General features: G+C 38.7%; 58 protein-coding genes, 7 tRNA genes and 1 pseudogene (1 of these 66 running past the window's edge). 46 read left to right on the top strand and 20 right to left on the bottom strand.

The annotated features are described in order from the left end of the window. Position 1 precedes the first annotated feature (1 nt). The 6 genes from H7T93_RS07285 to H7T93_RS07310 all read left to right on the top strand — a co-directional run bounded on the left by H7T93_RS07285 (position 2) and on the right by H7T93_RS07310 (position 502). Positions 2-74: transfer RNA gene (locus H7T93_RS07285), tRNA-Phe, on the top strand. A gap of 14 nt (positions 75-88) precedes the next feature. Continuing rightward, a tRNA-Tyr gene (locus H7T93_RS07290) sits at positions 89-169 on the top strand. Between the two features lie 5 nt (positions 170-174). Continuing rightward, positions 175-245 (top strand) — tRNA-Trp (locus tag H7T93_RS07295). Between the two features lie 11 nt (positions 246-256). Then, positions 257-329: transfer RNA gene (locus H7T93_RS07300), tRNA-His, on the top strand. Positions 330-337: 8 nt separating this feature from the next. After that, positions 338-409 (top strand) — tRNA-Gln (locus H7T93_RS07305). A gap of 9 nt (positions 410-418) precedes the next feature. Further along, positions 419-502 (top strand) — tRNA-Leu (locus H7T93_RS07310). Positions 503-576: 74 nt separating this feature from the next. Here H7T93_RS07310 and H7T93_RS07315 read toward each other — a convergent pair. The 5 genes from H7T93_RS07315 to H7T93_RS07335 are packed head-to-tail and all read right to left on the bottom strand — an operon-like array spanning position 577 to position 4,067. Continuing rightward, positions 577-1,710, bottom strand: coding sequence for a tyrosine-type recombinase/integrase (locus H7T93_RS07315; RefSeq protein ID WP_118172281.1), 1,134 nt, complete (start codon positions 1,708-1,710; stop codon positions 577-579). Positions 1,711-1,713: 3 nt separating this feature from the next. Further along, positions 1,714-1,908: a DUF3173 domain-containing protein gene (locus H7T93_RS07320; RefSeq protein WP_000598356.1), complete on the bottom strand. Its 195-nt coding sequence runs from the start codon at positions 1,906-1,908 to the stop codon at positions 1,714-1,716. Between the two features lie 59 nt (positions 1,909-1,967). Continuing rightward, entirely contained in the window at positions 1,968-2,354 is a 387-nt protein-coding gene (locus tag H7T93_RS07325; protein ID WP_006595173.1) for a hypothetical protein, read from the bottom strand. 2 nt (positions 2,355-2,356) lie between these two features. After that, positions 2,357-3,553, bottom strand: coding sequence for a replication initiation factor domain-containing protein (locus tag H7T93_RS07330; protein WP_118172280.1), 1,197 nt, complete (start codon positions 3,551-3,553; stop codon positions 2,357-2,359). Positions 3,554-3,593: 40 nt separating this feature from the next. Further along, positions 3,594-4,067, bottom strand: a complete 474-nt coding sequence (locus H7T93_RS07335; RefSeq protein ID WP_000182279.1) for a hypothetical protein — start codon at positions 4,065-4,067, stop codon at positions 3,594-3,596. 319 nt (positions 4,068-4,386) lie between these two features. Between H7T93_RS07335 and H7T93_RS07340 the strand changes: the two genes are divergently transcribed. Further along, on the top strand, positions 4,387-4,833 hold the full coding sequence (locus tag H7T93_RS07340; RefSeq protein WP_000287814.1) for a helix-turn-helix transcriptional regulator: 447 nt from the start codon (positions 4,387-4,389) through the stop codon (positions 4,831-4,833). Positions 4,834-4,996: 163 nt separating this feature from the next. Here the strand turns inward: H7T93_RS07340 and H7T93_RS07345 are convergent, their stop codons facing one another. Continuing rightward, positions 4,997-5,323 carry a DMT family transporter gene (locus H7T93_RS07345; RefSeq protein ID WP_009732038.1) on the bottom strand — a complete coding sequence of 109 codons (327 nt, stop codon included), beginning with the start codon at positions 5,321-5,323 and terminating at the stop codon, positions 4,997-4,999. A gap of 173 nt (positions 5,324-5,496) precedes the next feature. On the opposite strand from H7T93_RS07345, the gene H7T93_RS07350 reads away from it, so the two are divergent. From H7T93_RS07350 to H7T93_RS07375, 6 genes are all read left to right on the top strand, one after another. Next, positions 5,497-5,895: a hypothetical protein gene (locus tag H7T93_RS07350; protein WP_009732039.1), complete on the top strand. Its 399-nt coding sequence runs from the start codon at positions 5,497-5,499 to the stop codon at positions 5,893-5,895. Between the two features lie 557 nt (positions 5,896-6,452). Further along, positions 6,453-10,847: a PolC-type DNA polymerase III gene (locus tag H7T93_RS07355; RefSeq protein WP_175057360.1), complete on the top strand. Its 4,395-nt coding sequence runs from the start codon at positions 6,453-6,455 to the stop codon at positions 10,845-10,847. A gap of 163 nt (positions 10,848-11,010) precedes the next feature. Further along, positions 11,011-12,252: an aminopeptidase gene (locus H7T93_RS07360; protein ID WP_022496769.1), complete on the top strand. Its 1,242-nt coding sequence runs from the start codon at positions 11,011-11,013 to the stop codon at positions 12,250-12,252. 19 nt (positions 12,253-12,271) lie between these two features. Next, positions 12,272-12,502 carry a GlsB/YeaQ/YmgE family stress response membrane protein gene (locus tag H7T93_RS07365; RefSeq protein ID WP_002886331.1) on the top strand — a complete coding sequence of 77 codons (231 nt, stop codon included), beginning with the start codon at positions 12,272-12,274 and terminating at the stop codon, positions 12,500-12,502. A 132-nt stretch (positions 12,503-12,634) separates the two neighbouring features. Next, positions 12,635-13,063, top strand: coding sequence for a MarR family winged helix-turn-helix transcriptional regulator (locus tag H7T93_RS07370; protein WP_022496768.1), 429 nt, complete (start codon positions 12,635-12,637; stop codon positions 13,061-13,063). A gap of 87 nt (positions 13,064-13,150) precedes the next feature. Further along, positions 13,151-13,696, top strand: a complete 546-nt coding sequence (locus tag H7T93_RS07375) for an NAD(P)H-dependent oxidoreductase (RefSeq protein WP_022496767.1) — start codon at positions 13,151-13,153, stop codon at positions 13,694-13,696. A gap of 88 nt (positions 13,697-13,784) precedes the next feature. On the opposite strand, the gene H7T93_RS07380 is transcribed toward H7T93_RS07375, so the two are convergent. The 3 genes from H7T93_RS07380 to ahpC all read right to left on the bottom strand — a co-directional run bounded on the left by H7T93_RS07380 (position 13,785) and on the right by ahpC (position 16,140). Next, positions 13,785-13,855: transfer RNA gene (locus H7T93_RS07380), tRNA-Cys, on the bottom strand. 175 nt (positions 13,856-14,030) lie between these two features. Then, on the bottom strand, positions 14,031-15,563 hold the full coding sequence (gene ahpF, locus H7T93_RS07385; protein ID WP_201041721.1) for an alkyl hydroperoxide reductase subunit F: 1,533 nt from the start codon (positions 15,561-15,563) through the stop codon (positions 14,031-14,033). Between the two features lie 16 nt (positions 15,564-15,579). After that, a complete protein-coding gene (ahpC, locus tag H7T93_RS07390; protein WP_037599758.1) occupies positions 15,580-16,140 on the bottom strand; it encodes an alkyl hydroperoxide reductase subunit C in 561 nt (186 codons plus the stop codon). A gap of 272 nt (positions 16,141-16,412) precedes the next feature. Here ahpC and rpsB point away from each other — a divergent pair, with 272 nt between their 5' ends. After that, positions 16,413-17,180, top strand: coding sequence for a 30S ribosomal protein S2 (gene rpsB, locus H7T93_RS07395; protein ID WP_002886342.1), 768 nt, complete (start codon positions 16,413-16,415; stop codon positions 17,178-17,180). 111 nt (positions 17,181-17,291) lie between these two features. Continuing rightward, the gene (tsf, locus tag H7T93_RS07400) at positions 17,292-18,332 is read left to right on the top strand and encodes a translation elongation factor Ts (RefSeq protein ID WP_002886343.1); all 1,041 of its coding nucleotides are present in this window, start codon (positions 17,292-17,294) and stop codon (positions 18,330-18,332) included. Between the two features lie 105 nt (positions 18,333-18,437). Here tsf and H7T93_RS07405 read toward each other — a convergent pair whose 3' ends face one another. Beyond that, entirely contained in the window at positions 18,438-18,908 is a 471-nt protein-coding gene (locus H7T93_RS07405; RefSeq protein WP_004182164.1) for a COG2426 family protein, read from the bottom strand. Between the two features lie 317 nt (positions 18,909-19,225). On the opposite strand from H7T93_RS07405, the gene H7T93_RS07410 reads away from it, so the two are divergent. Together H7T93_RS07410 and H7T93_RS07415 are read left to right on the top strand one after the other, a co-directional pair. After that, a complete protein-coding gene (locus H7T93_RS07410) occupies positions 19,226-19,681 on the top strand; it encodes a CtsR family transcriptional regulator (protein ID WP_014633783.1) in 456 nt (151 codons plus the stop codon). Next, entirely contained in the window at positions 19,682-22,132 is a 2,451-nt protein-coding gene (locus H7T93_RS07415; RefSeq protein ID WP_049546074.1) for an ATP-dependent Clp protease ATP-binding subunit, read from the top strand. Positions 22,133-22,261: 129 nt separating this feature from the next. Here the strand turns inward: H7T93_RS07415 and pbp3 (H7T93_RS07420) are convergent, their stop codons facing one another. Next, a complete protein-coding gene (gene pbp3, locus H7T93_RS07420) occupies positions 22,262-23,518 on the bottom strand; it encodes a D-alanyl-D-alanine carboxypeptidase PBP3 (RefSeq protein WP_022496763.1) in 1,257 nt (418 codons plus the stop codon). Positions 23,519-23,662: 144 nt separating this feature from the next. Next, on the bottom strand, positions 23,663-24,910 hold the full coding sequence (gene pbp3 / locus H7T93_RS07425) for a D-alanyl-D-alanine carboxypeptidase PBP3 (RefSeq protein ID WP_022496762.1): 1,248 nt from the start codon (positions 24,908-24,910) through the stop codon (positions 23,663-23,665). Positions 24,911-25,119: 209 nt separating this feature from the next. Here pbp3 (H7T93_RS07425) and pnp point away from each other — a divergent pair, with 209 nt between their 5' ends. From pnp to rpsI, 13 genes are all read left to right on the top strand, one after another. Beyond that, positions 25,120-27,357 carry a polyribonucleotide nucleotidyltransferase gene (gene pnp / locus H7T93_RS07430; protein WP_022496761.1) on the top strand — a complete coding sequence of 746 codons (2,238 nt, stop codon included), beginning with the start codon at positions 25,120-25,122 and terminating at the stop codon, positions 27,355-27,357. After that, positions 27,354-28,124, top strand: a complete 771-nt coding sequence (locus H7T93_RS07435) for an SseB family protein (RefSeq protein WP_049546073.1) — start codon at positions 27,354-27,356, stop codon at positions 28,122-28,124. The genes pnp and H7T93_RS07435 overlap by 4 nt, the downstream gene beginning before the upstream one ends. 86 nt (positions 28,125-28,210) lie before the next feature. Then, positions 28,211-28,831: a serine O-acetyltransferase gene (gene cysE, locus H7T93_RS07440; RefSeq protein ID WP_014633706.1), complete on the top strand. Its 621-nt coding sequence runs from the start codon at positions 28,211-28,213 to the stop codon at positions 28,829-28,831. A 376-nt stretch (positions 28,832-29,207) separates the two neighbouring features. Continuing rightward, a complete protein-coding gene (gene cysS, locus H7T93_RS07445) occupies positions 29,208-30,551 on the top strand; it encodes a cysteine--tRNA ligase (protein WP_014633787.1) in 1,344 nt (447 codons plus the stop codon). Continuing rightward, positions 30,544-30,945: a Mini-ribonuclease 3 gene (locus tag H7T93_RS07450; protein ID WP_048790652.1), complete on the top strand. Its 402-nt coding sequence runs from the start codon at positions 30,544-30,546 to the stop codon at positions 30,943-30,945. The genes cysS and H7T93_RS07450 overlap by 8 nt, the downstream gene beginning before the upstream one ends. 289 nt (positions 30,946-31,234) lie before the next feature. Next, positions 31,235-32,911, top strand: coding sequence for a hypothetical protein (locus tag H7T93_RS07455; protein ID WP_004182169.1), 1,677 nt, complete (start codon positions 31,235-31,237; stop codon positions 32,909-32,911). Between the two features lie 47 nt (positions 32,912-32,958). Then, complete coding sequence (rlmB, locus tag H7T93_RS07460; protein ID WP_002886369.1) at positions 32,959-33,702, top strand: 23S rRNA (guanosine(2251)-2'-O)-methyltransferase RlmB; 744 nt, start codon at positions 32,959-32,961, stop codon at positions 33,700-33,702. 2 nt (positions 33,703-33,704) lie between these two features. Continuing rightward, positions 33,705-34,220 carry an NYN domain-containing protein gene (locus tag H7T93_RS07465; protein WP_002889631.1) on the top strand — a complete coding sequence of 172 codons (516 nt, stop codon included), beginning with the start codon at positions 33,705-33,707 and terminating at the stop codon, positions 34,218-34,220. Between the two features lie 8 nt (positions 34,221-34,228). Next, positions 34,229-35,089, top strand: coding sequence for a DegV family protein (locus tag H7T93_RS07470; protein WP_201041722.1), 861 nt, complete (start codon positions 34,229-34,231; stop codon positions 35,087-35,089). 151 nt (positions 35,090-35,240) lie between these two features. Next, positions 35,241-35,711 (top strand): hypothetical protein, encoded by a 471-nt coding sequence (locus tag H7T93_RS07475; RefSeq protein WP_201041723.1) that lies wholly within the window; start codon positions 35,241-35,243, stop codon positions 35,709-35,711. 9 nt (positions 35,712-35,720) lie between these two features. Next, complete coding sequence (locus tag H7T93_RS07480; RefSeq protein WP_002886373.1) at positions 35,721-35,921, top strand: helix-turn-helix transcriptional regulator; 201 nt, start codon at positions 35,721-35,723, stop codon at positions 35,919-35,921. A 250-nt stretch (positions 35,922-36,171) separates the two neighbouring features. Beyond that, positions 36,172-36,618 carry a 50S ribosomal protein L13 gene (gene rplM, locus H7T93_RS07485; RefSeq protein WP_002886374.1) on the top strand — a complete coding sequence of 149 codons (447 nt, stop codon included), beginning with the start codon at positions 36,172-36,174 and terminating at the stop codon, positions 36,616-36,618. A 27-nt stretch (positions 36,619-36,645) separates the two neighbouring features. Next, positions 36,646-37,038: a 30S ribosomal protein S9 gene (gene rpsI, locus H7T93_RS07490; protein WP_002888293.1), complete on the top strand. Its 393-nt coding sequence runs from the start codon at positions 36,646-36,648 to the stop codon at positions 37,036-37,038. 110 nt (positions 37,039-37,148) lie between these two features. On the opposite strand, the gene H7T93_RS07495 is transcribed toward rpsI, so the two are convergent. From H7T93_RS07495 to H7T93_RS07515, 5 genes are all read right to left on the bottom strand, one after another. Next, the gene (locus tag H7T93_RS07495) at positions 37,149-38,366 is read right to left on the bottom strand and encodes a tyrosine-type recombinase/integrase (protein WP_201041724.1); all 1,218 of its coding nucleotides are present in this window, start codon (positions 38,364-38,366) and stop codon (positions 37,149-37,151) included. A gap of 70 nt (positions 38,367-38,436) precedes the next feature. Continuing rightward, entirely contained in the window at positions 38,437-38,697 is a 261-nt protein-coding gene (locus H7T93_RS07500; RefSeq protein WP_201041725.1) for a helix-turn-helix transcriptional regulator, read from the bottom strand. Positions 38,698-38,756: 59 nt separating this feature from the next. Beyond that, positions 38,757-39,785, bottom strand: a complete 1,029-nt coding sequence (locus tag H7T93_RS07505) for a replication initiation factor domain-containing protein (protein ID WP_201041726.1) — start codon at positions 39,783-39,785, stop codon at positions 38,757-38,759. A gap of 2 nt (positions 39,786-39,787) precedes the next feature. Next, positions 39,788-40,210, bottom strand: coding sequence for a hypothetical protein (locus H7T93_RS07510; protein WP_201041727.1), 423 nt, complete (start codon positions 40,208-40,210; stop codon positions 39,788-39,790). 278 nt (positions 40,211-40,488) lie between these two features. After that, positions 40,489-40,932 (bottom strand): hypothetical protein, encoded by a 444-nt coding sequence (locus tag H7T93_RS07515; RefSeq protein WP_201041728.1) that lies wholly within the window; start codon positions 40,930-40,932, stop codon positions 40,489-40,491. A gap of 158 nt (positions 40,933-41,090) precedes the next feature. Here H7T93_RS07515 and H7T93_RS10045 point away from each other — a divergent pair. Then, positions 41,091-41,432: pseudogene (locus H7T93_RS10045) on the top strand (helix-turn-helix domain-containing protein); the annotation flags it as partial. Positions 41,433-42,034: 602 nt separating this feature from the next. Here the strand turns inward: H7T93_RS10045 and H7T93_RS07525 are convergent. Next, a complete protein-coding gene (locus H7T93_RS07525; protein WP_002888280.1) occupies positions 42,035-42,397 on the bottom strand; it encodes a MerR family transcriptional regulator in 363 nt (120 codons plus the stop codon). A gap of 283 nt (positions 42,398-42,680) precedes the next feature. Here H7T93_RS07525 and H7T93_RS07530 point away from each other — a divergent pair, with 283 nt between their 5' ends. Continuing rightward, entirely contained in the window at positions 42,681-43,436 is a 756-nt protein-coding gene (locus tag H7T93_RS07530) for an SDR family NAD(P)-dependent oxidoreductase (RefSeq protein ID WP_201041729.1), read from the top strand. A gap of 192 nt (positions 43,437-43,628) precedes the next feature. On the opposite strand, the gene H7T93_RS07535 is transcribed toward H7T93_RS07530, so the two are convergent. Together H7T93_RS07535 and H7T93_RS07540 are read right to left on the bottom strand one after the other, a co-directional pair. Beyond that, positions 43,629-44,240 carry a Fic/DOC family protein gene (locus H7T93_RS07535; protein WP_155124136.1) on the bottom strand — a complete coding sequence of 204 codons (612 nt, stop codon included), beginning with the start codon at positions 44,238-44,240 and terminating at the stop codon, positions 43,629-43,631. Beyond that, positions 44,233-44,421 carry a hypothetical protein gene (locus H7T93_RS07540; RefSeq protein WP_014713950.1) on the bottom strand — a complete coding sequence of 63 codons (189 nt, stop codon included), beginning with the start codon at positions 44,419-44,421 and terminating at the stop codon, positions 44,233-44,235. The genes H7T93_RS07535 and H7T93_RS07540 overlap by 8 nt, the downstream gene beginning before the upstream one ends. A gap of 136 nt (positions 44,422-44,557) precedes the next feature. Between H7T93_RS07540 and H7T93_RS07545 the strand changes: the two genes are divergently transcribed. The 14 genes from H7T93_RS07545 to dnaK all read left to right on the top strand — a co-directional run. After that, positions 44,558-45,058 carry a hypothetical protein gene (locus H7T93_RS07545; protein ID WP_021144854.1) on the top strand — a complete coding sequence of 167 codons (501 nt, stop codon included), beginning with the start codon at positions 44,558-44,560 and terminating at the stop codon, positions 45,056-45,058. A gap of 615 nt (positions 45,059-45,673) precedes the next feature. Then, positions 45,674-46,255 carry a hypothetical protein gene (locus H7T93_RS07550; RefSeq protein ID WP_021143452.1) on the top strand — a complete coding sequence of 194 codons (582 nt, stop codon included), beginning with the start codon at positions 45,674-45,676 and terminating at the stop codon, positions 46,253-46,255. A gap of 3 nt (positions 46,256-46,258) precedes the next feature. After that, positions 46,259-46,468, top strand: a complete 210-nt coding sequence (locus H7T93_RS07555) for a helix-turn-helix transcriptional regulator (protein ID WP_002886384.1) — start codon at positions 46,259-46,261, stop codon at positions 46,466-46,468. Between the two features lie 691 nt (positions 46,469-47,159). Beyond that, complete coding sequence (locus H7T93_RS07560; protein WP_021143454.1) at positions 47,160-47,576, top strand: LPKTxAVK-anchored surface protein; 417 nt, start codon at positions 47,160-47,162, stop codon at positions 47,574-47,576. A gap of 87 nt (positions 47,577-47,663) precedes the next feature. Beyond that, positions 47,664-48,500 carry a class B sortase, LPKTxAVK-specific gene (gene srtB, locus H7T93_RS07565; RefSeq protein ID WP_002889691.1) on the top strand — a complete coding sequence of 279 codons (837 nt, stop codon included), beginning with the start codon at positions 47,664-47,666 and terminating at the stop codon, positions 48,498-48,500. A gap of 166 nt (positions 48,501-48,666) precedes the next feature. Continuing rightward, complete coding sequence (locus H7T93_RS07570) at positions 48,667-49,884, top strand: CapA family protein (RefSeq protein ID WP_156685489.1); 1,218 nt, start codon at positions 48,667-48,669, stop codon at positions 49,882-49,884. A gap of 321 nt (positions 49,885-50,205) precedes the next feature. Continuing rightward, the gene (locus H7T93_RS07575) at positions 50,206-50,472 is read left to right on the top strand and encodes an ACT domain-containing protein (RefSeq protein WP_003092287.1); all 267 of its coding nucleotides are present in this window, start codon (positions 50,206-50,208) and stop codon (positions 50,470-50,472) included. Positions 50,473-50,489: 17 nt separating this feature from the next. Then, complete coding sequence (locus tag H7T93_RS07580; RefSeq protein WP_002886391.1) at positions 50,490-51,827, top strand: PFL family protein; 1,338 nt, start codon at positions 50,490-50,492, stop codon at positions 51,825-51,827. Positions 51,828-51,943: 116 nt separating this feature from the next. Beyond that, positions 51,944-52,648, top strand: a complete 705-nt coding sequence (locus H7T93_RS07585; RefSeq protein ID WP_175057366.1) for a histidine phosphatase family protein — start codon at positions 51,944-51,946, stop codon at positions 52,646-52,648. Beyond that, positions 52,635-53,432 (top strand): M15 family metallopeptidase, encoded by a 798-nt coding sequence (locus tag H7T93_RS07590; RefSeq protein WP_104020588.1) that lies wholly within the window; start codon positions 52,635-52,637, stop codon positions 53,430-53,432. Before H7T93_RS07585 ends, H7T93_RS07590 begins: the two co-directional genes overlap by 14 nt. Further along, on the top strand, positions 53,429-54,010 hold the full coding sequence (locus H7T93_RS07595) for a glycoside hydrolase family 73 protein (RefSeq protein WP_004182173.1): 582 nt from the start codon (positions 53,429-53,431) through the stop codon (positions 54,008-54,010). Before H7T93_RS07590 ends, H7T93_RS07595 begins: the two co-directional genes overlap by 4 nt. 192 nt (positions 54,011-54,202) lie before the next feature. After that, positions 54,203-55,237 carry a heat-inducible transcriptional repressor HrcA gene (gene hrcA, locus H7T93_RS07600; protein ID WP_021143460.1) on the top strand — a complete coding sequence of 345 codons (1,035 nt, stop codon included), beginning with the start codon at positions 54,203-54,205 and terminating at the stop codon, positions 55,235-55,237. A 38-nt stretch (positions 55,238-55,275) separates the two neighbouring features. Next, on the top strand, positions 55,276-55,800 hold the full coding sequence (grpE, locus tag H7T93_RS07605) for a nucleotide exchange factor GrpE (RefSeq protein WP_021143461.1): 525 nt from the start codon (positions 55,276-55,278) through the stop codon (positions 55,798-55,800). A 318-nt stretch (positions 55,801-56,118) separates the two neighbouring features. Further along, positions 56,119-57,671 carry the 5' portion of a molecular chaperone DnaK gene (dnaK, locus tag H7T93_RS07610; RefSeq protein WP_070476865.1) on the top strand. Its footprint extends 271 nt past the window's final position, so 1,553 of the gene's 1,824 nt are visible here — the first part of the coding sequence; it begins with the start codon at positions 56,119-56,121; its stop codon lies beyond the right edge, outside the window.

The raw sequence follows: 57,671 nt of genomic DNA on the forward strand, positions 1-57,671 counted from the left end.
TGGCTCGGTAGCTCAGTTGGTAGAGCAATGGATTGAAGCTCCATGTGTCGGCGGTTCGATTCCGTCTCGCGCCATTTGTTTATATTTTGGAAGGGTAGCGAAGAGGCTAAACGCGGCGGACTGTAAATCCGCTCCTTCGGGTTCGGGGGTTCGAATCCCTCCCCTTCCATAGTTACGGGCATAGTTTAAAGGTAGAACTAAGGTCTCCAAAACCTTCAGTGTGGGTTCAATTCCTACTGCCCGTGTTAGTAAAGTGGCGAATGTGGTGAAGTGGTTAACACATCAGATTGTGGCTCTGACATTCGGGGGTTCGATTCCCCTCATTCGCCTATATTTTTGGGGTATAGCCAAGCGGTAAGGCAAGGGACTTTGACTCCCTCATGCGTTGGTTCGAATCCAGCTACCCCAGTTATACTTTGCCGGCGTGGCGGAATTGGCAGACGCGCTGGACTCAAAATCCAGTGTCCGCAAGGACGTGCCGGTTCGACCCCGGCCGCCGGTATAGTATTAAAGACAAGGTTTTCGGACCTTGTCTTTTTTTCTTTGTTGTAAGTCGAGTTACCAATTTTTTCCATTTTAAAATAAATCATCAAGTTTATTAGCTAATGTTTTCTGTTTGCTAGGGTACAAATGGGAATAAGTATCAATTGTTGTCGTAATAGATGCGTGTCCTAATCTTTCTTTAACAACAAGATAATCTTCCCCTTGATTTATAAGTAATGATGCATGAGAGTGTCTTAAATCATGAATTCTTATTCTCTTTAAATCTTTATCCCTTTCTAGTATTTGCTTAAACTTCTTATCAATCATATTTTTTGTAATAGTTATTGGTGTACTCTGTATTATTTGTAGTTCGTCAGTATTTTTGGTAAATTCCTTAAGTTTTTCTTTTTGTTTTTCTTTCCAATCTTTTAACATTTCTGCTAATTTCTGATTGATTGTAATATTTCTAGTTCCTGAACGTGTTTTTGTTGTATTAATGTAGCTTGTATTATTTACAAAGTATACCGTTTTGGTAACGAAAATTGTATTTGTTAAAAGATTTATATCATTCCAGTTCAATGCGAGTATTTCTCCCATTCTCATCCCAGTAAAGAAAGCAATTACGAAAAACAGGTCATAGCTTATTTCATCATCTTGAATAAGTTCTCTAAATCTCGTGAATTCTTCTATACTCCAAAATTTGATATTAGGCTTCCTAATTGGTAATTTTCTCAGATTCTCAACAGGATTTTTATCAATAAGGGATTTTCTTATACCAGTGTCAAAAATTTTTTTAAGTAGAATTAGAACTTTATTAATTGTATTAAAACTTAAAGTTTCATTTTCATTTTGTTTTTTAGGTTTTGTTTTTAGGTATTCACGAAATTCGAATATATGGTCATACGTTAATTTATTTAAATTTGTATTTTTAAAATATGGTTTAATATGACGCTCATAATTGTTTCTTTGTGTACTTGTATAGCTTATTTTTCTGCCATTTTTCAAATCGTCTTCTTCAAGCAACTGGAATAACATATCTGTTGTTACTACAAAGTCAAATTGTTTTTCCTTTAATTCTACAACTCGAATATGTTGTTCTAGTTCTAGTGCTTCCTTTTTAGATTTTAATCCTTTTCGAATGATACGTATTCTTTTTTGTGTGACTGGGTGGAAACCATTAGAAACATCAACGGTCCATTTACCACTTTTAGTTTTACGAATAGTCATTCATTATGCTTCTTTCTGGAGTTCAATTCCTAGTAGTTCTTCAGCGACACTGGCTGGAATTGTACCAATCCGTTTGTTATCGTAGATGTTAAAACCACGATTTACTAATAGTAATTTGCCAGTATGGATAATCTTTCTTGCAGTTCCTGGAGCAAATCCAAGTTCGATAAGGTCATCTTTTGTTACAGTTTTAATCATGTGATCTCCTTTTCTAATTAGATTAAGTAAGGGGAGGATTAACTCCCCTTGTCTGATACTTATTTTTGTTTTACATCTACTAAATGGATAGCATCCGCCTTGTAATACATTGTCGAACTAATCATAGTAGCTTGTAAATTGTCAAATGTAACTGGTACTTCATCCATTGCTTGGATATAGTCATTATCAACTAAAGCTTCTGGATTGTCTACAGAGACTTGGGTTGATTTCTTTTTGAATTGTCCATCCTTGATTGTTACATTGTATTTCCAACCAATGATTTTATCGGTATTAAAACGTCTTTCGCTACCATCTCGGTTTTTGATAATTTCTCCGTTTGCATCTGCACGGACTTCCGTTTCAAATTTTGGAATGACTTCATCCAATTCAAATTTTGTTCCAATGTTATTAAAATTCCAGTCATTTTGTGAGAGCATTTTTGCCATAGTTAATTTCTCCTTTTGATATTTTCTTTGATTGTAGGGATCAAATCCTCTCTTTTAAAGAGTATTGCCCTTTCTATTAATCCACTTGCTAAATCTGGTGGATATTCCATATTGTTGAGTGCGAGATAGTTAGATTTCTCATACTCATGCAGTAAATTATTGTCGTATAGAAATTTATACGCTTTCAGAATAGCTCCTGAACCTTTATAGGTAAACCATTCTAATTTTTGTTCCAGTTCTGTTTTTGGTTTTGAAATAATGATAGAGACAGGTTTTGAGTGACCTAAAAACTTTTCCCAAGATCTCAAAGGTTTTGAGAAATGACTATCACTATAGAATCTCACTTTTTCTTTGAGATATCCCTTGGTAAAGTTGAGAAGATCTATTTCTGAATGCAACCATTCTTGAATGAAGTAGTGAGCTTTTTCTTTCCTAAGTTCTAACTCAGTTCTTATCCAATTTTCTATATACCGCTTGCTGATACCGAGCTTCTCAGCTCGTTCTAAGCGTTTATCGTAAATTCTAAGTCTTTCATCATCATTGGGTTTTCTCAAATATAAGGTCTGACCGATTGTTTCATCTCCGTAGGTATTGTAGTAGGTGCTTTTTCCATATATAAAGCGTTTCTTCTGACAAATCTTTAGAAGCTGATTAGGAGTGAAATAGGGTGTTTCATTAAAATCATCTATTGCAATATCAATTCGTCTTACTGAAAATTGATTGTAATTGTAGTAGAGGTTGTCCAGAAACTGTCTTTCGGACAGACTATTTGGATCTAATACCTTATCTCTATAGAACTCTAGTGCCTGTCCTGACATGACAAGCATGTAGGACGACTCTTTCGATCCATAGTAGATACGGATATTCCCATAATGAAGCTGGCTATCATAGTTATAGTATTTAAGGCTCCCCTTATTCTCAATAAATAGGTCAAAGTCAAGAAATAGGATATCTTCGATTATTTCTTTTGGCGAAAATTCAGTCTTATCAAACTGAATTTGAATCCAGTCAAATACAGAACGTAAATGCTCCTTTTTTGCCATAGATTTTGATTCAACTTTTTGCCTAATTTTGCCACCCTTGAAATCTCCAAAACCCTTGGTAATACTGAATTCTTTCGATGGTACACCTAACTTGCAGAGGGTGGTGTTACTACACACCCTATCGGTCAAAAATGGTCCGTCCGCATCTACGCTCATTTTCGGCTTTCTGCCTCATGGCTCAGCCGAAAACTCGCTATTAGCCGAACCTATTTTTTGACCTCTTGTTAACAAACCCTAGTAAGCCGGTTTGCATCGACTCTTCAATATCTTGGATTTTCTTTTTTAGGTTGGAATTCTCAATTTTTATCAGTCGCATTTCTCGCTTAAATTCCTGTTTTAAGGCGCTCAGTTCATCGTAGAGCTCATCTATTACTTGGTTTAGGGATTCATGTTCATTGTCTGCTAGACTCCCAAATACGGCTTGTATAGCCTCTTTTAGACCTATTTCAAGTTTTAGTTTAGCTAACTTTTGAAATTGTCTAAGGTCTTCGTCTGTAAAATCATAGGCAACTGTATAACTTAATTGATGAGTTCTGGGATTTCTACTGATAGGAACTTTAATTTTCTTAAATTCCTTGCCACTTATCTCTTTAATCAGTTGAATCCAATTTTTAAGAGTAGAGGTAGAGTTTAGGCCAGAAATTTGATTGACTAACTCTTTATTGGTCATCTTTTTGTGAAACCTCCGAAATTTTCTTGTGCAACTGAAGAGTTTTCTGTGGTATAATTGTTACATAATATGTTTTGATCTTGGAACGAACGGCACATTTGTTTCAAGATTTTTTATTTTGTCGAATCCTACCTCCTTTATTAAAATTTTTTAAATCGACTACTAGTTACATACGCTTTTACCTCCTTTTATGCTATAATATTCTCAATGGAATATTCAATCTCAAAATAAATATTCCTTATGGAATAATTCTATTTTATACCGTTTAGAATATTTTGTCAAGCTAAAATATACGAATAAGAATATCTATAGGAGAATTATGTATACAGAGGATTATAAATTTTCAGAGAGGTTAAAAACTCTCAGAAAATCAAAAAAGTTAACTCAAGTACAAATATCGGAATTAATTGGAGTTCAACAAGGGACATATTCTCGGTGGGAGAATGGAACGTTAGAACCAGGATTAGAATTCGTTGTGAAATTAGCAAATATCTTTGGGACTACTACAGATTATTTGCTGGGACAAAAACCTTATTCAATTATCAGTAGTTTACCTCTAGAACAATTAGATCTTACCAATATTGCAAACTTTTCAAAGGATGAGTTTGATATTTTGAAACATTCAATAGCAGTTTCGGTGGCAAGAAATAAAATAAAGGCAACAGAACTAAAAGATAGAGTTATAGAAAAAAATCAGTTGTCAGAAAAAGATGCAGAACTTTTGAATAAGATTTTTGAAGAAGTTAAAACTTATTGGGAAAATTAGGAGGACGCTAGTCTTCAAAATTCCCTCCCAAAATGTGTCCAAAATATTGACAGAATTCTAGCTTTTCATTATAGTTCTTATGGAACTTTTTTTCTACAACAAAATAGGCTCCATAATATCCATAGGGGATTTACCCACTACAAATAGTATAGAGCCGGTTTTATTAATGTCCTGCATTTCCTAATAAGTTAACCATGACAACACCAATGATAATCAAAATTAAACCGATAATGCTATAAACATTTAGTGTTTCTTTGAAAATCATTACTGCGATAGAGGCTGTCAAAACTAAACCGACAGCTGACCATGTTGCATAAGCTATTCCTAAAGGAATTTTTTGCATTGCTAGTGAGAGGAAATAGAAACAAACGCCATAGCTAAGTAGGGCAGAAACGGTTGGAATAGGCTTTGTAAAACCGTCTGATAATTTCAAAAGGTTAGTTCCCAATATCTCTCCTACAATGGCGATAAAAAGATAAAAGTATGACATGTCTTTAACCTCCTATATGTCATGTTTTTGCTCTAAGAGCTATTATAGCTATCCGTTTTTTATAAATCTTGGCACAAGTCATGAGAATTTGTAGTAAAACTGTGGCAGACACTTTTTCAGAACCAATAGCTGATAAGTTTAGTATATCATAAGATAAATTTTAAAAAAAAGTCTTGATTTATTTCAATGTCTTGCGTGGTCTCGATTTTACTGGTAAAATTACTTTTAAGAACTTTAAAAAAGAGGTTTCTATATTTGACAAAACAATGACTTGTTGTCCCGAATGTGGGCATCCTTTGGAGAAAAAATTTTTAAAAGATGAGGGAGATATTCCTTATTGTTCACAATGTGCGAGTTTTCGTTTTCCAGTCTTTAATACAGCAATTAGTGCGATTTTATTTAATGAAAAACATGATAAGATTCTCTTGATTAAGCAATATGACATGGCTGAGCATATTTTGCTAGCTGGTTATGTGTCTAATGATATTCACAACCAATTTCTACAATCATTAAAGGCAATTAATTTAGCCTCTCTTATTACGGATATGGGTAATAAAATTGCACAAAACTAGTCCAAAACTCTTTTTAATAAGGAGTATACTTTCTAGCATTTTATAGTTACTAAAAAGTATCTAAACTTTGGAAGTGATACTAAGTTTTAAAAAATATTATGGAAAAAAAGCTTATAAAATCAATATTTCTGAGATTTAAAACTAATAATATTAGACTCAAAATCTAAAAGAAAAATATTAGAGTCATTTATACAAAAACTAGATCTAATTTATGTTTAGTTTGTTAATATTCCATATACCTCAAATAATCGTACAAGTGTCTTGAATACCTCTGGATGAATATAACCTGTTGGGACATATCGTCTATTCTCTGATGATGCTCTTAGAACGATAAGGTATGGAGTGTTACCAAAAAGTTACTAAAATTTGAAAAATGAGTCTATTTTGCAAGATTTAAAAGGCTTAAAGCCCTATTAAATCAAGGTTGTAAGATTTAAATAATGGAGTTATGGAACTCAAAATCCAGTGTCCGCAAGGACGTGCCGGTTCGACCCCGGCCGCCGGTATAAGTTACACTCCTTTAGGAGTGTTTTTTTGTCTATAGGAGTTTAATTTTTATGTCTGATAAATTTCAGCTTCTCTTAAAGCAAATTCGTTTTCCTGAGGAACACGATGCTTTTAAAGAAATTAAAGATGGTTCTATCGAAACAGTAAAACTATTTAAATCAAAACGGCAGTGGTTTTTTGTTTTTTCTTTTCCTAGTGTTCTTTCTTATGAGTCTTTTGTGCTTTTTGATAGTTTACTTCATTCTTCCTTCAATTCTTTAGGTGCCAAAGCTTCTTTTGAGATTCGTTTATTTTCTACTTCTTGCGATGATTCTTTACTTGAAGATTATTTTTCATATGCCTTAGATAGTTTAAAAGTTTCTCACTTTTCTATTTATTCTTTATTCTCAAATCTAAAGGTTGAAATTTCAAATAATAGTATTTGTGTTAAGGCTCCAGCGCATATTATTAAAGAAAATTTACAGGATAGATTTATTTCTTTGATTTCTAAATCTCTTTCTCAAGTTGGTTTATCTGACGTATCAATTTCTGTTCTTGAAGATAAGGAAGCGTCATCTTCTTTAGAAGAGGCTTACGAAACAAACAAGGTTTCTTTACAAGAACAAGCTGAATCTCAGGCAAGACAGGCTCTTCAATCTATTCTTGAGAGTGCTCCAACACCGAAACCTGTGAACGAACCGGACCAAAATTTTGCTGAGAAACAAAGTCAACGTCAAGCTAGTTTTGATAAGGCTGAAATAACGCCAATGGTTGATATTAATTCTGAAGAGAATCGTGTTGTTTTTGAAGGATATATTTTTGATGTAGAGCAACGCGAAACTAAGACGGGTCGAATTATTATTAATTTCAAGGTAACTGATTATACCTCTAGTTTTGCAATGCAGCGCTGGGTCAAAGATAGTGATGAGCTTGCTAAGTTCGATATGATAAAAAAGGGGAACTGGGTAAGAGTTCGCGGTCGTATTGAGAATAATCCTTTCACTCATAGCCTGACAATGAATGTACAAGATATCAAAGAGATTTCGCACACACCTCGCAAGGATTTGATGCCTGAGGGACAAAAGCGTGTGGAATTTCATGCACATACTAACATGTCGACTATGGATGCCATGCCAACTGTGGAAGAGCTTATTGACACTGCTGCTTCTTGGGGGCATCCAGCTGTTGCTATAACTGATCACGCTAATGTTCAGAGTTTTCCTCATGGCTACCATAGGGCTAAGAAAGCTGGTATTAAAGCTATTTTTGGTCTTGAAGCCAATCTTGTTGAGGATAAAGTTCCTATTGTTTATAATTCCCAGAATTTGGAATTAAAAGAAGCAACTTATGTTGTATTTGACGTTGAGACAACGGGCTTGTCTGCTGTTCATAATGATTTGATTCAGATTGCGGCATCAAAAATGCATAAAGGTAATATTATTGAGCAATTTGATGAATTTATAGACCCAGGGCATCCTCTTTCTGCTTTTACTACTGAGTTGACAGGTATTACTGATAATCATGTAAAAGGTGCTAAACCTTTAGTCCAAGTTTTACAGGAGTTTCAAGAATTCTGTCAAGGAACTGTGCTAGTAGCCCATAATGCGACCTTTGACGTTGGTTTTATGAATGCCAATTATGAAAGACATCAGTTACCAACAATTTCACAACCAGTTATTGATACTTTAGAATTTGCACGAAATCTTTATCCTGAGTATAAGCGTCATGGTTTGGGTCCTTTGACGAAGCGGTTTGGTGTGGCTTTAGATCACCACCACATGGCCAATTATGATGCGGAAGCAACGGGCCGTTTGTTGTTTATCTTCATAAAAGATGTGTTTGATAAGCACGGTTTGACTAATTTGGAACAGTTGAACACGGATTTGGTTTCTGAAGATTCGTATAAAAAGTCTCGTGTTAAACATGCGACGCTGTATGTTCAGAATCAAACTGGCTTGAAGAATATCTTTAAGTTGGTAAGTTTATCAAATGTCTCATACTTTGAGGGGGTAGCACGTATTCCTCGTACGGTCTTAGATGAGTATCGTGAGGGAATCATTGTAGGTTCTGCTTGTGCTGATGGTGAGGTTTTTGATACGCTTCTGTCTCATGGTATTGACAAGGCAGTTGAAGTTGCTAAATATTATGACTTTATTGAAGTTATGCCACCAGCGATTTATGCACCATTGATTGCGAAGGACTTAATTAAGGATGAGGTGGCTATAGAACAACTGATTCGAGATTTGATTGAAGTTGCTAATCGTCTGGACAAGCCTGTGCTTGCTACAGGAAATGTACATTATATCAATCCTGAGGATGCGATTTATCGTGAAATCATTGTTCGTGCTTTGGGACAAGGAGCAATGATTAATAGGCCAATCGGTAAGGGAGAAAATGCGAAACCTGCTCCTTTACCTGAAGCGCATTTTAGAACAACGAATGAGATGCTAGATGACTTTGCCTTTTTGGGAAAAGACTTAGCCTATGAAATTGTTGTAACTAATACGCAGGCTATGGCAGACCAAATTGAAGAGGTCGAGGTTGTCAAAAAAGACTTGTACACACCTTTCATTGATCGTGCGGAAGAACAGGTTGCGGAGATGACATATGCTAGAGCGTTTGAGCTCTATGGTAATCCTTTGCCTGATATTATTGATCTGCGAATTGAGAAAGAGTTGTCCTCAATTCTTGGTAATGGTTTTGCCGTAATTTACCTGGCTTCGCAGATGTTGGTTAACCGTTCAAATGAACGTGGGTACCTAGTTGGTTCGCGTGGATCTGTCGGTTCTAGTTTTGTTGCGACGATGATTGGAATTACTGAGGTTAATCCGATGCCGCCACACTATTTATGTCCTAAATGTCAACACTCGGAGTTCATTACAGATGGTTCTTATGGATCTGGCTTCGATTTGCCTGATAAGGAGTGTTCGGAATGTGGAACGGAGTATAAAAAAGATGGTCAGGATATTCCTTTCGAGACTTTCCTAGGTTTTGATGGGGATAAGGTTCCGGATATCGATTTGAACTTTTCCGGTGATGATCAACCATCAGCCCACTTGGATGTTCGTGATATTTTTGGAGAGCAATATGCTTTTCGTGCTGGAACAGTAGGTACTGTTGCAGATCGGACGGCTTATGGTTTTGTCAAAGGTTACGAACGTGACTACAATAAGTTTTACCGTGATGCCGAGGTCGATCGTCTGGCCATGGGGGCCGCTGGGGTTAAGCGAAACACAGGTCAGCACCCGGGTGGTATTGTTGTTATTCCAAATTATATGGATGTCTATGATTTCACACCTGTTCAATATCCGGCTGATGATGTAACGGCTGCCTGGCAGACGACTCACTTTAATTTCCACGATATCGATGAGAACGTGTTGAAGCTTGATATTCTGGGACATGATGATCCGACTATGATTCGTAAGTTGCAGGATTTATCAGGAATCGATCCAAAAGATATTCGAGCAGATGATCCAGATGTAATGAAACTTTTTTCAGGGACTGATATTTTAGGGGTAACACCTGAACAGATTGGGACACCAACGGGAATGTTGGGAATCCCTGAGTTTGGGACTAACTTTGTTCGTGGTATGGTCGACGAGACGCATCCGACGACCTTTGCGGAACTCTTACAGTTATCTGGTTTGTCCCACGGAACAGACGTTTGGTTAGGTAATGCACAAGATTTGATTAAGGAAGGTATCGCCACTCTGAAAACAGTTATCGGTTGTCGTGATGATATCATGGTATACCTAATGCATGCGGGATTAGATCCTAAGATGGCCTTCACAATCATGGAACGTGTGCGTAAGGGGATGTGGTTGAAGATTTCCGAAGAAGAGCGTAATTGCTATATTCAAGCTATGCGTGAAAATAATGTTCCAGACTGGTACATTGAATCTTGTGGTAAAATCAAATACATGTTCCCTAAAGCCCATGCGGCAGCCTACGTTATGATGGCCCTACGTGTAGCTTATTTCAAAGTGCACCATCCTATTTATTACTATTGTGCCTACTTCTCGATTCGAGCTAAAGCATTTGAGCTTAAGACGATGTCTGCGGGTCTTGATGCTGTTAAAGCTCGAATGGAAGATATTAAGGAGAAGCGCCAACGAAATGAAGCGACTAATGTTGAAAATGACTTATTTACGACGCTTGAAATTGTCAATGAAATGTTAGAACGTGGCTTTACCTTTGGTCAGTTGGATCTTTATAAGAGTCAGGCAACTGAATTTTTGATTGAAGGAGATACCTTGATTCCACCGTTTATTGCACTTGAAGGTTTGGGTGAGAATGTTGCTAAGCAAGTGGTTGCTGCGCGTGAAGAAGGGGAGTTCCTTTCCAAGACAGAATTGCGTAAACGAGGAGGCCTATCATCAACCTTGGTTGAAAAATTGGATGAAATGGGAATCCTAGGAAATATGCCAGAAGATAATCAATTAAGTCTTTTTGATGATTTCTTTTAATGGCTGAAGAGAATTGTCATCAACTTTGAGAGAATGGAGTCAGTCTCCGTTCTCTTTTTGTTTAGGGGGCTGCATGTGATGCTAAAAAGCCAAAGCTGAGAGGAAACCTTTTTCTTCGTCTTATGGTATACTGATAGAAAATTATAGTTTCAAGGAGTTAATCATGGTTTTACCAAATTTTAAAGAAAATCTTGAGAAATATGCTAAATTACTGGTTGCTAATGGGATTAATGTGCAACCTGGTCACACAGTGGCTTTGAGCATTGATGTAGAACAAGCAGAGCTAGCACACCTCTTAGTTAAAGAAGCCTATGCTCTAGGAGCAGCTGAGGTAATCGTTCAATGGTCAGATGATATTATTAATCGCGAGCGCTTCTTGCATGCTGATATGGACCGCATCGAAGAGGTTCCTGCCTATAAAAAAGCTGAGATGGAATATTTGTTGGCCAAGAAGGCAAGTCGCTTAGGTGTTCGTTCATCAGATCCAGGTGCCCTTAATGGTGTAGCTCCTGAACGTTTATCTGCTCATGCTAAAGCTACTGGAGTGGCTTTTAAACCTATGCAGGTGGCAACTCAGTCTAATAAGGTTAGTTGGACTGTAGCTGCTGCAGCTGGTAAGGAATGGGCTAAGAAGGTCTTTCCCGATGCTGCGAGTGATGAGGAAGCTGTAGATTTACTTTGGGACCAAATTTTCAAGACTTGTCGTGTCTATGAAGAGGACCCTGTACGTGCTTGGAAGGAACATGCTGATCGCTTGGATGCTAAAGCACGCCTACTCAATGAAGCACAATTCTCAGCCTTACACTATCAAGCACCTGGAACAGATTTGACTCTAGGATTGCCTAAAAACCATGTTTGGGAGTCTGCAGGTGCCATTAATGCGCAAGGTGAAGGTTTCCTTCCTAATATGCCAACAGAAGAGGTCTTTACGGCACCAGATTTTCGTCGTGCAGATGGTTATGTCTCAAGCACAAAGCCTCTAAGCTACAATGGTAATATTATTGAGGGAATCAAGGTAACCTTCAAAGATGGTGAAATTGTAGATATCACAGCGGACCAAGGTGATGAAGTGATGAAGAATCTCGTCTTCAACAATAATGGGGCGCGTGCTCTAGGTGAATGTGCTTTGGTACCAGATCCAAGTCCTATTTCACAGTCAGGCATCACTTTCTTTAACACTCTTTTTGATGAGAATGCATCCAACCACCTAGCTATTGGAGCAGCCTATGCTACCAGTGTTGAGGGAGGGGCAGACATGACAGAAGAGGAGCTTAAGGAAGCTGGTCTTAATCGTTCTGATGTACACGTAGACTTTATGATTGGTTCAAATCAAATGGATATTGATGGTATCCGCCAAGATGGTAGTCGTGTACCGATCTTCCGAAATGGGGATTGGGTAATCTAAGTATGAGGGAGAATTTATCATGATTGGAAGTATGATAGTTGGTTTTCTAATTGGCCTTATTGCCTCTGCTATATCAAATAGGGGTGAACATATGGGCTGTATTGGTAAGACCTTTGTTGGATGGCTAGGTGCTTTTGTTGGTCAGCTTCTTTTTGGAAATTGGGGACCGATGCTAGCAGATACTGCTATCGTTCCTTCAGTACTAGGTGCTGTTATCTTATTAGCCCTTTTTTGGAATCGTAATAGTTAGAAATGAAAGAGTTCTGAGGTATTGGTTAGATATCTAAGGACTCTTTTTTCTTATTTTTTCATTTTCATATACCACTTTTAGAAAAACTGTGGTAGAGTAATAAAAACAGCATCTATTTGGAAAGGACTAGAAATGAGTGACTTAGATAAAAACATGGCTGTAAAAAGTATGGTAGTTATGCGTAAGGCTTTTCGTACCATCGATGCCAAGGTTTCTGAGACCTTTAAAGAATTTAATTTGACACCAACTCAATTTGGAGTCATGGACGTGCTTAATGCTAAAGGACGTATGAAAATTGGCGAATTAATTGACTGCATGCTTGCCACCTCCGGGAATATGACTGTCGTCATTAAAAATATGGAGAAAAAAGGTTGGTTGACGCGAGAAGCCTGCCAAACAGATAAGCGTGCTTTCGAGGTTGATTTGACGGATGAGGGCCGTCGTATTATTCAAGCAGCAATCCCGCCACATCAACGAGCTATTGAGGAGACTTTTTCCGTTCTGACACCTGAAGAGCAGGCACAGTTGGTAGAGCTCCTGAAAAAATTTAAGAATGTCTGAGCATATTTCTTTATATTTCTAATGGAATTATATATATTACTATGTAGTAGTAAAAATCAATTATTAGAAATACAAAGGAAACGTATCATGAAAAACATTTTATTTATCGTTGGATCTCTTCGCAAGGGATCATTTAACCACCAATTAGCAGAAGAAGCTGAGAAAATGTTAGCTGGTAAAGCTAATGTTTCTTATCTTGACTATAGTCAAGTACCTGTTTTTAATCAGGATTTAGAAAGTCCAGTTCTTCCAGTTTTGGCAGAAGTTCGAGAACAGGTCTTGGCAGCAGACGCAATTTGGATTTTCTCACCGGTTTATAATTTCTCAATTCCTGGGCCAGTGAAAAATTTGCTTGACTGGTTGAGCCGTGCCCTTGACCTATCAGATCCTTCAGGGCCATCAGCTCTTCAAGATAAGATTGTAACCGTGTCATCAGTTGCTAATGGTGGTCACAATCAACTTTTTGATGCCTACAAAGACTTGTTACCATTTATCCGTACCCAAGTGGTTGGTGATTTTACAGCGACACGTGTAAATGATACAGCCTGGGCAGATGGGAAATTCCTAGCAACTGAAGAAGTTCTTGAAAGCCTTCAGAATCAAGCGGAAGCTTTGATTGAAGCGATTAAATAAGAATAATGAATACCCGAGGTTTCTAGCTTCGGGTATTTTTATATGCAATAATGAAAAAAAGACACCCTAAGGTGTCTTCGTATTATGAAGGCGGTAGACGGATTTGAACCGACGATCAAGCTTTTGCAGAGCCGTGCCTTACCACTTGGCTATACCGCCATAACAGATACCATTCTATCGAAAAAAAAAAGATTCGTCAAGTCTCTTTCATCAAATTGACTGGTTGATTATTCAAACTGCCTATTTACAAGAAACATAAAGAGGTTGAAAGACATTCAACCTCTTCATATTAATTATAACTGTTGAAGATAGATTACTAACACGCAAGTGTTGATTATTGTCTAATCAAGTAATCAAATGCTCCGATAGCAGCTGTAGCACCAGACCCCATGGAGATAATGATTTGCTTGTAGGCACTATCTGTACAGTCACCTGCAGCAAAAATACCAGGGATATTTGTTGAACCAAATTTATCAACGATAATTTCTTGGCGCTCATTGAGTTCAATACCACTATCTTTGAGCCAAGCAGTATTTGGTACAAGACCAATTTGAACAAAGACACCTTCAAGATCAAGATGTTTTTCTTCGTTTGTATCACGCTCAACGTAATTCAAACCAGTTACATGATCTTGACCAACAATTTCTTTGGTTGCAACGTTCTTAAGAATGGTTAGATTATCAGTTTTAGCAGCTCGTTCTTGTAAGACTTGATCTGCCTTTAATTCAGGTAAGAACTCTAAGACCGTAACATGTTTAGTAATGCCAGCTAAATCTAAAGCCGCTTCCAAACCTGAGTTACCACCACCGATAACTGCAACATTCTTCCCTTCAAATAGTGGACCATCACAGTGTGGGCAGTAAGTAACACCTTTATTGCGGAATTCTTCCTCGCCAGGAACGTTGATATTACGCCATTTGGCTCCGAGAGCCAGGATGGCAGTTTTGGATTTTAAAACGGCACCGTTAGCCAGTGTCACTTCAATAAGTTCTTTCTTTTCGATGCCAGTAGCTAATTGACTTTTGATGATATCAACATCATAAGATTTCGTATGCTCTTCAACTTGGGCCATTAACTTAGGACCTTCTGTATATAGCGTACCAATCATGTTCTCAATGCCGACTGTCTCGATAACTTGTCCACCAAAGGTTTCTGCTAAAAGACCAGTTTTTAAACCTTTACGGGCAGCATAGATGGCCGCACTGTTTCCAGCAGGGCCACCACCAATAACCAAAACATCATAGACACCTTTATCAGCGAAAGCATCAGCATCAAGTGGTCCGTCCAATTTTTCTACAAGCTGTTCAATGGTTGCACGACCAGATGTAAATTCTTCTTGGTCTTTGTAAACCGTAGGAACAGACATGATACCTTTAGCTTTGACCTCATCCTGATACATCCCACCTTCAATCATGGTGTGAGTGATATTTGGGTTCAAAACAGCCATTATATTAAAGGCTTGAACAACGTCTGGACAATTGTGACATGTTAATGAAACATAAGTCTCTAAATCGATGGTTTTATCAATCTTCTTGATACGTTCGATAGTGTCCTTATCAACTTTAGGTGGACGACCAGAAACTTGCAAGAGAGCTAAAATGAAAGATGTGAATTCGTGGCCCATTGGTAAGCCTGAGAAAATAACACGACTTTTTTTCCCTTTTTGTGCAATACCAAAACTAGGTTGACGTTTTAAATGTGTTGATTCAAGACTAATGCGGTCAGACATAGCGACAATCTCGTCTAGAAATTCTTTTACTTTACGAGAATTATCATCATCCCCTAAATCTGTTTGTAATACAATATCAGATTCTAGTAAATTTAAATACTGCGCTAATTGTGTCTTGATTTCTTTATCTAAGACCATGGATACCCCCTGGTTGTTAAATTTTACCTACAAGATCTAAGCTAGGAGTAAGTGTTTCAGCTCCTTCTTTCCATTTGGCTGGACAAACTTCACCTGGATGTTGACGAATATATTGAGCAGCACGGACTTTATCAACAAGAGTACTTGCATCGCGTCCAATACCATCAGCGTTAATTTCCATCATTTGGATAACACCATCTGGATCAATAATGAATGTACCACGTTGTGCGAGACCATCTTGTCCAAGAACATCAAAACCTTGTGAGATGTGGTGTGAAGGATCCCCAATCATAGGATAAGTAATAGTTCCAACAACATCTGAGTCATCATGCCAAGCTTTGTGAACAAAGTGAGTATCGGTAGAGACAGAGTAAACCTCTACACCAAGAGATTTAAGAGCTTCATATTGTTCTTGAAGGTCACCGAGTTCAGTTGGGCAGACAAATGAAAAATCTGCAGGATAGAAGCAGAAGACCGCCCATTTACCTTTAACATCTTCATCTGTAACAGTAATGAATTCCCCGTTGTGATAAGCTTGTGCTGAAAATTCAATAATTTCTTTTCCGACTAATGACAAAATAATGTCCTCCTCTATTTTTAATAGCCTAATTATAAACGAAATACTCATCAACCTCAAAGAAAACGATTGCAATTTTAATGAGAGGGGGATTTTTCTAATGGTCAGACTGGTTTTAGAGCTTGTCAAATGTCACTTTTTTTGATAAACTATTATAGTTGCGTAAAGTGACAAATACTCATTCTAAGCCGATTGTGGTCTTGTTGCCGCAGGGTGGGACTGCAAGTCTAAAGCTTAGAAGAGGAAAAAACAAATTTTAAGGAGAAATACTCATGGCAGTAATTTCAATGAAACAACTTCTTGAGGCTGGTGTTCACTTCGGTCACCAAACTCGTCGCTGGAATCCTAAGATGGCTAAGTACATCTTCACAGAACGTAACGGAATCCACGTTATCGACTTGCAACAAACTGTAAAAATGGCTGATACAGCTTACGAATTCGTTCGTGAAGCAGCAGCTAACGATGCAGTAATCTTGTTCGTTGGTACTAAAAAACAAGCAGCTGAAGCAGTAGCTGAAGAAGCAACTCGTGCTGGTCAATACTACATCAACCACCGTTGGTTGGGTGGTACTCTTACAAACTGGGATACTATCCAAAAACGTATCGCTCGTTTGAAAGAAATCAAACAAATGGAAGCTGATGGAACTTTCGAAGTTCTTCCTAAGAAAGAAGTTGCACTTCTTAACAAACAACGTGCACGTCTTGAAAAATTCTTGGGTGGTATCGAAGATATGCCTCGCATTCCAGATGTAATCTACATCGTTGACCCACACAAAGAACAAATCGCTGTTAAAGAAGCTAAAAAACTTGGTATCCCAGTTGTAGCGATGGTTGATACAAACGCTGATCCAGATGAGATCGATGTAATCATCCCAGCTAACGATGACGCTATCCGTGCCGTTAAATTGATCACTTCAAAAATGGCTGATGCTATCATCGAAGGTAACCAAGGTGAAGATGCTTCTGCAGATTTCCAAGAAGCAGCTGCAGCTGATTCAATCGAAGAAATCGTTGAAGTTGTCGAAGGTGACAACAACTAATCTTTAAGATTGGTTAGGGCTATATGCCCACTGTAAGATACGACAAACACCTAAGGGGCGGGGCTCAGCCCTGCCCCTTAGTTTGATAAAATAAATTTGGAGAAAAACAAAATGGCAGAAATTACAGCTAAACTTGTTAAAGAATTGCGTGAAAAATCTGGTGCTGGTGTCATGGACGCTAAAAAAGCATTGGTTGAAGTTGAAGGTGATATCGAAAAAGCGATTGAATTGCTTCGCGAAAAAGGTATGGCTAAAGCAGCTAAGAAAGCTGACCGTGTTGCAGCTGAAGGTTTGACTGGTGTTTACGTTAACGGTAACGTTGCAGCAGTTGTTGAAGTTAACGCTGAAACTGACTTCGTTGCGAAAAACGCTCAATTCGTTGAGTTGGTAAACGAAACAGCTAAAGTAATTGCTGAAGGTAAACCAGCTAACAACGAAGAAGCACTTGCATTGACTATGCCTTCAGGTGAAACTCTTGAAGCTGCATACGTAACTGCTACAGCTACTATCGGTGAAAAGATTTCATTCCGTCGTTTTGCAGTTGTTGAGAAAACTGATGCCCAACACTTCGGAGCTTACCAACACAACGGTGGACGTATCGGTGTTGTTTCAGTTATCGAAGGTGGAGATGATGCTCTTGCAAAACAAATCTCAATGCACATCGCAGCGATGAAACCAACTGTTCTTTCATACACTGAATTGGATGAACAATTTGTTAAAGATGAATTGGCACAACTTAACCACGCTATCGATCAAGATAACGAAAGCCGTGCAATGGTTAACAAACCAGCTCTTCCACACCTTAAATATGGTTCTAAAGCTCAATTGACTGATGCTGTTCTTGCTCAAGCTGAAGAAGATATCAAAGCTGAGTTGGCTGCTGAAGGTAAACCAGAAAAAATCTGGGATAAAATCATCCCAGGTAAAATGGACCGCTTCTTGCTTGACAACACTAAAGTTGACCAAGCTTACACTCTTCTTGCTCAAGTTTACATCATGGACGACAGCAAAACAGTTGAAGCTTACCTTGAATCAGTAAACGCTTCAGTAGTAGAATTCGTTCGCTTTGAAGTTGGTGAAGGTATCGAAAAAGCATCTAACGACTTTGAATCAGAAGTTGCAGCTACAATGGCAGCAGCACTTAACAACTAATTCTAGTTGCTAGATAAAAAGAAAGAAGTTACGTAAATGAATCGTAGCTTCTTTTTTGTTGCTATTAAAAAACGTCTGAGCATGCCCCAGACGTTAACAAAGTAATTAATGAGCGAAGGTATTTACACCAAGTAGAAGAGAGAGTGTTCCCATGATGATACCTGCAAGGATAACCCCCAGCATAACGGCAATAACACTACGTTTAAAGTCCCAATCTAGGATAGATGCTGCTAGGGTACCAGTCCAGGCTCCTGTTCCTGGAAGTGGAATTCCCACAAAAAGGAGGAGGGCCCAGAAGACCCCCTTATCTCCGGCAGCTTTTTCAAGTTTTTGCCCACCACTGTGACCTTTTTTAAGACACCAGGTGAAGAAGCCACCAATTAGAGGTTTGTCTGCCCCCCATTCGAGAACACGGCGGGCGAAGAAGAAGATAATTGGAACTGGAATCATGTTCCCAATAACACAAAGAATAAGGGCTTGCCACCAAGGGATACCTGAGGCGATAGCAACAGGAACGGCTCCACGGAGCTCAACCAAGGGAATCATAGAGATTAAGAGTGCAATGATGTATTTCATGAGTAACCTTTCATAGGGGAATAAAATAAGAGATAAGACTCAAAATGACATGAGCTTTATCGAGAGTGATAAGACTAATACTACTGCGAAAGTGCTAAAAAGTACTTGTTGGATTAGGTGGGTCTCAGCCTATCAAAGTAGATAGAAAATTTGAATCAAACACCTTAAGTTACCTAATATTTCAGTCTTATTTATTGTATCTTATATGGTCTCTAATGACAACTTTAAAAAGCTTTTTGAGGGTATAGTTTCCCATGAGCTGACATTTTTGGTATAATAATAGTCAGTTATAGTCAAATTAGACTGGAGGAATTAAGATGGCAAGAAATACATCAGATAGTATAGAAGAATATATTAAAGAATTGCTGGGCCAGTCTGGAATTGCTGAGATTCAACGCTCGAACTTAGCAGATACTTTTCAAGTTGTACCGAGTCAGATTAACTATGTTATTAAGACTCGTTTTACAGAAAGTCGTGGTTATATTGTTGAGAGTAAACGTGGAGGTGGCGGTTATATTCGTATCGTCAAGGTCAGATTCTCCGACAAGCACCACATGATTAATGATTTGCTTCAGAACTTGGCGGATCAGCTCAGCGAGCAGGTATTTACAGACTTGATTCAGTTGCTTTTTGATGAAAAAATCATCACTGAACGTGAGGGAAATTTGATTTTAGCAACTGCTAGTGATGATGTTTTAGGCGAAGATGCGGCTGCTATTCGTTCGCGTATTCTACGCTCGCTATTACTTAGATTGGATAGAAAAGGAAATTAGATGACGACATATTCAAGAAAAATGCAGGCCATTTTCCATCGTGCTCAGCTTGAGGCAGAGCGTTTTGGAAGTCCTTTCTTGGAGACTTGGCATGTGCTTCTGGCTATGGTTGAGGTTCCAGGATCTGTAGCCTACCTAACATTTACTGATTTTGAGGACCGTATTCGTGCGGAAGAGATTGAGACCGCTGCTGTACTAGCGATGGAGAAAAGTCCAAAAGACTTGTCTGAATCAGATATTATCGATTTACGTGCACAGTCACATGCTTTAGGGGCTATGTTGCAAGAGGCAGAGGGAATTGCTAGTGTAACTGGTGCTGTAGAGGTAGGGTCTGAACATGTATTGATGGCCTTTCTCCTTCATAAGGATTTGATGGTTTGTCGTCTCCTTGAAGTTGCTGGTTTTCAATATAAGGATGACAGCGATAAGCCTCGCATTATCGATTTACGACGTTCTTTGGAGCGTTACGCAGGTCTTAGTAAGCAAGATTTGAAGGCCATTCACGACCTTCGTAAGCCTAAAAAGTCAAAGGCATCAGGTAATTTTGCTAATATGATGCAGCCTCCTCAATCTTCTACTGGGGAACTGTCAGATTACACAAAAGACTTAACGGCAGTAGCCGAGTCAGGTGCTCTTGATTCTGTTATTGGACGTGAGAAAGAAATTTCACGCATGATTCAGGTTTTGAGTCGTAAAACGAAGAATAACCCAGTTCTTGTGGGTGAAGCAGGTGTTGGTAAGACGGCACTTGCGCTTGGCTTGGCACAGCGTATTGCTTCAGGCGAAGTACCTTTTGAGTTGGCTGATATGCGTATCTTAGAGCTTGATATGATGAGTGTGGTTGCAGGAACACGTTTCCGTGGCGATTTCGAAGAACGTATGAATCAGATCATTGATGAGATTGAAGCTGATGGAAAAATCATTCTCTTTATTGACGAATTGCATACGATTATCGGTTCTGGTTCAGGTATTGATAGTACCTTAGATGCGGCGAATATTTTGAAACCCGCTCTAGCACGTGGAACCCTTCATATGGTTGGAGCAACTACTCAAGCTGAGTACCAGAAGCATATTGAGAAAGATGCAGCTCTTTCTCGCCGTTTTGCTAAGATTACAATCGAGGAGCCAAGTGTAGCTGAGGCGATTGATATTCTAAAAGGCCTACGGTCGTCTTATGAAGACTATCATCGTGTAACGATTACTGATGAGGCGGTTGAGACAGCAGTCAAGGCAGCCCACCGTTATTTGACGAGTAAAAACTTACCTGACTCTGCCATTGACCTTTTAGATGAAGCGAGTGCAACTGTTCAAGGTCGTATCAAAAAAGAAGCCAAACTTGAAATAACGCCTTTGGACGAAGCGCTTCTATCTGGTGATATGAAGGCTGCTGTTAAACAATATAAGGCTAGCCAAAAAGCAAAATTACCAAAACCTGCCTTGGTAGATGCAGATCAGATTATGCAAACCCTTAGTCGTCTATCAGGTATTCCTGTTGAGAAGATGACTCAGGCAGATAGCAAGCGTTACTTGAATCTGGAAGCAGAGCTTCACAAACGTGTTATTGGTCAAGACGAAGCAGTTTCAGCGATTAGTCGTGCTATTCGTCGTAACCAGTCAGGTATTCGTACTGGCAAACGTCCGATTGGTTCCTTCATGTTCCTTGGACCTACTGGTGTTGGTAAGACAGAATTGGCCAAGGCTTTGGCGGAGGTTCTCTTTGATGATGAGTCAGCTTTGCTTCGCTTTGACATGTCAGAATACATGGAAAAATTTGCGGCTAGCCGCCTTAACGGTGCTCCTCCAGGTTATGTTGGATATGATGAGGGTGGTGAGTTAACAGAAAAAGTTCGTAACAAGCCTTACTCAGTTCTTCTTTTTGACGAGGTAGAAAAGGCTCACCCAGACATTTTCAACATTCTCTTACAGGTTTTGGATGATGGTGTCTTGACGGATAGTCGAGGTCGTAAAGTCGACTTCTCAAATACCATTATCATAATGACTTCGAACTTGGGGGCGACTGCTCTTCGCGATGATAAGACTGTTGGTTTTGGTGCTCGAGACATTTCTCATAATCATCAAGCTATGCAGTCACGTATCATGGAAGAGCTTAAGAAGGCCTACCGTCCAGAGTTTATCAACCGTATTGATGAGAAGGTTGTCTTCCATAGCTTAGAGGAAGAACAGCTTCGTGAGATTGTCAAAATTATGGTAAAACCGTTGGTTTCAGCTTTGGCTGAAAAAGGGATTGACTTGAAATTCCAACCAGCTGCCCTCAAGCATTTGGCTAAAGATGGCTATGATGTTGAGATGGGTGCTCGTCCATTACGTCGCACGATTCAAACTCAGGTTGAGGATAAGTTATCTGAGCTCTTACTAGGCGGCCAAGTAGTGAGTGGACAAACCCTTAAGATTGGTTGTTCGAAAGATAAATTAACCTTTACAGTAGTGTAAAGATTAAACAAAAAGACAGATTACAGGTGTAGTTTGTCTTTTTGTTTGTGTCAACAGGAGTCAAGGTAGAGTCAATCTTTCTGTAAAGTTGGGTAAAAGAAAAAGCCGAGCAAGGCTCGACTATAAGGTTTAGAGTTTTTCGTTGACAAAGGTGACAAAGTGATTCCACCAGACCTTGAGGAAGAAGCTTTTCTTAACTTCTTTACCAGCAACCAGTTCCATGCTAGGCATACCTTGGTTAGGTAGGTAACCTTCTCCGACAAGTGACTTATCTTCAAAGGTAGCAGTTCCAACCTTGTCTCCTGGTTTGACAGGAGCTTGGACTTGATTTGTAGTAACTTTAATATGTTTACTATTGTTAGCATCTATTTTTTGGATGATATTAAAGTCAGACTTAGCGACGGCAGTGACTTGCTTAGATTTACCATCAATAACATGGGCTTGACTTTTACCGATAGCTTGTCCTTTTTTGGCAATGGTCTTGCTTTCCCAATGATAGACTACGTAGTTAAGTAGGTCATTGGTTGCAGTGAAACGGGCGTAGTCATCAGTATCGGTATTATCAGCATTCATAATGACTGTGATAATGCTCATGCCACTTTCATTTGAGTGGGCCACGAAGGAAGCACCGGCCAAATCGGTGGTACCTGTTTTTAGACCATCAACTCCCTTGCGGTAACTAGGTTGTCCCTTAAGCATGTAGTTGAAGGTTTTAAGTTTGTTGACACCATCAAAATCAGCCTCGGTTTTTTTAGTGATATCGAGAATTTCAGGATATTCTTTCACCACGTGTTGCGCAATGATAGCAACGTCCTTAGCACTCATGGTGTTTTCTTCGTCAGATTTAGAGCCTGGATAGATATTGTCACCTAAGTAGGAATTATTAAGACCAGAGGCATTGACAATCTTGGCATCAGTGATACCCCAATCTTTAAGTTGGGCTTTCATCATATCGACAAACTTGCTTTCGGTTCCACCGATTTCCTCAGCTAGAGCAATGGATGCACTATTGGCACTGGAAATAAGGGTTGCGTCAAGGAGCTGTTTAACAGTGTACTTACGGGCATCTAGTGGAATATTGGATACTCCGGCACTGACAGTTAGTTCAAAGGGATAGTCAGAAATCTCAACTTTGCTATTCCATTTGAGGTCTCCCTGATCTACCGCTTTATACACCATGTAGGCCGTTAGGAGCTTGGTAATAGAGCCAATCCCTGTAGAGGTAGTGGCATCTTTTTCGTATAAAATTTTGCCAGTAGTCGCTTCGACAGCGATGGCATGTTTGGCTGCGGCATCATATCCTTTTTTCTTATCTGCTGCAAAAGCAGGGGCTACGCTTCCCAGACAGAGTAAGAAGGTCATCATAAGCGTAATCAGTTTTTTCATGGTTTGTTCCTTCATGTGTTTTGGATATTTATTATACCACATTTTGAGAGGAACTTAAGGTGTTGAGAAGGGGCTTTTACTTACAAGACCAATTTTGAAGGCAAGATAAAACTACCTTTTGATAGCTAAAAGGTAGTTTTGTGTTTACTTGTTTCCTGTAAAGAAATTAACGATATGATTCCACCAAACTTTTAAGAAGAAACTTTTCTTGATAGATTGGTTGGCTGTTACAGAAACTTGAGGTGGCTCAGAGATGTAACCTGTCCCTACGAGATCCTTATCATCAAAAGTTGCAGTTCCGATAGTATCCCCTTTTTTGATAGGTGCCGTTATGGTTTTTGCTTTGATTTTAACAGCATCATTTTTACTATTTATTTTTTGAACGACCGTAAGGTCTGACTCGAGTTTAGCAGAGATGGTTTGGCTATCTCCGTCAGCCACCTTGATATCATTTTTCTTGACGATTTGTCCTTTGGTGTTGAGGGTTTTGATTTCCCAGTTTTGTGTCACATAATCTAGCAACTCATTTGTGGCTGTGAATCTGGCAGCTTCATCTTCTCCGCCATTATCCGCATTCATAACAACGGTAATCAAGCTCATGCCATTTTCATTGGAGTGGGCTACGAAGGAAGCCCCTGCAAGTTCAGTTGTTCCAGTCTTGAGTCCATCAACGCCTTCACGGTAGTTGTCTTGACCTTCTAACATGTAGTTGTGCGTCGTTAATTTGTTGTCACCTTCGAAATCAGTTTCGGTTTGCTTGGTGATTTCAAGTACCTGAGGATAGTCTTTGATGAGGTGGTCTGCAATAATGGCAACATCTAGAGCACTCATAGTATTTTCGTCATCTGCTTTAGAGCCAGGATAGCGGTTATCGCCTAGGTATTTATTATTTAGTCCTGAAGCGTTGTATAATTTAGCATCTGTAATGCCCCACTCTTTAAGTTGGGCTGTCATAGTGTCAACAAATGCACTCTCTGATCCTGAGATTTTTTCAGCTAGAGCAATAGCAGTACTGTTAGCGCTGGAAATGAGGGTGGCATCTAGGAGCTGTTTAACAGTGTATTTTCGGGAATCTAGTGGGACATTTGAAACTTCTGAATCAACGGTTAAGTTGAAAGGATAGTCTGAGATATCGACGTCAGTGTCCCAGGTAATTTTTCCTTGGTCAACTGCTTTATAGACCATGTAGGCTGTTAGGATTTTAGTCATTGAAGCCACACCGTCAGGAGTAGTGGCGTCCTTTTCATAGAGGACTTTCCCTGTAGTTGCTTCGACAGCAATCGCATGTTTAGCGGAAACATTGAAGTCATCTGTCTGTTCTTGTGCTAGAGCAGGTGTTACTAGGCCTAGTAAGATTAAGGCAATCATAATGATGTGTTGTAATTTTTTCATAGTCATTCCTTTGTCTCTCATAAGTGTTTATTATATCACAAAACGACTTAAATATCTGAGAGAAAGGGAGACTTGGGTGCTAACTTATGCCGGAGCTCTGCCATTTTTGACTATATTATGGTAAAATGAAAGTTATATCAAATGAATGACATAAAGTTGACCGGTTCGTTTTTGTAAGGGCTGGTCATGGATAAAAAGAGGGATCAAACATGGCTAAACAAACTTTTGAGATGACCTTTGCAGGACGCCCGCTTGTCGTTGAAGTTGGGCAGGTAGCCAAGCAGGCTAATGGTGCTGTCGTCGTGCGTTATGGAGATACAACGGTATTATCAACAGCTGTTATGTCTAAAAAGATGGCAACGGCAGATTTCTTTCCTTTACAGGTTAATTATGAGGAAAAAATGTATGCAGCTGGCAAGTTCCCGGGGGGCTTTAACAAGCGTGAGGGTCGCCCTTCAACAGATGCCACGTTGACTGCTCGCCTCATTGATCGTCCTATTCGTCCTATGTTTGCGGAGGGCTTTCGTAACGAAGTTCAGGTCATTAACACGGTTCTCTCTTATGATGAGAATGCTAGTGCTCCGATGGCGGCTATGTTTGGGAGTTCTTTAGCTCTTTCTATCTCTGATATTCCTTTCAATGGTCCAATTGCTGGGGTTCAAGTAGCCTATGCTGCAGAAGATTTCATCATCAATCCAAGTGCAGCGGATAAGGAAGTTTCACTTTTAGATTTGACAGTGGCAGGTACCAAGGAAGCTATCAATATGGTAGAGTCAGGTGCCCAGGAATTGTCTGAGGATATTATGTTGCAAGCACTCTTGAAGGGGCATGAGGCCATTCAAGAGTTGGTTGATTTCCAAAATTATATCGTTGCAGCTGTTGGTAAGGAAAAGGCTGAGGTTGAACTTCTACAAGTTGATGCTGATTTGAAAGTCGAAATCGAAACAGCTTATTATGATCAGTTAGCGAAGGCTGTTCAGGTGGAAGAAAAACTGGCGCGTGAAGCAGCAACTCAGGCTGTAAAAGAAGAAGTCCTCGCTTCTTATCAAGAACGCTTTGCAGAAGATGAAGATAAGGAAACCATTCTGCGTGATGTGGCAGAAATTCTTGAGCAGATGGAACATGCTGAGGTGCGCCGTCTCATTACCGAGGATAAGGTTCGTCCAGATGGCCGTCGTGTGGATGAAATCCGTCCTTTGGACGCAGAGATTGACTTTCTTCCTAAGGTTCATGGTTCAGGTCTCTTTACACGTGGTCAAACTCAAGCCTTGTCAGTTTTGACTTTGGCACCTATGAGTGATACACAGCTTGTTGATGGTTTGGATCCAGAGTATAAGAAACGTTTCCTTCACCACTATAATTTCCCTCAGTATTCAGTGGGTGAGACAGGGCGTTACGGTGCACCAGGTCGACGTGAGATTGGTCACGGAGCCTTGGGTGAACGTGCCCTTGCTCAGGTTCTCCCAAGTGTTGAAGAGTTCCCTTATGCTATCCGTTTGGTAGCAGAAGTCTTGGAGTCAAATGGTTCTTCCTCACAAGCTTCTATTTGTGCAGGAACCTTGGCTCTTATGGCTGGTGGTGTACCGATTAAGGCACCTGTTGCAGGTATTGCCATGGGACTTATCTCAGATGGTACTAACTACACTGTCCTAACTGATATTCAAGGTTTGGAAGATCATTTTGGAGATATGGACTTTAAGGTGGCTGGGACACGTCAAGGAATTACAGCTCTTCAGATGGATATTAAGATTTCGGGTATTACACCGGCCATTCTCGAAGAGGCTTTGGCTCAGGCAAAGGTAGCTCGTTTTGAAATTCTTGATGTTATTGAGTCAGCAATCGCTGAGCCACGTCCAGAATTGGCACCAACAGCACCTAAGATTGATAGCATTCAGATTCCTGTTGACAAGATCAAGGTTGTCATCGGTAAAGGTGGCGAAACTATTGATAAGATTATCGCTGAAACTGGTGTCACTATTGATATCGATGAAGAAGGTCTTGTTCAGATTTTCTCTAGCGATCAGGATGCTATTAACCGTGCTAAAACTATCATCTCCGATCTTGTACGTGAAGCTAAGGTTGGAGAGGTTTACACTGTACCCGTTGTCCGTATTGAAAAGTTCGGTGCCTTCGTCCACCTTTTCAATAAGACAGATGCTCTCATCCACATCTCAGAACTAGCTTGGGAACGTACTGAGCATGTCGAAGATGTGGTTAAAGTTGGGGGTACGGTAACTGTTAAAATTATCAAAATCGATGAAAAAGGACGTATCGATGCCTCAATCAAGGCCTTGCTTCCTAAGCCTGAAAAACTTGATGATGGGGAAAATGGAGGAGAGCATCGTCACCGCCGTCGTTCTCATCATAAACCACGCCACCATAATGAAAGTGGTGAAGCACCGAAAAATCCTGATAAATCAGAAACGAAAGAACAGACAGAAGAATGACAGAAAATCAAGAATTGCAAGCTTTTGATGAAACTCTAAAAGAATTTTTAAAGGAACCAGACCACTTTTTGACCAGTTTGGCTTTGGTTAATCACCTACAACGTACTCCCGTCTTGGCTGCCCAAGACCTCTACGCAGTTGAAGTGGAAGGCAAGAAGGTTGTTCCTGTCTTCACTAGTGAACAGGACTTACAATCTTTCAAAGCTACTCAAGAGAGTGCTCGAGAACAGACTTGGATAGAACGTTCAAGCTTAGATATCCTAACACAACTGGTTCAGGCAGAGCTTTTTGGTCTTGCTTTCAATTTAAAAGAGGATGGTGATTTCTCAAACACCACTCTGTTTGCAAGCAGTGAACTTATCCAGTTTATCAACTATTTCACTCAGACCTTAAATAATCTTTTGGGTGAGGAAAATCAAAAGGCAGATTTTAAAGATAAGATTTATCTTGTTCCAGCCTTCATTCACAAACGCGAGGAAGATGGTCAGGATGACCGTTTCTTTGCGACCATGTCGAATGCAGAGGGACAGAGTTATGTGCCAGTGTTTACGAACTTAACGAGCTTTGCAAAATGGTACGGTAACGAAACTTTTGGCCTACCTTTCCGTAAGGCTAAAGGGACGATTTTACAATGGCCACTGTCAGAAATTTACCAGCCTTCAACAGGTGAAAATGAGTTGGATAAGGTTCAAGGTATTGTCATCAATCCGTTTGATGAGCAACCTGAGTTAGTCGATTGGTCTTATTTTGAGGGGGATAGCGAGTAGACCTAGTGTTTACAGCTCTCCACTTTAAAGAAATAATAGGGCCACAACAAACAATAATAGCAATAATGATGTAAGGAGTGACCTAAATGGGTTGGTGGAAAGAAAGTATTGATATAGTAAAGAAAAATGACCCAGCAGCTCGGACGAGTCTGGAGGTTCTTTTAACCTACCCTGGATTAAAAGCCTTGGCTGCTCATCGTATCTCACATTTTCTCTGGCGCCACCATTGTCGACTCTTAGCGCGTATGCATAGTCAGTTTTGGCGCTTCTGGACTCAAATCGAGATTCACCCAGGGGCTCAGATTGCTGAAGGTGTTTTCATCGACCATGGCTCAGGCCTTGTCATTGGTGAGACAGCTGTTGTGGAGAAGGGTGCTATGCTTTACCACGGTGTCACTTTAGGTGGTACTGGTAAAGATGTCGGAAAACGTCACCCAACCGTTCGTGAGGGTGCCTTGGTTTCAGCCCATGCTCAGGTCATAGGCCCTATTGAGATTGGAAAGAATTCTAAGGTCGGTGCGGCAGCTGTGGTTGTTGCGGATGTCCCAGAAGATGTTACAGTCGTTGGTGTTCCTGCTAAGGTTGTGCGTGTTCATGGTCAAAAGGATGAAGAAGTTATTCACGATATTGAAGAAGGACGTGAATACTATAGCGAAAAACTAGAAGACCTTCTAAAAGCAGCTAGCTTCCACTCATCACGGCTATAAGGAAAGGAAACGATGAAACTATTTAGTTCAAAGGTGACTCGATTGACGGTCGTGGGCCCTCTTGCCCTTGTTTACATTGCTTTACATAGAGCAGACTATAGCATGGCAGCCTTGTGGTTTTGCATTGCTCTTTTATGGGCTGGTCTTGTTTTTAAGCAACGTCACAAGTAATACTTGAGTTATGAAAAATTTATTCAAAAACAATCCTTTTTTGGTCTTCTATATAGTTGGGAGTTTCCTTTCAGCTATGTCTCTCTTGGCTCAAGGTCAGCTAGTTGCGGCTATATGGATTATCATTCTTGTGATACTCTTGTGTTTATACCTAAACCATATCAAGGATAAAAAATAGTTTCCAGTTAATTGAAAGGAATCTCTAGTGATTAAAATTTATGATACGATGACGCGTTCGCTCCGTGATTTTGTACCTTTGACAGAAAATGTTGTCAATATGTATGTCTGCGGACCAACAGTTTACAATTATATTCATATCGGAAATGCCCGTTCAGCAGTAGCTTTTGATACTATTCGTCGTTATTTTGAGTATTGTGGCTATACAGTCAACTATATTTCCAACTTTACGGATGTAGATGATAAGATTATCAAGGCAGCTAATGAAGCTGGTATTTCAACTAAGGAATTGTCGGACAAGTTTATCGCGGCCTTTATGGAAGATACCGGACAACTTGGCATCAAACCAGCGACACAAAATCCTCGTGTTATTAACTATATGGATGAAATCATTGCATTCGTGTCGACCTTGGTTGACAAAGGATTTGCCTATGTCTCTGAAGGTGATGTTTACTTCCGAGTAGCTAAGTCAAACAACTATGCTAAATTGGCTAACAAGACCTTGGAAGATCTTGAAATTGGTGCAAGCGGACGTACGGATGCTGAAACAGAACGTAAGGAAAATCCTCTGGATTTTGCCCTTTGGAAAGCTGCCAAAGAGGGAGAAGTTTCTTGGGACAGCCCATGGGGACCTGGTCGTCCTGGTTGGCACATCGAATGTTCTGTAATGGCGACTGAAATCCTTGGAGATACTATCGATATTCATGGTGGAGGGGCAGACCTTGAGTTTCCACACCATACCAATGAAATTGCCCAATCAGAAGCCAAAACTGGCAAGACCTTTGCTAACTACTGGATGCATAATGGTTTTGTCAATGTGGATAATGAAAAAATGTCAAAATCCTTGGGTAACTTCGTGACCGTTCACGATATGCTTCAAACGGTTGATGGTCAAGTGCTTCGTTTCTTCCTAGCGACACAACAGTATCGTAAACCAATTAACTTTACAGAAAAAGCTATCCATGATGCTGAAGTTAATCTTAAGTATTTGAAAAATACCCACAGTCTTCCGTTGACAGAACAGGTGAATCAAGCTGAGTTGCAAACTTATCTTGACACCTTCCAAGAAGCTATGGATGATGACTTTAATACGGCAAACGGAGTGACTGTTCTGTTTGACATGGCCAAATGGATTAATTCAGGCAATTATGATCAAACCGTTAAGGATGCTTTTGAAAAAATGCTCCAAGTCTTCGGTATTGTTTTCGAAGAAGAAGTCCTTGATGAAGATATCGAAAAACTCATTGAAGAGCGTCAAGCGGCGCGTGCTAACAAGGACTTTGCGACTGCAGACCGCATTCGTGATGAGTTAGCTGCTCAAGGTATCAAACTTCTTGATACCAAGGAGGGCGTGAGGTGGACACGTGACTAAACATCTTGATGTCAACCTTCTTAACGGCATTGCTCTCGCCTTTGAGGGAGATGCTGTTTATTCCTTGTACATTCGCCGTCACCTGATTTTTCAAGGTCAGACCAAGCCAAATCAACTGCACCGTCTAGCTACACGCTATGTTTCAGCTAAGGCCCAGGCTAGTCTCATTGAAAAAATGCTAGAGCAAGAGCTTTTGACTGAAAAAGAGCTAGACATCTATAAAAGAGGGCGTAATGCGAATAGCCATACCAAGGCTAAAAATACAGATGTTATTACCTATAAAATGTCAACAGGCTTCGAAGCAGTCATGGGCTATCTTCATATGACCGAGGATATCGCTCGCTTAGAGGAACTGATTGCTTGGTGTATTGACGAAGTTGAAAAAGAAATCTAAAAATTCTGCCGAGAGCAGGATTTTTGTTATTTAAAGGCTATAAAAATTGTAACAGTTAGCCAGAGTTTTAACATTTAGATTATTTGAGAATCAAAGTAATTCAGCGTCTTGATAATGAAAAATAAGATGAAACTAATATTTAGCACCTTGAAAATGAGAAAGTTAAGGGGTGTCTGACACGTGTAAAACCCCGATATTATAGCGTTTTTTAATAAAACTAATTTGACAGAAAGTAAAAAAAAAGTCTATAATATTAATAAATGAGGCCATCTAAAAAATGAGGAGGTGAATGGAAATAGCTAAGAAAAAAGTTTTCTATACAACTTTTGCTGCTTTGATTTTATCTAGCTTTACGCTTCAAACAGGTAAAGCAGATGAAGTTCAGGTAAAACCTGATGAAGCTAAAATAGATTATGTTAATAGTGAGGCACCGGCTCCAGTTGCTCCTCAGGCTGATTTTTCATCAGTAGGAGCTAAGGCAGAGCCAGCGAGTCAAGTAGGTTCAGTAGTGACCTCAACATCACTGATGGTTGTCTCTTCAAGTGAGACAGATGAGGGGCTTCTTGAGGTACATTCTCAAGTTGATATCGTGGAGACTAGCGTTTCTACGACGACACCTCATTCAGAAGAGGCTCGTGCCCAGGCTTTTGGTGAGGATCGATCAGTAGCGGCATCTGAACGAGGAGATGCAAACCCAACATCTGATTCTGAACAAGCTAAACCAAATATTGTGCTTACTTATGATAAGTCTCGTGAGGCTACAGCGACTGCAGAGTCTCAAGCTGTGACTTCAATGTATAAGAGTGAAAGCACCCTATATACATCTGAACTTGCTGGAAATACACATGCAGTTATTGAAAAATCAGAGTATTCTTCACTGGATTCTCATACGACATCTGTAAGTGCGACTCCTACTAGCCAAGCTATTGCAACTTCTGAAGTCGCTTCTGAGTCTGCAAGTACTGCAAGCTCTCTTGCATCTACGGCTCCAGAAACGAGTCAGTTAAATAATAATTCAGAAGATAGCTTAACTGTCCTTACGGTTGGCTGGAAAGATTCATCATCAACTTCTGAGGTCTTTAAAACTTCTGAAGTGGTTTCTATGTTGCAAAGTGAGAGTTTGACCTATTCGTCAGAGGTAACCTTTACGGATGGACTCATCTCAGAAATCTTAGCGACTCCAATCACTTCTGAAGTATATACCGTTGTTCCAAAACGAGACAGTACTGGAGCGCTTCTTGAAGATCAACCTGCTGTTACAGGGAATACAGATATTCTTTATTTAGCACGTGGTGAAATCTTTAACGTCAACTTTGATGTTAACAAGATGGAAGGTAAGAAGATTAAGGGCCTTAATCTAGTCCTTGATGGCAAACAAATTCATCATAGCTACTTTGTTGAAGGAACTCTGGATGAGGTCAATGCTGGTTTGAGTGCCTACCATTTGGCAGAGCAAACGACTGGTATTCATAAAATGACCTTTGAGTTGATTGATACGAATAACAATATTCATTACCTGACACAGACTTTTAGCGTCTTCAATGAAGGCGAGCGTCCAGTGACACCGGATAGTTACCGTAGGAATCAGTATTCATCAACAACGACAACAACGACTGTACCGGTTACTTATAATACCAGTGCAAATAGCTACACTGAAACCGCCAATCATATACAAGCTACGGCTGTCAATGAGTTGGCTGAGACAACTAGAGCGCTAACACAGCAATTGGCAGAACAAATTGCTGAGGTTTTGAGTGGTTGGTCTTCAGCGATTTCTGGAAATAGTTCAACAAGCACAGGTTCAATTGATATCTTCCAAGCAGCAGGTAAAACCATTACTCAAGCTGCGAGAAAGATTGCAGAATCAATCTCAGATCCAGATACAATTGGTAAGCAAGCTTTGGCTGCTGCAACTGTTGTTCTCGTTCTACTAGTGCTTTACCTAGCAGCAATTACATTTATTTAACATGCTTTGCCCTCGTAAGAGGGCTTTTTTTATGATAGAATTAGCTTATGAAAACAACTAAAGAATCAAGTCTAGACATTGTTTATGGTGTGCATGCCGTAACAGAGAGTCTAGAAGCAAATACTGGAAATAAACTCTATATTCAAGATGATCTTCGAGGGAAAAATGTTGATGCCATTAAGGCTTTGGCAGCTGAAAAGAAGGTTTCCATCTCTTGGACACCTAAGAAAACCTTGTCTGATATGACAGGTGGAGCTGTGCATCAAGGTTTTGTTCTTCGTGTGTCAGAGTTCGCTTACTCTGAGCTCTCAGTTATTATGGATAAGGCTGAACAAGAGGAGAATCCTCTAGTCCTCATTTTAGATGGACTCAACGATCCTCATAACTTTGGTTCTATCCTACGTACAGCTGATGCTACTCAGGTGACAGGAGTTATTATTCCTAAGCATCGTGCTGTGGGGGTAACACCTGTCGTTGCCAAGACATCAACAGGGGCTGTGGAGCATATTCCCATTGCCCGAGTGACCAATCTTAGCCAAACTCTTGATAAGCTTAAAGAAGCAGGCTTCTGGGTATTTGGTACGGATATGGATGGCACCCCATCTCATAAATGGAACACAGCTGGAAAGGTTGCCCTTATCATTGGTAATGAAGGTAAGGGAATCTCTGCTAACATCAAGAAACAAGTGGATGAGATGATTACTATACCCATGAGTGGTCATGTGCAGAGCCTTAATGCCAGTGTGGCAGCAGCAGTTCTCATGTATGAAGTTTATCGAAACCGATTGTAACTATGAAAAAAAGAATACTTCTAGTTGATGGTTATAATATGATTGCCTTTTGGCAAGAAACCCGTCAACTCTTTAAGACCAACCAGCTTGATGAAGCTCGTGAAACCTTGCTTCGTAAGCTCAATCATTATGCTAACTTTGAACATATTGATATTATCTGTGTGTTTGATGCCCAGTTTGTTCCAGGGAGTCGTCAACGTTATGATCAATATCGTATCAGTGTCATTTTTACTGAGGAAGATGAGACAGCAGATAGCTATATTGAGCGCGCAGCAGCTGAGATGAATACTGTTCAAAATCTAGTTGAAGTAGCAACTAGTGACTTAAATGAACAGTGGGCTATCTTTTCACAAGGAGCTTTACGTGTTTCGGCGCGTGAGTTGGAAGAGCGTGTCAATACCGTTAAGTCTGATCTAGACAAGATGTCGGCACATATTGACTTAAAGACACCAAAACTACGTCCTTGGGACGATGCACAATTAGGGAAATTACAGGACCTTTTAAATGAAATAGAATAGAGGGATTTATGACATTTAACATTTTGACAGATTCCACAGCAGATCTAGATGAAAAATGGGCTCAGGAGAATAAGGTAGAGCTCGTTGGTTTGACCATCACGCTTGATGATATCGCCTATGAGACCGTTGGTCCTAACCGCTTAATGAGTGACCGTCTCTTAGAACGTATGCAAGAAGGCAGTCAGCCTACCACAAGCCAGGTGAATGTTGGTCAATTTGAAGAGGTTTTTCGTCGTCATGCCAAAAATGGTGATGCTCTTCTCTATATTGCCTTCTCATCAGTGCTTTCAGGTACTTATCAAAGTGCTGTTATAGCGCGTGACATGATTTTGGATGAATACCCAGAAGCTGTCATTGAGATTGTAGATACCCTGGCGGCAGCAGGTGGGGAAGGTTATCTCTCTATCTTGGCGGCAGAAGCTCGTGACCAAGGTAAGAGCTTATCTGAAACGAAAGCCATGATTGAGGACATTCTGCCACGTTTACGGACCTATTTCTTAGTTGATGATCTCTACCATCTCATGCGTGGGGGTCGCCTTTCTAAGAGCTCAGCCATTATTGGTAGTTTGATTAATATCAAGCCTCTTCTTTGGCTGGACGCTTCAGGTAAGTTGGTTCCTCTGGCCAAAATCCGTGGACGCAAAAAGGCCATTAAAGAAATGGTCCTACAAGCTACCCAGGATATTGGACATAGCACAGCAATTGTCGCTTATGCCAATGATATTGAAGCAGCGAAGAATCTAAAAGAACAATTATTAGCAGTTGACGGCATTGAGCAAGTTCTCATTATGCCACTTGGGCCAGTTATTTCTACCCACGTCGGACCAGATACCTTGGCCGTCTTCACGATTGGTAAAGAAGCTAGATAGAAAAAGTGTCAGATAGGATTTCCTATCTGATTTTTTGTTTTCTGAATGCTAGATTAATAGAAAATCAAAAGATAATCCATACAAAATGAATGATATATTTGACATAACGTAAAATAACGCTATAATAAATCTAGAAAATGGAGGAAACAAAATGAAAAAGTCAAAGAAAAAAGTAGCTAGCACGATGGATGAACGTGCTCGATTAATCAGTGCAGAATCTGCTGCTAGAGGTTATTGGGTAGCCATACTTGGTATACTTGTAACAATTCTGGTTACTGATAAGACACACTCCATCGAATTAGTGCAGTCATTATTAATCATTACTTTATTTGGTTCTATGTGCGTGGTCGTGGTGCGCAGCGTATCACATAATGGGCATCCATTCTTACTGGACAAAAAAATTGAGAAGAAAGTATTAATATTTTCCTGGGTAACGTTACTTGGTGGAACTTTTGTATCGTTAATATATCTACTAATTTTAGTACAGTCGTTTAGATTGGGTAAGAATCTTATGGGCAGTGTAACAGTTTTGACATCGAGTTTGATTTTATGCTATGAAGGATGGGCTATCATCAAAAGAATCAAGAAGAACCGTCTGGAAGAACTAGAAGACGAAGAATAGGATTTTTGAATGAAAAATTTAAAAATGAAGTCAGCGCGTGTAGCAAAGGATCTCACTCAACAAGGCTTGGCAGATGCAATTGGTGTTTCGCGTCAGACCATTTCAGCTATTGAAAAAGGTGATTATAACCCAACTATAAATCTGTGTATTGCTATCTGCAAAACTCTGGACAAAACTTTAGACCAGCTTTTTTGGGAATCTGAGGATTAGTTTGTATCGCTTTAGAGGTCATTTAGGCATGATTTCTAGTCTTACACCTTATAAAATGAGAGACTAAAAAAATACAAAAAATAAAAGAAAAACACCTCCAAATGACTTGCCTTGGACGTGTTTTTTTGATATTATGTTAAACGGTATTGTTTACCCCATTTGAAAGGCCCCGGAACCTTCCAAATACTTTTCGATGGGAAGGAACACCCATCACTCGTAAACAAAAATCGAACTATATATAGGAGAAATCATGAACAAAACAACATTTATGGCTAAACCAGGCCAAGTTGAACGTAAATGGTATGTCGTTGACGCAACTGATGTGCCACTTGGACGTCTTTCTGCAGTAGTTGCTAGCGTACTTCGCGGAAAAAACAAACCAACTTTCACACCACACACTGATACAGGTGACTTCGTAATCGTTATCAATGCTGAAAAAGTTAAATTGACTGGTAAAAAAGCAACTGATAAGATCTACTACACTCACTCAATGTACCCAGGTGGATTGAAACAAATCTCAGCAGGTGAACTTCGTTCTAAAAATGCTGTTCGTTTGATCGAAAAATCAGTTAAAGGTATGCTTCCACACAACACTCTTGGACGCGCACAAGGTATGAAATTGAAAGTCTTCGTTGGCGGTGAGCACACTCACGCTGCACAACAACCAGAAGTACTTGATATCTCAGGACTTATCTAATTCTAAGAGGAAAGGAGCACTAATATAATGGCACAAGCACAATATGCAGGTACAGGACGCCGTAAAAACGCCGTTGCACGCGTACGTTTGGTTCCAGGTACTGGTAAAATCACAGTTAACAAAAAAGATGTAGAAGAATACATCCCACACGCAGACCTTCGTCTCGTTATCAACCAACCTTTTGCAGTTACTTCAACTGAAGGTTCATACGACGTACACGTTAACGTTGTAGGTGGTGGATACGCTGGTCAATCAGGTGCGATCCGTCACGGTATCGCTCGTGCACTTCTTCAAGTAGATCCAGACTTCCGCGATTCATTGAAACGCGCTGGACTTCTTACTCGTGATGCACGTATGGTTGAACGTAAGAAACCAGGTCTTAAGAAAGCTCGTAAAGCTAGCCAGTTCTCTAAACGTTAAGAAACGGCTACAATACAGCATTTATCAACACTTCATGGTTCACACCATGGGGTGTTTTTTGATGTTTTTTTAGCAAAATTCACACCACTTTTCACACCAAATTCACACCATTACTTTTTAAGGTTACGGTAGGCAATTTCACCAACAGCCATTGGTATGACATTTGAAGTGTTGACATAGGTCTTAGTTGTGAGAGTATCGCTATGCGTTAAAGCTTCCGAAATGTCCTCTAGTGATGTGCCAAATTGTTTGGCAAGAGTTGCACCCGTATGACGTAATTTATGAGGTGTAGCGTGTGTTAGTTCCTTATGACGGCGTTCGACTGACTTCATCTTATTATTAAGATAATCAGCGTGTAAGGGACTATTAACATTCCCTTTTGTATCAATATAAGTAAAAACATACTGTTCATCAGATTGGATAATATTGAATTTTGCCAATTCCAATTTTTGTTGTTTTTTCCAAGCACAGAGTAAATCAGTTAGTTCAATAGGAATATGGAAAGTTGTCCTTTTATTTCCCTTAGTTGATTTTGGATTTTTATACTTGTCCAAGGCTTTCACTAACTGAATTTCTTGTTTCTTTAGGTTAATGTGTTTCCATTGCAAAGCGTAACTTTCGGATTTCCTATCTCCTAAGAAAAAAGTTGTATAGAATAACACATAATCTTTGAATAGGAGCTTGTCGTTTTCTAAATCTTCTTCAAAAGCGGTGAACCATGCTTGAAGTTCTGATTGTGACAGATATAAATCTTCATCATTTTTACTCTCTTGTAGTTTAATTTTTTTAGTTGCCTTAATACGGCTAATTGTTTTAGAGAGGCGATTAGTTTCGATATATTCCAATTCCTCAGCCCAATCAAAAATAGAATTAACGTAACTTCTAATGACTTTAAAGTTTGCATATTCTTCTGCCTTTTGTGTCAAAAGGTTCAAGATAACCTGTTTATTTTGATTGAGAAAATCAATGGAATAATTACCAAGCAAGGGTAGGATATGTTTTCTAAAGGCAATTTCGGTACCGTCAATAGTAGCTTGTGAAGGTGGTTTTGTGGTAGATGTTGTTTGACCTGCTTTATAGGATTCCCACCAAACATTGTGATAAAAATCGGAAAAGAGGATTGAGCCATTTGTTTCCAATGAGGTTGATTCTCCGCTTAAAATTTTATCAATCTTGTTTTGTAATTCAAGTTCGTATTTTTTAGCCTCACTCCTTAATTTGAAACGTTTTTCAATCACTTTTTTATTAATTCCCAATGAGGATTTGACTTCTTCTGGGACATAGATACGTAAGCGATAAGTTCCGTTTTTAGTTTTTGTAATTGACATAGTATTCTCCTTTTTTGAATTGAGCTAGAAAAATACCGTGGCTTCATTATATCAGACCACGGTTAGAATGCTACTGATTTTGTAACCAGTGATTAAGTTCGGCTCTATCAAAGCGGACAGTTTTTCCAATGCGAATAACTGGTAATCCCTTTTTTATCCAAGAATCAAGCGTATTATTGGCAATTCCTAGATACTTACAAGTTTGTTGTTTGTTCAAGAAGGGACTTTCAATGTTGTTACTATCCAATTTATTTTTTATTTCGTTTTCTATAAGCTGGCTAATTAACAGTTGTAACTGATGGATTTGTTCGTCTGGTAAAATCACTTGCATAGTCTTTTCTGTCCTTTCATGATATAATGTTAGCGGTTATTATTTCTAAGGCGATTTGTTTACGGCAAGTCGTCTTTTTGTATGCCCCAAGTGTCGGAGCTCTGGTGTTCACGGACATATTGGTCAATCTCCTTTTCATCGCTGTTAGTAAATTTCGATAATCCCAACTTTAAGAGGTCTTGGAGAAATTGGTCTGCTCTTTCAAGTGTGGTTGCTTCATATTTAGCCACATAGAGTTTGGCTAAAGTCTTTGAGACCTGTTTTTCCGTCCATTGTTCTGATTGTCTAAGCGTTGGCTTGGTACGTTCAATACTCAAGCGTGTTTTGGTTTCCGTCTGGAGGTAATCAAGCCACCATTTGACCGGCTGTCTTCTGCGCTTATTGGTGTCCTTGTCATTAGGTCTGACAAAGCGGTAGTGTCCGTTGATAGCTTCAAAGTAAATGGCTGTTAAAGGTTTTTTAAGGAATATTTGTTGAGCAATGATATTAGCTTTGCCTTGCCAACAACGTAGCTCTGCTCTGACCCAAGAATGGGTCTCATCAGTGATTTTACCTTTTCCTTTTTGTTCCATGAGTTTGTTATAAACACACCATTGTTGACTTCCTCGTGCGCCTATGGTGACCGTCTCACCAACTCGTTCGCCCGTTTCAAGAATTGACCGCTCGTGATAGTCCATATATTGTGCTCTCGTGATACACAAGCCCCGTTTACAATAGGCATAGAGGGTTTGAACGGATAATGCTTTATCGTAGATGTCATTAGCTATATCTATTCGGGTAAAGTTGACCTGATAGCGGTACAGGCGTGTGACCAGAGCTACCCAGTTATTAACGTTACCTGCCATAAATTCCTCATATTGACGACAACCTTTTCCTTTAAGTTCCAGATAGACCCCCATGTTATCTAAGACTTGGTTAAAGTAAACCTTGATGTCTGAACAAGCATAATGGCGTTGATACTTGTTTATTCCCCAAGCATTAAGCGCAAACTTATCTTGGGGAATGAGCAGTATTTCTTCCAAAACTTCCTCTGGTGGAACATCTTTAACAGTGACAGCGAAGTAGTCAATCCTCACGCTGTTGTCCATGTTTAATTACCAAAGATTTTAAGGTCGTTTGCCACTAGTTTTACGCCAGACCAGTTACTACGAGTCATGTTCCACATGAGACGGACTTGAGGATTGACGAGTTCAACGGTCTTATCAAGCAACCCGTCATTTTCTGCTAGTTTTGTAATTTTGTCGAGGTTGTCATGAATTTCAAGCGTAATCGCTTTGAGTTCCTCAATGGCAATGTTCATTTCTTTTAACACTTTGATTTTATCCGCATCTTGAACGCTACAAACTAGTTTGGATGGTTCGTCTGTTCGGACTTGTTCGCCATTTATCTCTTGATACTTATAACTCATACGAGCAGAAAGTACCACTACTTTTTTAGGAAGCATGAATTGACTTTTATCAAGGTTCAATTCGCCAAGTTTAAGTGTTGTGTCAGTTAGTGTTAAGTTTGTCATCGTATTCTCCTTTGTGTTTTTTTAAGTAGTTATCTTTTCTAAACGTACGCAGAATTAGCTTTGAACCTTACTCTCCCAAGGGATTTCAGCGAAAACATCAACTGATTGGCTTTAACCCCAGACGTCTCAAGGGGTTAGCCCTACTTTCGTGTACGTTCGTACCCCCTATTAGTAGTGGGGCACTTATTTTAATGGCAAGTCTCGCCCGTTTCGAGCCCCTACCGCCTTGTGGGCTACCGTGTTGACCACTCGCCCACAGCGTTGGTGCTGTACCGTGCTCACTTGCCAAAGAGTGTTCGCTTCTTAGGGTGTTCTAAGACCTCTATGCGCTTTTCCAGTGCGGTTTGGCGCAAGGTTAGAACTTGATTATCTCTGGTTAGTCCCTCAACCTGATTGTTCAGTTGAGACACTTGAACAGCTAGTCCCTGTACTTGTTTAGTCAAGGGAACAGGTGAGGCACGGGTTGGCGGATAGACTTTGAGAATGGCTTTCTCTAGTCCCAGACTGCCTTTTAAATAGGCAATCTGTTGCAACTGCTCAATGTCACTATCAGTAAAGAGAGTAACCTTACTGTAAGAACGTTTGCCTGTTCGTACTCGGCTTTCTTCAAAGGTATGTCCTGTTAAGCGTTCAATCTTTAAACGCCACTTTTTTAGCGTAGAGACTGAATTTAAACCTGAAACTTGTTTTATTGTTTGATGATAGTCAAAGTAATTAGTCATGTATTCTCCTTTAACTTAAATTTATTTTATATATTTAAAACTTATTTTTACTATTTATATCTATATTATATATCCTTTTTATTATATGTCAAGTATTTTGTTGAAAAATAAGTTTTAAATTGTTAAAATAAATAACAACCAAAACAAAGGAGCTACCTATGACTTATATGATTCATAATTTCGCTTTTAATCTTTCTCGACTTCGTAAGGAAAAAGGGATCAGTCAGACAGAATTGGCGGAAAAACTAAATATTGGAAAACAATCGATTTCTGATTACGAAAAAAGCAAAAGCTATCCAACTTTTGCGACCTTAGATAAAATAGCGGACTTTTTTAAAGCAACACCAGTACAACTTTTTGGGACAAGTCAAGATATTGAACTGGAAAAAGCTGTTCTTAAAACAGATGAATACACAGAAAAGGCTAATAATATCATACAAGCAGTTAAATCTTTTGATGAGTTAGCTCATCAAATAGAAAAATATAATAGTATAGAAGGTTATACTAGTGATACGATTAATAATTTAGCATTTCTATTAAAGAGAGTCCCTATCATATCTCCCAAAACCGACCATCAGCTTTATAAACATATTCCTAGTGGTAAGCTAGTTGAGGCAGAAGATAAAGATGATATTGAAAGTAACTATGAACTTGCTTTTGAACCTAGTGCATTATCTAGATTGCAGTATATGAGTGATGATGAGTTAGCCATAATTGACAAACTGATTTATTTAACTCAAGGTAAACCAATACTTAATAAAGATGGGGAACCATTGACTAGTATTGGTAATGGTAAATACGTTGTAGCAGAGAATGGTGATGAAATTGCCCGTGAAAAATCACCTCTACAGTTATTGTTAGAAAACGAGAGTAAATTAAATAATCTTCTTTAATTTATATGACTAAATTAAAGAAGATTAAAATGTAAAGACTGATGTGAGTGATAATACCTTAAAAATGGAAATGAAAAAAATAAGTATGAATAATTCTATTTTTGCTGATTTGTATTAATTTTTAGGAAAATAAGAGTAAATAGCATAATAAAAAGGGATTGAAAATAAAATTTCAATCCCTTTTTTGGATAAAGAAAATAATAATGGTGCTAATTAGGATTAATACCTAAATAAGTTTTAATTTTCTTTTCAAGAAAATCAATATGTTGGTTAATTTCAGTTTGTTGCTTATGAAGTTCATCAAGTTGAAAAAATAGTAGTCTAAGTCGTTGAGGAATTGTGGAGTCTCCTTTATATCTTAGGTCAGCGTATTCTTGCATATTTTTAATAGACATTCCCGTCTTTTTTAATCTAATAATGAATTGAGTCCACGCTATATCAGAGTCATCATAGTATCTACGATTATTTTCTTCTCTGTGTGAGTAAATCAATTTTTCTTGCTCATAGTATCGAAGTGTGGAAATAGAAAGTCCAGTTTTTTTAGCAAATTCTCCAATAGAATAGTGAGCCATAATATTTTTCCCCCCCTTTTTTTATTATTTTAGCATAATTTTTAAAAAATCAAGAAATTTTCAGTTTTCTCTTGACATAAAGTGCACTTTACTATGTAAAATACATAGCATCAAAGGAATTTGATATAAAGCTAGGAGAGGAGGTAATACCATATAGACGAAAAATTGGTTTGAAGGAATAGAGAGCTCCAAAGGGGCTTAGTGATAAGGCTGTCAAGAACCTTGATGGGAGCAGCGACTCTTATAAAAAATGCAAATAGCAATCTGTAAAGGAGAAAATAGTATGGAACAAACGAAGAATTATACTTGTATTACTGGAGCCAGTGCTGGTATAGGAGCGGAGACAGCAAGACAATTTGCAAAATTAGGAACGAATCTTATTTTAATTGCTCGGCGTCAAGAACGACTAGAAAAATTGAAGCAAGAGATTTTGAACCATTATCCGGATTTAGATGTTGTTATTAAAGTTGTTGATTTATCGAAGTCCAGTAATGTTTTTGAACTTTATGAAAGCTTGAAAAAATATCACATTACTACTCTAATAAATAATGCAGGTTTTGGAAATTATGATAAGGTTGAATATCAAGATTTAGAAAAGATAATAACATTAATCCATCTAAACATTGAAGCTTTAACAATTCTATCAACTCTATATGTGAGAGATTATAAAGATTGTAAAGGCGCTCAATTGATTAACTTATCATCTAGAGGCGGATACATGATGGTTCCAAATGCAGTTACATACTGTGCAAGTAAATTTTATGTCAGTGCTTTTACAGAAGGCTTGGCATTGGAACTAGAGGCAAATCAACATCAATTAAAAGCTAAGGTTTTAGCTCCAGCTGCCACAAAAACGGAATTCGGTCAAGTTGCTACAGATTCGAAAGAATACAATTATGATGAGCATTTTGCTAAATATCACACAAGTGAAGAGATGGCACAATTTTTGATGGAATTATATCAAAGTGACAAAGTTGTTGGTTTAGTTGATGTTACAAATTTTGAATTTCATCTTAGTGGACCACTACTTAATCATTAATTATTTTATTAAATAGAGATAATATGTATTGAATAATAATAGTTGCAGCCATTTTATGACAAGAAAAAAGCTTCTGAAATGTTAGATTTCAGAAGCTTTTTGTCTATCTATTATGATTTAAACCTTGGTAAGTTATAATTTTCTGTGATATTTAGGATATTTAAAAATATAGAAGTATTTTTGTAGACTAATTTACAATTTTTCCAGTATTTTACCAAGTAGTTCTTCTAACTTTCCTAAATCTCCATAGACTGTTCCGTCCATATAAAGATTGTAAACCTCGTCATCTTGCTCCACACGTATTTGTGCAGAATAACCTTTTGATAGTGCTAAGGAACGAATAACTTCTCGTTGAGTTCGTCCATTCCCTTCTCGAAAGGGATGGAAATAATTAAGATTATCAAGAATTTTTGCTAATTGTTTAATAATTTTATTTTTTGAATTAGCAGTTTGATAATAGGTATGAATAAGATGGTTGATATAGTCTTGGGCAGTACTGAAAGATTGTATTGGCATAAAGGGATTCCCGCTTTTTGAGATATTCACCTTGCGATATTGTCCCGCCCAAGCATAGACATCTTGAAATAAATATTTATGAATGGCTAAAATATCACTAATAGAGTAGACTTCTATGGTTTTCAAGCGCAAGTCTGCAAGCCTTCTAGTAACGAATAAATGCTCATTCCGGTAGGCTTCTTCAATATTTGTAATATTTTGTTTGTTGATTAAGACTGTAGAATTTGGATAGGTATATTGGTGATTGGGGTCAATGTACTCATAGCCTTCGTATTGATTTTTAACCAATATTCAATTCCTTTCGTCTGTTGATAACATAAGTTTTTAAATCAATCACATCTTGAACAGTAGGTTCATAATTTTCAATCATTGATGACCCAATGGCATACCAGACAGTATCAAAATCTGAAAAGTTATCAAAGGGAATCCCTAAAATTGTTAATTCTTCTTTATTTACATCAAGAGTCATGGCACACCTCCTTGTATAGAGTTATCCTTATTATACCATAAAATCGGTATTTTCACCTAAAGGATAGAGACTGTTATTAAAGTATGAATTTATGATAAAATAATTTTATCATAAAAAGAAATAGCAGGGGTGTAGCATGGAGGCATATATTACAGAAGCGTTAGTAAAAGCAGGGATTGAGTTGGGAACTCTAACATTTAAAGGAACAACAACACTAGTGAATAGTAAAATTCAATCATTAAAGGAAGAACGTAATGCTGATAAATTACGAAATACTTATGATGAAATTGTAAATGAGTTACTTTCGGAACGAGAACAGGCAATCAGAATTGCTCAGGCATATAAAGAAGAATATGAAAAAGTACATATTGATGATAAAGATATTGAGTATTTACACAACACTTTAGAACAGGTTATTTCTCTGCTATCTTCATTTACTAGTGTTGAAGATGGGAAAGAAGATTCAATGAAACAATTAGTTGCTTTACTTAATAAGGATACTTTAAAGACTATGCAATTATTGGGATTTAATTACAAGGAGGCAATAGGAGAACCTCTAACGGAGGTTTGTTCAAATGCTATAAGAAATAAATTAGGAGGTCTATCATCTAAGAAAAACGTACGTAACAAAAAATAATTTAACTAATGGTGTGAACTTTTAGTATTTATCAGCTCAATTCTTTGTAATTTTGGGGTAAAATTCACACCATTCAGATAAAATTAATTGAAATTGATTGAAATAACGCTTTCAGAAAAGTGTAGAAATGCTTGATATTAAAGACTTTTGAAATTTAGTCAAACAAAAGTTGTTCGAACCAGGTCTTAAGAAAGCTCGTAAAGCATCACAGTTCTCAAAACGTTAATTCGTTGCTGGGAAGCACAATACAAACGAAAATACTTTGCAACTTGCAAGGTGTTTTTTGTATGAGAATTGGCGGTGCGCAATTAGGATAGCTCTAGCGACTTTAGTCGCATAGAGATATGCTATGCATAGTTGCCCCAAGAAAACAAGCGAAGCGACATTTGATTGGATGGCAACCACTGCACTCAAAACGTTAATCGATACGATTATATCAACGTTTCAAAGCACTCAAGAGTTTACCTCATGGGTGCTTTTTTGTATAGATTTCTGAAAATTGTTCAAAATCTTACTAGAGTTTTGTCTTCATCTTGAAATTCTTATAACAATGTGATATATTTATAACAGATAAGGTGTGATGTATTTATAACATGGTGAAAGAAGGTGACGAAAATGAAAATGTCGAAGAACTTAAAGATAATCCTTTATATCGCTAGCGTGCTTATTGTTGTATGTTTAGTTTTATTGCTGGGGAATCACCTACCGATTCTAGCAAAAGGTGCTATTATGACGATGTCTTGGCTTCCTACGTATTTGGCTTGTACGATGCAATCGGTCCTCTCAAAATCAACCTATCAAAAGAAAGAGAAAAATATGTTTGGGATTACTGCAAAATTATATACAGTGCTTGTACTTCTCTCGTCATCGATCTATACAATTGGAGTTTGGCTTCTAACTCCTGGTTCTTTGATTAAGAATATAATGTTAGGAATTGGATTAAGTGTTCAATTGTTATTAATGTTTTACTTCTTATTCAAGAGAATTAATGAAGAACCTGATGAACGATTTTATAGAAATATTGCAAAGTCCTCTTCCATTTTGTTTACAATAGCAATCTTTATATTATTGGGAATTGCAACCTTGATAGCCGTCTGTAAAGTTTTCGTTTTGAATGCTGGATTTCTTTATATTTTGGTGGCTTTTTTACTCTTATTATTTGCCATTACTTACTTTATCATTGAAAAAAGGGGATGAAATATGGCGAAAGAAAGTAAAATAAAGACTAACTTGAAAGAAGTAAGGGAAGCTTATGGTATGACTCAACAAGATTTAGCAGATCAAGTAGGAATACGGAGAGAAACGATTGTTCACTTAGAAAATAACCGCTACAACCCTTCGTTGGAAATGGCTTTAAAAATAGCACAAGTCTTTAATAAACAAGTGGAAGAACTATTTCGTCTGAAATAAGAGAAGTAAAACAATCCAATTGATTTGTGTATTAGTTTTTTGGAGACTTGTTTTTCTGAGAAGAGGTTTTGGTAAGAGGGAGTGTTTTCAAAGGAATTTTCTTGACTTCACCTTAGTTGAAACGCATTCAAAAATAAGATAATAGTTTATTTTTCAAGCATTTTAACCCAATAATAGAACTTTTTAGGCCGAAATACTTTCAAAAATGCTAATGTTTCTCTAATCTATTCAATTTTGAGGTCTTGCATATTATGTAGTTATCATACAAAAGCGCTCAGAGTGAATGAGTACATTCATTTGAAAGATGATATTGTTATATACTTCAAACATATTATCAGTAAAGGGTTTTATGCGTCTATTAAATATCTCTTGATTTTTGGCCAAAAAACTTCACATAATAATGAATGTATATTTTACAAATTATGCTTTTATATATGATTTAAATTTGTATTTAAACTTAGCAGAGGACATAATAAATTACCTAAAATAACATTAAAATTAAAAATTATTAATTATTACTATTTGGTAACAGACTTTAAAACCCCTTTGTTTGTAGGAATTGTAGGATATATTAAAAATTTAAAAAAGTTTTTAAAAATTGTTGACATATCTCTAGATAGTGTTATAATCTATAGATGTCAGGGAGGTCCTGATACTAAATATATAATAATCCATTAGAGGAGAAACAATTATGAAAAAAGTATTGCTTACATCAGCTGCAGTTCTTGCAGTATTCGCTTCATCAGCAGCGGTTTTCGCTAACGACGGTAACGTTCACACTGGAAACCTTGATAACAAAACTGAAGCAACTGGTGGTGACTTCTTCACAAACAACGAAGGTGGTCTTACTCAAGCTGCTAAAGATGGTCTTAACAACGTTGATGCAGATTCAACTAAACAAAAATTTGAAGATGCTGGTGAACACATTGAACCAAAACGTGATGCTAACGGAAACATCATCAAAGATGAATTTGTAGTTACTGATAAAGCTAACGCTAACAAAGACGCTAAAGAAGAAGCTAAAGCTGTTAAAGCTGCAGAACAAAAAGCTCCAGCAGCAGCTAAAGCTGACGCTAAAGCTCTTCCAAACACAGCAGCAGTTAAATAATTAACTGTTATTGCTAAAAAAGAATATCACTGGAGCTTATGCTTCGGTGATATTTTTCTATGGATAAAGAAAAGGATTTGACATTTCATGAGTAATCACAATCGTAAATCTAATGGATCTCGCAATAAACTGATTGCTGGAATTTCTGCCGTAGTAATTGCTGCTTTGGCTATCTTCCTTGGCTTCCAGTTTATGTCTCCAACAGCATCATCCTCTAATGGTGTTAAGAGTGTTTTAACGACTAAAAAAGCAAACACTTATAAAGTTTCAGATGAGGAGAAAGCTTACCTCAAAAATAAATTTGATGGTCTTGAGGCGACAAACCCTGATACTATCGCTTATGTCTATGCACCAGGGACTAAATTGGATGAGCCGGTTGTTCAAACAACGGACAATTCAACCTATTTAGATAAAACATTCGATGGAGGAAACGTTCCATATTTGGGAACTGTCTTCATGGATACAGACAATAAGAAAGATTTCAGTGATCGTTTGACTTGGCTCTTCGGCCATGCTCGAGGCAGTAAGGTTGCTGATAGTCGTATGTTCAACGATGTTAACTACTATAGTGATCAGTCGTTCTTTGATAAACACAAATATGTTGTTATTGAGACGCCTCAACGTAAGTACTATTATGAAGCGCTTGCTATGGTAATTGTGCCTGAAGACACAGCTTTCTATCGTACATCATTTGAAAGCGATAAAGACTTTAAACAACAGTTGGATATTATCTATGATCAAGCAAGTGTTAAAAACAAGGATTTGAAGGTTAGTGCTTCAGATAAATACCTCGTTCTTTCTACTTGTCGTGAGGAAGATGAAACGATTCGTGCCAATCTCTACTTACGTCAAATTCCAGATTCTGAAATGTCTGATTTTGTAGCTAAACACGGTAAAGATTTGGAATACACACCAACACGCTAATCATTAACAAAAACTCTACTTCAGTATGAAGTAGAGTTTTTATCTTGTCTAAGAAAACTGATTTTTTCAATCGTCGTGGAATTGAGATGTAACCGTTTATTAATCTTTTTTATCATCAATGGATAAGTTTTTTTGGTACACTAGAAGTATGAAAAAGGAGAGTATTATGAAACAGAGCCAGGCTAAAAAGCGTGACAATGCGATGACTAATAAGATTTTGATGGGGTTAATTGCTCTTGTCTTAGGTTTGCTTTTTCTTGAGATTTTAATTGTTCATAGTAAGAACGAACAGCAAAAGAATGCCTCGAACCAGGTACAGACAGCCCGTATCATGGCTAATGGGGACTTGCTCTATCATGACGGTCTCTATATGAGTGCCCTGCAGGCAGATGGTAGCTATGATTTCACGGAGAATTTTACTTATGTGAAGCCGTGGTTAAAGCAGGCTGATTTGGTTTTGGGTGATTTTGAGGGAACTATCAATCCTGATTATCCTTTGTCAGGCTATCCTCTGTTTAATGCTCCTCAATCAGTGACCGCAGCTATTAAGGATGCTGGCTATGATGTTATGGATTTGGCTCATAATCATATCTTGGATTCTGGTTTAGAGGGAGCTTTTACAACAGCTGATGCTTTTAAAAAAGTAGGAATTGATCCTGTTGGTGTTTATGAAAAGCCGGTGCGTGACAAGGCGCCACTCCTCATCAAGAATGTTAATGGTATCAAGGTTGCAATACTTTCCTATGCTTATGGTTACAATGGTCTAGAGTCGAACTTAACGGATAAAGAGGTTACAGACCACTTATCGAATTTGGATGAAAAGCGTATGAAAGCTGAGATTCAGCGTGCAGAAAAAGAAGCAGATATCACGGTTATCATGCCTCAGATGGGTGTTGAGTATCGTTTGGAACCGACAGATGAACAGGTTAAACTCTATCATAAGATGATTGATTGGGGTGCCGATATTATCTTTGGAGGTCATCCTCATGTGGTTGAGCCTTCAGAGGTGGTTAAAAAGGATGGGCAGCAAAAACTTATTATTTACTCAATGGGGAATTTTATCTCTAACCAGCGCATAGAGACTATGGATGGTGTGGATAGTGCAGAGTGGACAGAGAGAGGTGTCTTAATGGATGTGACCCTTGAGAAAAAGAATGGTCAAACCACGATTAAGACGGCTCAAGCACATCCGACTTGGGTTAACCGTACGCCTAAAGGAACAACTTCGCCAGAGGGGTATCCTTTGTATACTTACCAAACTTATATTTTAGAGGATTTCATTAAAGGTGGTAAATATAGAAATAAACTAGATGAAGAGACTAAAGAACGTATCGATACTGCCTATAAAGAAATGAATGCCCATGTTAATTTAAAATGGAAATAAAGCTAAGATATCGCCTAAATTTGGCGGTATTTTTTGTTTATCGACAAGTTACCCACAGACTTATCCACAGGTGTGGATAAGTCTGTTAACTGTGTTGAATATTGATTTTTCAAGGTTTTAAAAGAAGGAAATTATTTAGGTTGTGAACAAGTTTATCCACAAGTAGTTAGGCCAAAGAGAGGATGTTTTCATAAACGATATTGGTTAAATTTCTCGGAAATATTCGTTTTTTTCGAGAAAAAAGATGCAAATTTCATAAAAAATAGCATTTTTAATCAAAATATGCTAAAATTATACAAAATAAAATGATGGAGGCTTCTCATGAAAGCGATTATTACAGTTGTAGGTAAGGACAAAGCAGGTATTGTTGCGGGTGTTGCGACTAAGGTGGCAGAACTTGGCTTGAATATTGATGATATTTCTCAAACAGTTCTTGATGAATTCTTTACCATGATGGCGGTTGTATCATCGGAAGACAAACAAGATTTTACACACCTACGTGCTGAATTGGAAGCCTTTGGTGAGTCATTGAACGTTAAAATCAACATCCAAAGTTCAGCAATTTTTGATGCTATGCACAACTTGTAAGATAGGAGTAGCTTAAAATGGATATTAAACAGGTCACAGAAACCATTGCCATGATTGAGGAGCAGAACTTTGATGTTCGTACCATTACCATGGGGATTTCACTCCTAGACTGTATCGATTCAGATATCGATAAGGCGGCGGAAAAAGTCTATAACAAGATTGTATCTAAGGCTAAGAATTTGGTAGCTGTTGGTGACGAAATTGCAGCTGAACTTGGTATTCCGATTGTTAATAAACGTGTGTCTGTTACTCCGATCTCAATCATCGGTGCGGCAACAGATGCAACAGACTATGTACCTTTTGCGAAGGCATTAGACCGAGCAGCTAAGGAAATCGGCGTTAACTTTATTGGTGGTTTCTCTGCACTCGTTCAAAAGGGCTATCAAAAAGGTGATGAGATTCTTATTAATTCTATTCCACGTGCGCTTGCAGAGACTGATTTTGTCTGCTCATCTGTCAACATTGGTTCAACAAAGACTGGTATTAACATGACAGCAGTACGTGACATGGGACGTATCATCAAAGAGGCTTCTGAGGCAGATCCAATGGGCCCAGGTAAATTGGTGGTCTTTGCTAATGCGGTTGAAGATAATCCATTTATGGCGGGTGCCTTCCATGGTGTTGGTGAGGCTGATGTTGTAATCAATGTTGGGGTTTCAGGTCCTGGTGTTGTGCAACGTGCAGTTGAGAAAGTTCCAGGCGAAAGTTTCGATGTTCTAGCTGAAACAGTTAAGAAGACCGCCTTCAAAATCACACGTGTTGGTCAGTTAGTTGGTCAAATGGCCAGCGAACGTCTTGGTGTCGAGTTTGGTATTGTAGATTTGTCTCTTGCGCCAACACCAGCAGTTGGTGATTCAGTAGCCCGTGTACTTGAAGCGATGGGTCTTGAAGTTGTTGGTACGCATGGTACTACTGCAGCTCTAGCCCTTCTTAACGACCAAGTTAAAAAAGGTGGTATTATGGCATGTAACCAAGTTGGTGGTTTGTCAGGTGCCTTTATTCCAGTTTCTGAAGATGAAGGTATGATTGCTGCGGTTCAATCTGGTCATATCAACCTTGAAAAATTGGAAGCCATGACAGCTATCTGTTCTGTTGGTCTAGACATGATTGCTATTCCTGCTGATACGCCAGATACAACAATCGCGGCCATGATTGCTGACGAAGCAGCTATCGGTGTCATTAACCAGAAAACAACAGCTGTTCGTATCATTCCTTATGGTAAGGAAGGTGACATGTTGGAACTTGGAGGTCTTCTTGGTTATGCACCAGTAATGAAAGTAAACAAGGCTTCATCGGCTGATTTCATTGCGCGTGGTGGTCAAATCCCAGCTCCTGTTCACAGCTTTAAAAACTAAGCGGATGATAAATGCTTTGCCAATTGGTAAGGCATTTTCTGATGGTCTCGTTGGCTAGATAGTCGAGGGGATTTGTGCTATAATGAATTCAAAAAATGACGGAAAGAAGGGGTGCTATGAGTAAGGTTAAGTTGTATATTGCGAGACACGGCAAAACGATGTTTAACACCATTGGTCGTGCACAAGGTTGGTCTGATAGCCCTTTGACCCCGTTCGGTGAAGAAGGTATTCGTGAATTGGGGGTAGGTCTGAAAGCAGCAGGTATCCCTTTCAAGGCTGCATATTCTAGTGATTCAGGTCGAACGATTCAAACTATGGATATCATTTTACGTGAGACGGGTTTAGAAACTATTCCTTATAAACGTGACAAACGTATTCGTGAGTGGTGTTTTGGTAGTTTAGATGGTGGCTATGACGGTGAACTTTTCTACGGTGTGCTACCGAGAACAGATGCTTTTCAAGGTAAGGATTTGCATGAGGTAACTTATCCTGAGCTTGCACAAGGTATCCTTGATGTGGATACGGCTGGTTGGGCAGAGCCTTGGGAAGTGCTCAGAAAACGTATTTTAGAGGGGTTCACAGCTATTGCAGAAAATCTTGAGAAGTCTGGTGGCGGTAATGCTATTGTCGTTAGTCACGGTATGACCATTGCAACCTTTGCTTGGTTAATTGATCCTTCTGTCGAGCATCCTTCATTGGACAACGGTTCGGTCACTGTTGTTGCTTATGAAAATGGTAAATTTACATTAGAAGCGCTTGGCGATATGACCTATCGTCAGGTTGGGCGAGAGATAATAGAAAAAGAAAATGGTAAAAAATAACTATCCAAGTCGCCGTCAGGCGAAAAAGCAAACCAACTGGTTTTTGGTTATCAGCAGTGTCTTGATTGCAGTTCTTTTAGTTGCAGCAGGACTTTATTCAGTATTTGGTGTCAGCCGTACAGTCCAACAAACCAATGGATCGTCAGTAACAAAAAGTAGTAAACAAGCTACCGATGCGACTCAAAGCAAGGATACAAAGGGACTACCTGATGTATCGCCTAAAGACTGGCAATTGCTTTTGGTAAATCGAGATAATAAGTCTAAAGAACTTAACCCTGAGATTGCTGACGTTGATGGTGTTTCTGTAGATGCAAGAATTGCTAAGAACGTTAAGGAGTTTTTAGCGGCTGCTCAAGAAATTGATCCAAGTTATCACTTGATATCAGGTTATCGTAGTGTTGCTTATCAGACAGAACTTTATAACAGTTATGTTCAGCAGGAAATGGCTGCTGACCCAAGTTTGACGGAGTCTCAGGCGGAGAAAAAGGTTCAAACCTATTCACAACCACCAGGAGCGAGTGAACACCAAACAGGTCTTGCGATTGATATGAGTACTGTAGATAGCTTAAATGAAGCAGATCCAGATACAGTAGCTAAAGTCAAAGAGTTGGCGCCGAAATATGGCTTTGTTCTTCGTTTTCCAGATGGTAAAACATCGTCAACGGGTGTAGGCTACGAGGATTGGCATTTCCGCTATGTTGGTAAAGAGTCGGCAGAGTATATGACTGAACATAATCTTACTTTGGAGGAATATTTGGCATTATTAAAGGAGAAAGCTAAGTGAGACGACGTTTTAAACTAAAAGCCTTCATTACCTTAGTTGTTGTTTTTGCTTTAGGTATTCTCTTACCTTTGATTCTTCATGCCTCTACAGATGATAATGCTCGTGCGGTAAAGGTTGCTTACACACAGCAAGAATTTATTGAGACCTTAGCTCCAACAGCTCAAAAGATGTCTAAAAACTATGGTGTACCTGCGTCTATTCTCCTTAGTCAAGCTGCATATGAGTCAAATTATGGTAGCAGTCTTTTATCTGTTAAATATCATAACATCTACAGTCTCCCTGCTCAGCCAGGTCAAGAACGTATTCGTTTAAAGGATAGTATCTACAGTAAAGGGAAATGGCAATACCAAAAGGTGGATTTTGCAGTTTTTAAGGATTGGTCAAGTTCTATGATGACTTATTTAGAAGAACTTCGCCAAGGAACATGGGGCGAGTCGACCTATAAAGAGGTAGCAGGAACGACTAGTTATAAAGTTGCGGCAGAAAAACTACAAGCTGCGGGTTTTAGCAGTGATCCAGATTATGCCAAACACCTCATATCTATTATTGAGACCTATCATTTGTCAAAATATGATTGATAAGATTAGAGTGCCTCTGAGGTGCTCTTTTTTTGCTTTTCTAGGTCTTAAGATGTATTTTTAGCACTCTTATTATAAGAGTGCTAATTTTTTGGTTTTTTGGGTTGACATGTTCAAGTTTAGGTGTATAATAGAATCATAAGTTAGCAGTCGATGTGTTAGAGTGCTAATAAATAGAAATGAGGTGACATCGTGATTACGCAAAGGCAAAACACTATTTTGAATTTGATAGTTGAGATGTTCACTCGTACACATGAACCGGTTGGTTCTAAAGCATTACAAGAATCAATTGATTCGAGTTCAGCGACCATTCGTAATGACATGGCCAAGCTTGAAAAAATGGGCTATCTTGAAAAAGCTCATACTTCTAGTGGGCGTATGCCAAGCCGAGCAGGTTTCCAGTATTTCGTCGCTAATTCTTTGAATCTTGATACGATTGATGAACAAGATGTTTATCAAGTGGTCAAGGCCTTTGATTTTGAAGCCTTTAAACTTGAAGATATCTTGGATGCAGCGGCGAAGCTGCTGGCAGAAATGACAGGATGTACAGCAGTGATTCAAGATGTGGAACCGACACGACAACGTCTGACTGGATTTGACATTGTTCATCTATCCAATCACGACGCTTTAGCGGTTCTTACTCTAGATGAATCTAAGCCTGTGACAGTTCAATTTGCTATTCCAAAAAATTTCTTGTCTAGTGATTTGGAAATTCTTCATAAGCTTGTTCAAGAACGTTTTTTAGGAAACACTGTCTTAGAGATCCATTACCGATTGAGAACTGAGATTCCTCAGATTGTGCAAAAGTATTTCAAGATAACAGATAATGTTCTAGATTTGTTTGATTATATCTTTTCACAACTTTTTAAGGAATTGATTTTCATCGAAGGTAAGGTTGCATCACTGACTTATGCCGACTTAAAAACCTATCAATTTTTGGACAATCCACAACATGTGGCACTTGAGCTTCGATCAGCTATCTCCGATGATGAAGTGACCAAGATTTCGGTTGCAGAATCAACTGAAGAAGCGCTTGAAAATGTCACAGTTATGAGTCATAAATTCCTAATTCCTTATCGTGGGATGGCACTCATGCATGTGATTGGTCCAGTTGAAATGGATTATCGTCGCATGGTTAGTTTGGTCAATGTTATTAGTAGAGTTTTGGTTATGAAGTTGACGGATTATTACCGTTACCTCAATAGTAACCATTATGAAGTTAGCTAAAATATAACATTTAAAAAGTATAGAAAGAGGTGTATGCCTTGACTGAAGATATTAAAAAAGAAGACGTGAAAGAAGAGGAAGCTACGGAGACAACTGAAGAAGTTGTAGAGGAAGTAAGCGAACCTTCTGAACTTGAAGAAGCCCAAGCGCGTGCCGAAGAATTTGAAAACAAATACCTTCGTGCCCATGCAGAAATGCAAAACATTCAGCGACGTGCAAATGAAGAACGTCAACAATTGCAAAAGTATCGTAGCCAAGATTTGGCAAAAGCGATTTTGCCATCACTTGATAACCTTGAACGTGCTCTTGCCGTTGAGGGCTTGACTGATGATGTCAAAAAAGGTTTGGAAATGGTGCAAGAAAGTTTAGTGCATGCTCTTAAAGAGGAAGGAATTGAAGAAATTCCAGCTGATGGTGATTTCGATCATAACTTCCACATGGCAATTCAAACAATGCCTGCAGATGATGAACATCCAGCAGACACGATTGCACAAGTTTTCCAAAAAGGATATAAACTCCACGAACGCGTCTTACGCCCAGCCATGGTAGTTGTATACAACTAGGATACAAAGTCCGTAAAAGCTCACAGTAAAAATAGGAGATTGACGAAGTGTTCGATGAACACAAGGAAATCTATCTTTTTTACCCAGAGCTTAGGGCGTGTTCAACTAGGCAATTCTGACGGTTGCTGAAGCAACTCGTCAGAAAACGGCAAGCGCCATAGCGATTGCCTAGCCTCCTTACTAACTCGTCGTCAAAATAAAATCGATTTCGACTTCTTGTGTCGTAACATAATTGAAAACTTGTCCGAAATGACAGAAAACTATGAATGAAAGATAAAAAAAGCAAAATAGAAATTAAAGTAAAAAGGGGAAAAACATATGTCTAAAATCATTGGTATTGACTTAGGTACAACAAACTCAGCAGTAGCAGTTCTTGAAGGAACTGAATCAAAAATTATCGCAAACCCAGAAGGTAACCGCACAACTCCATCTGTTGTGTCATTCAAAAACGGTGAAATCATCGTTGGTGACGCTGCAAAACGTCAAGCAGTAACAAACCCAGATACAATCATCTCTATCAAATCTAAGATGGGTACTTCTGAAAAAGTTTCTGCAAACGGTAAAGAATACACACCACAAGAGATTTCAGCTATGATTCTTCAATACTTGAAAGGTTATGCTGAAGATTATCTTGGTGAAAAAGTAACTAAAGCAGTTATCACAGTTCCTGCTTACTTCAACGATGCACAACGTCAAGCAACAAAAGACGCTGGTAAAATCGCTGGTCTTGAAGTAGAACGTATCGTCAACGAACCAACAGCAGCAGCTCTTGCTTACGGTTTGGATAAGACTGATAAAGAAGAAAAAATCTTGGTATTCGACCTTGGTGGTGGTACATTCGACGTATCTATCCTTGAACTTGGTGACGGTGTCTTTGACGTGTTGGCAACTGCAGGGGATAACAAACTCGGTGGTGATGACTTTGACCAAAAAATCATCGACCACATGGTTGAAGAATTCAAGAAAGAAAATGGAATCGACTTGTCAACAGACAAGATGGCTCTTCAACGCTTGAAAGATGCAGCTGAAAAAGCTAAGAAAGACCTTTCTGGTGTTACTTCAACACAAATCAGCTTGCCATTCATCACTGCTGGTGAGGCTGGACCTCTTCACTTGGAAATGACATTGACTCGTGCGAAATTCGATGATTTGACTCGTGACCTTGTAGAACGTACGAAAACTCCAGTTCGTCAAGCCCTTTCAGATGCAGGTTTGAGCTTGTCAGATATTGACGAAGTTATCCTTGTCGGTGGTTCAACTCGTATCCCTGCCGTTGTAGAAGCTGTTAAAGCTGAAACTGGTAAAGAACCAAACAAATCAGTTAACCCTGATGAAGTAGTTGCCATGGGTGCTGCTATCCAAGGTGGTGTTATTACTGGTGATGTCAAAGACGTTGTCCTTCTTGACGTAACTCCATTGTCACTTGGTATCGAAACAATGGGTGGAGTGTTCACAAAACTTATTGACCGCAACACTACTATTCCAACATCTAAATCACAAGTCTTCTCAACTGCAGCAGACAACCAACCAGCCGTTGATATCCACGTTCTTCAAGGGGAACGCCCAATGGCAGCAGATAACAAGACTCTTGGACGCTTCCAATTGACTGATATCCCAGCTGCACCTCGTGGTATTCCACAAATCGAAGTTACTTTCGATATTGATAAGAACGGTATCGTATCTGTTAAAGCTAAAGACCTTGGAACTCAAAAAGAACAAACAATTGTCATCCAATCTAACTCTGGTTTGACAGACGAAGAAATTGAAAAGATGATGAAAGATGCTGAAGCAAATGCTGAAGCAGATGCAAAACGTAAAGAAGAAGTAGATCTTCGTAACGAAGTTGACCAAGCTATCTTTGCGACTGAAAA

The sequence above is a fragment of the Streptococcus sp. 9.1 genome (assembly GCF_016648815.1).
In the GTDB taxonomy this organism is placed as follows: Bacteria; Bacillota; Bacilli; order Lactobacillales; family Streptococcaceae; genus Streptococcus; species Streptococcus salivarius_E.

Coding starts and splice junctions, on each gene's coding strand:
- H7T93_RS07315 (WP_118172281.1), bottom strand. CDS start 1,710: ATGACTATTCGTAAAACTAAAAGTGGTAAATGGACCGTTGATGTTTCT.
- H7T93_RS07320 (WP_000598356.1), bottom strand. CDS start 1,908: ATGATTAAAACTGTAACAAAAGATGACCTTATCGAACTTGGATTTGCT.
- H7T93_RS07325 (WP_006595173.1), bottom strand. CDS start 2,354: ATGGCAAAAATGCTCTCACAAAATGACTGGAATTTTAATAACATTGGA.
- H7T93_RS07330 (WP_118172280.1), bottom strand. CDS start 3,553: ATGAGCGTAGATGCGGACGGACCATTTTTGACCGATAGGGTGTGTAGT.
- H7T93_RS07335 (WP_000182279.1), bottom strand. CDS start 4,067: ATGACCAATAAAGAGTTAGTCAATCAAATTTCTGGCCTAAACTCTACC.
- H7T93_RS07340 (WP_000287814.1), top strand. CDS start 4,387: ATGTATACAGAGGATTATAAATTTTCAGAGAGGTTAAAAACTCTCAGA.
- H7T93_RS07345 (WP_009732038.1), bottom strand. CDS start 5,323: ATGTCATACTTTTATCTTTTTATCGCCATTGTAGGAGAGATATTGGGA.
- H7T93_RS07355 (WP_175057360.1), top strand. CDS start 6,453: ATGTCTGATAAATTTCAGCTTCTCTTAAAGCAAATTCGTTTTCCTGAG.
- H7T93_RS07360 (WP_022496769.1), top strand. CDS start 11,011: ATGGTTTTACCAAATTTTAAAGAAAATCTTGAGAAATATGCTAAATTA.
- H7T93_RS07365 (WP_002886331.1), top strand. CDS start 12,272: ATGATTGGAAGTATGATAGTTGGTTTTCTAATTGGCCTTATTGCCTCT.
- H7T93_RS07370 (WP_022496768.1), top strand. CDS start 12,635: ATGAGTGACTTAGATAAAAACATGGCTGTAAAAAGTATGGTAGTTATG.
- H7T93_RS07375 (WP_022496767.1), top strand. CDS start 13,151: ATGAAAAACATTTTATTTATCGTTGGATCTCTTCGCAAGGGATCATTT.
- ahpF (WP_201041721.1), bottom strand. CDS start 15,563: ATGGTCTTAGATAAAGAAATCAAGACACAATTAGCGCAGTATTTAAAT.
- rpsB (WP_002886342.1), top strand. CDS start 16,413: ATGGCAGTAATTTCAATGAAACAACTTCTTGAGGCTGGTGTTCACTTC.
- tsf (WP_002886343.1), top strand. CDS start 17,292: ATGGCAGAAATTACAGCTAAACTTGTTAAAGAATTGCGTGAAAAATCT.
- H7T93_RS07405 (WP_004182164.1), bottom strand. CDS start 18,908: ATGAAATACATCATTGCACTCTTAATCTCTATGATTCCCTTGGTTGAG.
- H7T93_RS07410 (WP_014633783.1), top strand. CDS start 19,226: ATGGCAAGAAATACATCAGATAGTATAGAAGAATATATTAAAGAATTG.
- H7T93_RS07415 (WP_049546074.1), top strand. CDS start 19,682: ATGACGACATATTCAAGAAAAATGCAGGCCATTTTCCATCGTGCTCAG.
- pbp3 (WP_022496763.1), bottom strand. CDS start 23,518: ATGAAAAAACTGATTACGCTTATGATGACCTTCTTACTCTGTCTGGGA.
- pbp3 (WP_022496762.1), bottom strand. CDS start 24,910: ATGAAAAAATTACAACACATCATTATGATTGCCTTAATCTTACTAGGC.
- pnp (WP_022496761.1), top strand. CDS start 25,120: ATGGCTAAACAAACTTTTGAGATGACCTTTGCAGGACGCCCGCTTGTC.
- H7T93_RS07435 (WP_049546073.1), top strand. CDS start 27,354: ATGACAGAAAATCAAGAATTGCAAGCTTTTGATGAAACTCTAAAAGAA.
- cysE (WP_014633706.1), top strand. CDS start 28,211: ATGGGTTGGTGGAAAGAAAGTATTGATATAGTAAAGAAAAATGACCCA.
- H7T93_RS07455 (WP_004182169.1), top strand. CDS start 31,235: ATGGAAATAGCTAAGAAAAAAGTTTTCTATACAACTTTTGCTGCTTTG.
- rlmB (WP_002886369.1), top strand. CDS start 32,959: ATGAAAACAACTAAAGAATCAAGTCTAGACATTGTTTATGGTGTGCAT.
- H7T93_RS07465 (WP_002889631.1), top strand. CDS start 33,705: ATGAAAAAAAGAATACTTCTAGTTGATGGTTATAATATGATTGCCTTT.
- H7T93_RS07470 (WP_201041722.1), top strand. CDS start 34,229: ATGACATTTAACATTTTGACAGATTCCACAGCAGATCTAGATGAAAAA.
- H7T93_RS07475 (WP_201041723.1), top strand. CDS start 35,241: ATGAAAAAGTCAAAGAAAAAAGTAGCTAGCACGATGGATGAACGTGCT.
- H7T93_RS07480 (WP_002886373.1), top strand. CDS start 35,721: ATGAAAAATTTAAAAATGAAGTCAGCGCGTGTAGCAAAGGATCTCACT.
- rplM (WP_002886374.1), top strand. CDS start 36,172: ATGAACAAAACAACATTTATGGCTAAACCAGGCCAAGTTGAACGTAAA.
- rpsI (WP_002888293.1), top strand. CDS start 36,646: ATGGCACAAGCACAATATGCAGGTACAGGACGCCGTAAAAACGCCGTT.
- H7T93_RS07495 (WP_201041724.1), bottom strand. CDS start 38,366: ATGTCAATTACAAAAACTAAAAACGGAACTTATCGCTTACGTATCTAT.
- H7T93_RS07500 (WP_201041725.1), bottom strand. CDS start 38,697: ATGCAAGTGATTTTACCAGACGAACAAATCCATCAGTTACAACTGTTA.
- H7T93_RS07505 (WP_201041726.1), bottom strand. CDS start 39,785: ATGGACAACAGCGTGAGGATTGACTACTTCGCTGTCACTGTTAAAGAT.
- H7T93_RS07510 (WP_201041727.1), bottom strand. CDS start 40,210: ATGACAAACTTAACACTAACTGACACAACACTTAAACTTGGCGAATTG.
- H7T93_RS07515 (WP_201041728.1), bottom strand. CDS start 40,932: ATGACTAATTACTTTGACTATCATCAAACAATAAAACAAGTTTCAGGT.
- H7T93_RS07525 (WP_002888280.1), bottom strand. CDS start 42,397: ATGGCTCACTATTCTATTGGAGAATTTGCTAAAAAAACTGGACTTTCT.
- H7T93_RS07530 (WP_201041729.1), top strand. CDS start 42,681: ATGGAACAAACGAAGAATTATACTTGTATTACTGGAGCCAGTGCTGGT.
- H7T93_RS07540 (WP_014713950.1), bottom strand. CDS start 44,421: ATGACTCTTGATGTAAATAAAGAAGAATTAACAATTTTAGGGATTCCC.
- H7T93_RS07545 (WP_021144854.1), top strand. CDS start 44,558: ATGGAGGCATATATTACAGAAGCGTTAGTAAAAGCAGGGATTGAGTTG.
- H7T93_RS07550 (WP_021143452.1), top strand. CDS start 45,674: ATGAAAATGTCGAAGAACTTAAAGATAATCCTTTATATCGCTAGCGTG.
- H7T93_RS07555 (WP_002886384.1), top strand. CDS start 46,259: ATGGCGAAAGAAAGTAAAATAAAGACTAACTTGAAAGAAGTAAGGGAA.
- H7T93_RS07560 (WP_021143454.1), top strand. CDS start 47,160: ATGAAAAAAGTATTGCTTACATCAGCTGCAGTTCTTGCAGTATTCGCT.
- srtB (WP_002889691.1), top strand. CDS start 47,664: ATGAGTAATCACAATCGTAAATCTAATGGATCTCGCAATAAACTGATT.
- H7T93_RS07570 (WP_156685489.1), top strand. CDS start 48,667: ATGAAACAGAGCCAGGCTAAAAAGCGTGACAATGCGATGACTAATAAG.
- H7T93_RS07575 (WP_003092287.1), top strand. CDS start 50,206: ATGAAAGCGATTATTACAGTTGTAGGTAAGGACAAAGCAGGTATTGTT.
- H7T93_RS07580 (WP_002886391.1), top strand. CDS start 50,490: ATGGATATTAAACAGGTCACAGAAACCATTGCCATGATTGAGGAGCAG.
- H7T93_RS07585 (WP_175057366.1), top strand. CDS start 51,944: ATGAGTAAGGTTAAGTTGTATATTGCGAGACACGGCAAAACGATGTTT.
- H7T93_RS07590 (WP_104020588.1), top strand. CDS start 52,635: ATGGTAAAAAATAACTATCCAAGTCGCCGTCAGGCGAAAAAGCAAACC.